A 56,823-nucleotide genomic window follows, 5' to 3' on the forward strand; every position below is an offset into this window, starting at 1 on the left:
CGCCGAGCCGACCGAGCAGCCCAAGCCCGAGGCCCCCAAGGCCGGCTGGGTCAAGGACGGGGCTAACTGGAACTACGTCCAGCCCTCCGGCGCCAAGGCCTTCGGCTGGCTCAAGGACGGGGCCACCTGGTACTACCTCGACGGTGCTGGTGTCATGCGCACCGGCTGGATCCACGTCGGTGGCACCTGGTACTTCATGAACGACTCCGGCGCCATGCAGACCGGCTGGATCGCCCAGGGCGGCAAGTGGTACTTCCTCGATGGCTCCGGCGCCATGCGCACCGGCTGGATCGCCCAGGCCGGCCGCTGGTACTACCTCGACCCCGCCTCCGGCGCCATGCAGACCGGCTGGCTCAACGCCGGCGGCACCTGGTACTACCTGCTGCCCAACGGCTCCATGGCCACCGGCTGGGTCCAGGACGCTGGCACCTGGTACTTCATGAACGCCTCGGGCGCCTGGGTCGCCTGACCCCCACCGGCTGACTGACCTCAGCCAACCACACACGCCGCCGGGCGCTGATGCTGGACCCCCAGCACCAGCGCCCGGCGCTTCACTGCGCCACCTCCAGGCAAGAGCGCATCATGGATAAATGACGATGCCCCAACCCTCCCGCAGGCGAGCCCTCCCCACCGGATCGCTGGGCGCCTCCCTCCTCTCCGCGGGCCTCGACTCGGTCACCCCCGCCGCCCTCCTGGCAGGCGCGATCAGCGTCGAGGCCGCCACGAGGCCGCTCAGCGTCGTCGACCTCATGCGCGTCGGCATCGGCCCGTCCTCCTCGCACACGGTGGGCCCCATGCGTGCTGGCCGCGCCTTCGCAGCAGCACTGGCCGACGTCGTGGTCCTCGAGACCGGTCAGCGCCCAGCCGCGGCCACACCCGCCGGTTCCGGCGGCGAGGCGGATCCGGGCCCCATCACCCGCCTGAGCGTGGAGCTCCACGGCTCCCTCGGCGCCACGGGGCGCGGGCACGCCACCGACCGCGCCGTCGTCATGGGCCTGGCCGGCTATGAGCCCGAGACAGTCCCCTCCCGGGTCTGCGAAGACCTGTGGGAGGAGGTCGAGTCGGCCGGTCGGCTCATCATCGACGGCGTCGGCCCCGTCCCGTTCATCCCTTCCCGGGATATCTCCTTCCTCCCGGGGAGCGTGCTGCCGTACCACGTCAACGGCATGACGATCACCGCCCACGCCGAGCGCGAGGTGCTGCGCCGCCGCTACTACTCGGTGGGCGGCGGCTTCGTCATGGAGGACGTGGGGGTCGAGGGCGCGCCGTCGATCCAGGCCCTGGCCACCGTCTCATCAGCCTCCGCCCACGCCACGCCCGCCCCTCTGCCCTTCTCCAGCTCCGCCCAGCTCATGGAGATCTGCCGCCAGACCGGCCTGCGGGTGAGCGACGTCGTCGCCGCCAACGAGGCCTCCGTGCGGCCCACTCGGGAGGTCGAGGCCTACCTGGACCTCATCCACTCCACGATGGTCGCCTGCGTGGAGGCGGGGATGGCCGCCGACGGCGTCCTGCCCGGCGGCCTGGGTGTGCGGCGCCGCGCCAAGGCCCTCCATCGCCGCCTTCAAGCGCAGTCCTCAGGGCCGGCCGCGGCCTTCGCCCTGGCCGACCCCCTGCGCGGCATGGACTGGGTGGACCTGTTCGCCCTGGCCGTCAACGAGGAGAACGCCGCCGGGCACCGCGTCGTCACCGCCCCCACCAACGGCGCCGCCGGTGTCCTCCCGGCCGTCCTGCTGTACTACGAGCGCTTCATCCCCGGGGCCGGGCGCGATGGCGTCCACCGCTTCCTCCTGGCGGCCACCGCCGTCGGATCCCTCATCAAGATGAACGCCTCGATCGCCGGGGCGGAGGTCGGCTGCCAGGGCGAGGTGGGATCGGCCTCCTCCATGGCGGCCGCGGGGCTCGCGGAGGCCCTGGGGGGCACTCCCTCCCAGGTCGAGAACGCCGCCGAAATCGCCATGGAGCACAGCCTGGGGCTCACCTGCGACCCCGTGGGAGGACTCGTTCAGATCCCCTGTATCGAGCGCAACGCCGTGGCCGCGGTCAAGGCGATCAACGCGGCCCGCATGGCGCTGTGGGGGGAGGGCCGGCACACGGTCTCCCTGGACACGGTCATCGAGACCATGCGCCAGACCGGCGAGGACATGCTCTCCAAGTACAAGGAGACCTCCCGGGGCGGGCTGGCCGTCAACGTCGTCGAGTGCTGAGCACCCAGCGCCTAGACGATTGAATCCGGGGCGCAGCGCTGCGGGCCCAGGGTCGTGAGCGTATGCGTCACCTCACCGCGTAGATGATGGTCTCAGTTTCCGCCGGGTCGCTGCTTGAGATCGCCAGGACGATGCACCCGGGGGCCGTCAGCACCTGAGGCTCCCAGCGGGCCGAGGTGTGGTGGGAGACGAGTCCGTGCTGCTGCTCGTCTGAGGCGGGCGCGGAGCAGACCAGGGGCGGTGCGACGGGGATGCTCAGGGGCGCCGCCCCGCCGCCTGGGCTGATGACCAGCTCGCTGCCCCCGTCGGGGACATCGGAGGAGGGCGTCGTGTAGGTCAGTGTTGCTGCGCCAATACTGGTGCTCTGCTCGGCAGGGACAGCAGTGCGCGTGGCCTGCTCGAGGACCGTCCCGGCCCACGGGGGACTTGTTGAGAACGATGGGGTGCCTCCGGCGCCCGGGCGGAATGGCAGTGTGATGAGGGTGCCTGAGGCAGCGGAGGCGACGCTATTGACACCCATGCCCTCACCCAGCTGGACCTGCTGGACCGACTGCGCGCTCCCGGCAGCGGCCACCTCATCAATGTTGACGGCCGTCATGGTCCATGGGGTCGGCGCGTGAGCGGGGTCCCCTAATGGATCGCAGGTCGCGGTCCACCCGTCCTGGATGATCGGCTGGTCGTGGGCGAAGGGGTTCGTGCAGACGCCCTCCAGGGGGACCCGCGCATCAAAGTTGGAGTCGGGGACCAGGGTGAGGGTGGGGGCGCCGTCGTCGCTGGCCGGCCCGGGCAGCAGGAAGGTTGAGTGCCCCGCGGTGCCGCCGTAGACGCCGTGCAAGGTGCCAGGGCTGCCAGGGCCCGTCCCGCTGGGCTCGAGCTGGCCAATCACGGCGCTGTCCGTCAAGGAGATGACGTCTGTGCCGATCAGGGCCGCCGAGTCCGTCAGCTGAACGGGCGCCTCCATGAGGAAGCTGGTGGACTCCTGCTGCTCCTCCGGGGTCAGTGGTGGTGACTGGTGCTGGGCCGTCACCTGGCCGGTCATGGTGTCCAGGATGACCACGGTCACCGCCCGGAACTCCTTGAAGCGCGGGTCCTCATCGACGACCGCGAGCGCGACGTGCCTGCGGTCTGGACTGCTGACCAGTAGACAGGGGGCGATAGCCAGGTTGACAGGAGTGCGGAAGGCGCGCAGGCAGCGGCGATCGGGAGCCTGGTAGGTCCACAGGATGGCGCCGTCGTCGCCGTTGAGTGCCTGCACGCCTTGGTTGGTCATGATGACGGGGCCGCGTACCCCGGCGACCATCGCCATCGTCCGGGTTTTGCCCATGATGGTGGTGTGCCAGGTGCTCTTGGCGGGGGCGCCGGTGGGTACCGCCGGCAGCGTGTCCTGGCCGACGGCGTCAGCCAGTGTCTGCTCAGCGCGCAGGCTCCGGTCCGGGGCGGGCATGGAGGCGCCCACCGCGGCGACGATGAGTGCCGTCACTACGGCCGGGCTGCAGGCCGCCAGCGTCGTGAGCGTCCAGCGGCGCAGCCGGGTCCAGGGTGTGGGCTCGCCGGACAGGGGCCGCCGGGTCGGGGCCGCGGGGATCTTTCTCTCCCACAGGATGCGGCGCACCAGGAAGGCCAGTCGGGACAAGCCTCCCAGGGTCACGGTCACGCACACGAGGACCAGGATGGGCGAGCCGACGGCGTAGGTCCGGTACAGGTTCCACGACGGGTAGAGGACGACTCCGGCCACCAATGCGGTGAGGATGACGACCGCGGCGATGCGGGCGCCGTCGGCGTACCGGCTGGAGCCCAGGGGCGCGCGGTCAGTGGTGGGGATGATCCGCGCGCTGGCCAGGACCATGCGCAGAATGCCGGCGCCCGCCAGGACGGCCAGGAGACGAGGGATCCAGGTGGTGTCATGGCCTTGCCACAACAGGTACGCCACCCCGGCCGCCACAACCACTGCGGCAGCAAGGGCGCCTGTGCCAGCGGAGCGCAGAGGATCCTGCTGCTGGGACGCCACGGCGCGTGTGGTCGGGGCAGGATCCGCGGAGGCTGCGGAGCCCGCCGGCTCTGTGGGCGCGCCAGAGGGGTCGTCCATCACATCTGATGATGCTACGGGCAGCGGCAGGGCTTGTCATTCACCGAGCGAGGCGGGAGGCAGCGGCGCGCCAGCGGGAGGCTCGATGAGCGGGTACTCCTGCGCTGCGACGCCCTGCTCCGTGCGGGCCTGCGAGGGTCCGCTTCCGGAGGACCCGCTTCCAGCCAGCGTGCCAGAGGCTGCCGCGCGCGCGGGCGCTGGGTCCCATCCAGTGTCAACGACCTTCCTCTGGAACACGATGGCTCCCAGGAGAATGACGGCGCTGATCGCCAGGAGGACAACAGCCCCGCCGACGGTGCCGAGTTTCGCCCCATTGCCGATGAGGATTCCGAACCACCCGAAGTCCGTGTCGCCGAACGTCGTGTTCTCCGAGCCGAAGGCCCCCAGGACCTTCAGCAGGAGCGCCGGGAGGAAGGTGACGAGGAGCCCGTTGGTGAAGGCGCCGAGCACCGCTCCACGACGACCGCCGGTGGCGTTGCCGTAGACGCCGGCCGCGCCGCCGGTGAAGAAGTGCGGGACGAGCCCGGGCAGGACGAGGGCCAGGCCGAACGCGGGCCCGAGCACCGTGCCGAGCAGCGCCAGGGCGACGAGTCCGCCCGCGAAGCTGGAGAGGAATCCGATGAGAACCGCGTTCTGGGCGTAGGGGAAGACGATCGGGGCGTCCAGGGCGGGGATCGCGCCGGAGGTCATGATGAAGTCCGCCTCCTTCGCGCGCCCCTTGGCTGAGATCGTGTCCGTCGCCTCCACGGCCAGGTAGGGCCCCCAGCCCCAGCGGTCCAGCACCTGCTCCGCCGTGTTCTTGAGGAACAGGCTCGTGCCGACGCCGTTTCCGCAAACTGTCAGGAGGAGTCCCTTGGAGGCCACGGTCGGCTGCGATCCGGCGCGCGTCCGGCGCCCCTCGCCCGCGGGAGGGCGCTGGGCGGCGACCGATCCGGTGGGCGCGGGGACCGTGGTGCCGGTCCCGGTCCTGGTGCCGGGGCGGGGCTCGGGGGCCCGTAGGGCCTCGAGAACCTCCTGCGGGGACTGGGCGTCGTCCAGCTGTCGGCGACGCTCAGGGTCGGACAGGACGGTGGCGAGGGAGGCCAGCGCGTCGCGATGGGTCTCGTCGTCGCGCGCGGCGAGGGCCATGACGAGGCGTACCGGATCGTTCGACTCGTGGCCGAATGCGACGGGTGAGGCCAGGCGGAGGAAGGACATGCCCGTGCGGGTCACCGAGGCGTCGGGCCGGGCGTGCGCGAGCGCGAACCCCGGGGCGATGACGATGTACGGCCCGTGCTCCTCGACCACGCGGATCATGGCGTCCGTGTACGAGGCCCCGGCGACGCCGGCGTCGGTGAGGGCCTCGCCGCTGGCTCGTACCGCCTCCCGTCAGTCCTCGGCGCTGAGCGAGAGCCGGATCGAGGCCGGGTGGACAAGTTCTGGGAGGGACAAGACGGGCATTGCGGGCCTCCATGACGACTGGCACCAATACTGATAATGAGAATACATGACTGGTAAAAGGGGTGTGCAGTCGACAGCTGCCGGGCATCGCGCGGCGCGGGGATCAGCGCCGCGGATCGAGGGCGATCTTGACGCCGATGTGGCTGCGGGCGGCCTCCATGGCCTCGCGCCACTGGGACAGGCCGAAGGTGTGGGTGACGATGGATTCTTCATCGATCATCCCTCCCGCCAGCAGGCCGACGGCGTCGCGAACATCGGCCCGCGTGGCATTCGAGCCCCCGCTCACCGTCAGCTCCTGGTAGTGGGCAGTGTTGGGCTGGATCTGCGCGAAGGAGCCCTTCGGGAATCCGGCGAACCAGCTCACCCGTCCGCCGGGAGCCGCGAGCGACAGAGAGGCATCCGCCAGTTCCGCCGCACCGATCGCCACGATGACGAGGTCGGCGCCCCATCCGCCCGTCGCCTCCGAGACGGCGGCCTCCACATCCTCAGGCGCGACCGCCTGCGCGCCCAGACTCTCCGCGACCTTCCGCCGCTGCTCATTGCGGCCCGAGACGATCACCCGGCCCGCTCCCGCTGCCAGGCACAGCTGGGCGTGCAGCAGTCCGATCGGACCGCCGCCGAGGATCGCCACGGTCTCCCCGGGGTTCACCCCGCTGTGGCGGCGGTGCCCGTTGAGGACGCAGGACATCGGCTCGGCCAGTGCCAGGCGCGCTGGCGGCATCTCGGGGCGCGGCGCCACCGGGATGACGTTCCCTCGCGCCACGGCCCGCGCGGGGACGAGCATGTAGGGCGCCAGGCCGCCGTCGATCCCATAGCCGATGAGCTCCATCGAGGCGCACAGGTGCTCGCGCCCCCGCAGGCAGGAGCGGCACACCCCGCAGGAGACAACGATGGAGACCGTCGCCTGCTGCCCCACCGCCAGGCCCTGGCCGCCCGCGCTACTCGCCGCGCCGCCGACGCCCTCGCCGTCACCGCCGTCGCCGACGCCCTCGCCGAGAGCCGCGATGCGCCCGGCGACCTCATGGCCCAGGGTCACGGCCGGCCGAACGCCGCTCGTCTTCTCCCCGGAGATGATGCGCAGGTCCGTGCCGCAGATCGTCGTCGACTCCACCGCGAGCAGCACCTCGCCCGGGCCGGGGGAGGGGATCCGCTTATCCGTGAGCGCGGCGTCGCCCGGGCCCCGCAGGGTGAGGGCCGGCATCGTGCCGGTGGACGAGGGGATGAGGGTGTCGCTCATCGGGGCTCCTGCTCATTCGTGCGGCATCTTGTGATCCACACCATCTCATGTTTGACTGTCGGAAACCGCTGATCCGCCCTGAATCCCCTGAGCGCTCCCATCGCCCCGAGGCCGCGGTCGAGGCCGGGCGCGCGCCTTCCAGGGGCCGGGGTCCGCGTCACCAGCCCAGCAGCGAAGGAGCTGACCCGCCATGACCCGACTCGTGAACAACCCCGACGACTTCCCCGCCCAGGCCGTCGCCGGCCTCGCCAGCGCCTTCCCCAGCTACCTCAAGCCGGTCTTCGGGGGTGTCGTGCGCGCCACCCGCACCGCCCCCGGGAAGGTGAGCCTCGTCGTCGGCGGTGGATCGGGCCACTACCCCGCCTTCGCCGGATGGGTCGGCCAGGGATTCGCCGACGGCGCCGTGTGCGGGAACATCTTCTCCTCGCCGTCGGCCGCGCAGGCCTATTCCGTGTGCAAGGCCGCGGACCGGGGCGCAGGCATCCTCATCGGCTTCGGCAACCACGCCGGGGACGTCCTGCACTTCGGGCAGGCCGCCGAGCGCCTCAAGAGTGAGGGGATCGACACCCGCTGCGTCCTGGTCACCGACGACATCGCCTCCGCGTCCGCCGACGAGCATCTCAAGCGCCGCGGCATCGCCGGGGACCTGCCCGTCTTCAAGGTGACGGCGGCCGCCTGCGAGGCGGGACTGCGCATCGACGAGGTCGTCGAGGTCTTCAACCGGGCGAACGACCGCACCCGCTCCTTCGGCGTCGCCTTCGACGGCTGCACCCTGCCCGGGGCCGCCGAGCCGCTCTTCCAGGTGGAGCCGGGCACGATGGGCGTGGGCCTGGGAATCCACGGCGAGCCCGGTATTCACGACGCTGAGCTCGGCACCGCCGACGACGTTGCCCGCCTCCTCGTGGACGGCCTCCTCGCCGACCGCCCCCAGGACGCCGGCGCCCGCGTGGTGCCCATCGTCAACGGCCTGGGCGCCACGAAGTACGAGGAGCTGTTCGTGGTGTGGAACAACATCCGAGCCCGCCTCGCCGATGCGGGCCTGGAGATCGTGGACCCGCAGGTCGGCGAGTTCGTCACCAGCCTGGACATGGCCGGGCTCTCGCTCACCCTCGTGTGGCTTGACGACGTCATCGAGCCCCTGTGGCTCGCCCCCTGCGACACCCCCGCCTACCGGCGCGGCTCCGTGGGCGCTGTCGAGCTCGACGACACCGAGCTCCCGCAGGAGGCCGAGGCCGTCACCGTGACCGCCGAGGGCAGCCCCGACTCCCGCAAGATCGCCGCCGCCGCCGTGGGTGCGCTGGAGGCGATCAGCGCCGTCCTGGCCGAGTCTCAGGCCGAACTCGGGCGCCTCGACTCCGTGGCCGGCGACGGCGACCACGGCATCGGCATGACCCGCGGCGCCGCTGCGGCCGCCAAGGAGGCCGCGGCCGTGGCCGGGCAGGACGCCGGTGCCTCCACCACGCTCAACGCCGCCGGCACCGCCTGGTCCGCCAGCGCGGGCGGCACCTCCGGGGCGCTGTGGGGCGCGGTGCTCACCGCCTTCGGCGCGGTCCTGCGCGACGACGCCCCCTACGACCCCGCGCGCGTGGTGGAGGCCGCCCGCGCCTGCCTCGACGCCGTCCAGCGCCTCGGCGGCGCGAAGGTGGGGGACAAGACGATGATCGACGCGATGGCGCCCTTCGTGGAGGCCCTTGCCTCCTCGGATAAGTCCCTGCCCGAGGCGTGGCAGGCGGCCGTGGCCGCCGCCGACGACGCGGCGCAGGCGACGGCGGAGATCGTCGCCAAGGTGGGGCGGGCCCGGCCGCTGGGGGAGAAGTCCCTCGGAACCCCCGACCCCGGCGCCGTGTCCTTCGTGGAGGTGGCGCGGGCCGTCAGCGGCTTCCTGCGCTGACGGCGCTCAGCCAGCGCCCTCCATCGTGAGGGTGGTGCGGCGGAGGGAGTGAGAGTCGGATTGATCGTCCGCCGACTCGATTTCGATCACGTCGAGGGGCTCCTGGCGCAGTCCCTCGCTCCCGCCGACGGGCGTCCATCCCACGTAGCGCGCGGGTGTTCCAGCCTCGTCATCGCGTGCGGTGCCGAGCACCCACGCCGTACCGGTGGTGGTCACGACCCGCGTGACGTCGTGGCCCGATGTGCTCAGTGTGGCGCCGGATTCCAGGTCCACCAGCTCACTTCCCGCCGCGTCGTCCGAGGGCGAGGCAAGGGGCACCCCCTGGCTGTCGACATCGCGCACGAGGCCGCCGCCTCTGGGGAGAACCCATCTCACGCCGGTGTAGGTCTCAGTGACGGTGCCGGTCGCCGGATCACTGATGGTGACGATACCCGGCGAACAGGACATATCGAAGCATCTGTCGGACGGATTGACTGATGACTGCACAACTCCTCGGGAGGTGGCGCCCACGAGCCAGCCGGTGGAGTCCCATGTGGAGGGGGCCTCCCCAGGGTTGCTCAACGAGTAGGTGGAGATGCTCCCTCCGCTAGGACGGAGTGCGGTCGAGGTCTGGACGACGAGCGCGTCATTGGTGAGTGCCTGGCCCAGGACGCTCTCCTTGGTCTGGACGATGCGCACGAGTTCCCCCGTCCTCGCGGAGACAACGGCGACCCCATTGATCCAGGCTCGCGGATCGGACTCAGGTGAGATGCCAAGTCCTGGGCCGTCGGGGACGGGAAGAAGGCTGAAGGCGACATACTCGCCGTCGGGGCTCGATGCGAGCATGCGGGGAGGGGGGTTGTATGGCGAGAAGACTGAATCCGCGCTCCAGAAGTCGTGAGGCTTATTCATAGGGTGTAGGTGAATATGAGTCCGAGGACTGCGGTGATGGTTTCCGGGAAGGTTTCCGGTGGTCTTCTGTAGCCGGTGTGCAGGACTCTCCAGGTCTTGATGTTGGCGATGACTCGTTCGATCTTGTGGCGGATCTGGTTGACGGCCCGGTTGTAGGCCTTGTCGTCTGGGTGGAGGGGAAGTTCTGCGGGTTTTCTTCTCGGGGTGATCATGCCCAGTCCGATGCGCCCCTTGTCGCCAATACGCCTGGGTGGTGACGCCCCGTCGGGCAGGTCGGTGGCGGGGACGTTGAGCAGGCCGCTGCGGCGCAGGGCCTGAGCGCCGTGCGCGCATCCGTCCTGGGGGTCGGACACCCAGGCCAGGGTCCCTGACAGGGCGCAGGCCACCTGGACGCTCAGCCCCGTGGTCTTGTGCTTGCCGGAGCACAGCTCAAAGTGGTCCTTCCAAAACCAGCACTGAAGCAGGGCGCCGTCGATGATCAGCTGGGCCGTGGCATCCAGGTCCTCCACCGTTGGAGCACTGCCGTTCAGGCATGCGGCGATCAGGGGCGTGCAGGTGCTGATGACGCGAAAGACGGTGGCCTGGGACACGCCGTAGAGCTCGGCGAGCAGCTCCTGGGGCAGGTTGTGCCGCAGCCAGGATCAGGGTCAGGCGCACGCACAGGAACAGCCCCAGCGCCCTCGCCCCGAAGACCGGCAGATCGGCAGATCGGGGTTCTCGGCGAAAATGGCCTCGCACAGGCCGATAACCTCACACCGAGGGATTCTCGTGCTACTATTCGTCATGGCGGTTTGCTTCTTGGTTGGATTGGCTTAAGCGCCAAAGATTCTCTCAAGAGCAAGCCGCCACCCTGCTTAGCGACACGCTATTACCAACAAAACACCCTAAACACCCCTATGAATAAGCCTCGTGGTATGTCCACAGGAGTGAGCCATCTTCACCGTTGAGCCCCTGGACCTCGCCCTTGGAGAGGATGATCGGCCCCCGGGTACCTGGCACGCTCTCAAGATCGGAACTCCGGGACGTCGCCCCGATCTTCCACGCCACTTGGCTTGGTGCTCCTGTGGGAGTGGCGGGAAGGGCGTCGTCGGAGACCGGCTTGGCGGTGCTCACGGTGGCATGGACGCTGAGGTCTCGCGAGGGCACGAAGGCGAGCGCCGTGGTGGTGACCAGTGCCACGACCACCGCCGGCGCGCAGAGTCCTCCGATGGCGACAGCCCAGGTGTGGCGACCACCGGGCTGACGTGACGGGTCCGCTGCGTCGGCCAGCCCGGCGTCGTCGGCGCGCGCGTCGTCCAGGGCGCGCTGGCAGCGCATCTCCTCAAGGATGAGTCGCAGGGTGCGGGCTATCCAGCTCATGCCAGTAAGCACTGTGGCGGTCGCCAGGAGCACCGGCGCCATGGGGCGGTCGCCTCGCTCCAAGCAGGACTGCCACCATGAGTGGAGGATGGCCCAGGCGATCACGCCGCTGGCGATCGCGATAGTGACGATCCGGGCGTTGTCACCGAATCGGTTCTCCCCTGGCTTGATGCTCACGAACGCTGGGCCGACGAACGCGGTCATCCCGACCACAGTGAGCCCGGTCCGCCCGGCGCCGTCCCATTCCTGGCCTTCGCGCATGAGCAACCAGAGCGCCGCGGCCAGCGCGATGATCGCGGCGGCGAGCGCGCCCCATGCAGCAGCGCGCAGGAAGAGGGGAGCCGCGGCCTCCCGCCTGATAGCCGCGGACAGGCGGGATCGGCTTACCCTCGGCTTCCTGGGCTTGCGCGGCTTGTCGTGAGCGCCGCTGGTGGGAGCGCCCGCGGGTGCATCGGTGTGCTCGGCGGGCTCAGGCGGGTCGGCCTCAGGCGACGCATCAGGGGACGTGCTCATGGCTGGGGATTATGGCGTGGGCCATGCGGTCGCGGGGGCGGAAACGGCGCGATCATCATGGGGAGCGCGCCCCTCCCCACGCCGTCTCTGCACGAGATCACCCGTGACCACTTCCGACGCCTACCTGTCGTGCACCTCGCGGAGATGACGGCCTCGATGCGCGCCGCCCGGGGCGAAGGAGCCGGCATCGCCTCGCGATTGTGTCGGTGCTACCTGGCATGATGGGGCGCATGGACGAGCCAGAGACGATCTCCCGGTCGGAGAGCTATACCATCCGCGAACTGCACACCCTGGTGCGTGCGGGGCGCATTCGCGTGCCTGAGTTCCAGCGCTCTTTCCGCTGGGAGACCAAGGACGTCCTGGATCTGTTCGATTCTCTCCTGCGGGGCTTCCCTGTGGGCAGCCTCCTGCTGTGGAAACGGCCTGCGCAGGCGGGGCGGCTGCGCATCGGGGCGCTCGACGTCGACGCCCCAGAGGTTTCCGACGCGCTGTGGGTGGTCGACGGCCAGCAGCGCATTACGAGCCTGGTCAACGCAGTTGACCCCCAGGGGGGTAAGGACAGGCGCTTTGCCCTGGGGTACTCCCTCAAGACGGGGAAGGTCGTCCGGCGCCGAGAGCCAGAGGAGGACCTTGTGGTCCCGCTGCCGGACTTGTTCGATCTAGGAAGGGCGTTCGCCTGGTTGGGGAACCATCCTGAGGCCAGTGACGAGGCCGCACGGATGCAGGGTGCGGTCGCTAGTTTGGGCGCTGTGGAGATCCCGGCAACCACAATGTCCGAGGCGGATGAGTCCGTGTTGAGGGAGATCTTCGACCGAATCAACAACCGGGGCAAGCCCCTCAATGACGCGGAGGTCTTCGACGCGCTTCACGGTGGGCCTGGCAAGAGACTGACCATCGAGGGGATCCGGGCGTCTGTGGCGTCCCAGACGGACTTCGGCCTGCTCCCCGACGCCGCTGTCATTCAGGCGCTCCTGGTGCGCCGGCATACGGACATTACCCGGGACCTGCACGGCGAGTTTTCAGATTCACGACGGAGAGTGAGTGATTTTCCTCGTGAGGGCAAGGACGAGGCATACCGGGGAACGGAGGCGGCACTGCTCGCCGCCGTGCGCTTCCTCCAAGAAGAAGGAGTCCCTCACTGGACTTTCCTGCCCTTCCGTTTCCAATTGCTGGTGCTCACCCGATTTTTCGCTTTGTTTCCCAGACCTCATGGTCGCAATCTCGATCTCCTTGGTCGTTGGTTGTGGCGCACGAGCGTGGGTGCCGATCATCTCGGTATCAGCGGCTCCCAGACGGACCTGAGGAGCATGGCCGCCTGCCTTGTGGCAGGCGAGGAGTCGGACTCTGTTCAACGGCTCCTTGAAGCGGCCCGCCTTGACGGCGAGGCGCCGATACCAGAGCTCACGGCTTTCCGGGCGACCCGCTCGGACTCGAAGGTGATCGCCAGCGCCCTGTGGAGTCTTGAGCCTACTGACCTGCGCACGGGTGAGCCCATGACGATTGAAGCCCTTGCGGACCTGCTGGCGTCCAGTGGCACGCCGACTGCAGCTTTGACAGAGCTTGTGCCCGCCGAAGCGCTAGCCGAGGGCTCTCCAGTGGCGGCGAATCGAATGATCTGCGGCATGGACCGGCGGAGAGCCGTGGAGTGCTTGAACGATGGTGTCGCGCGCTTGGACTCTCTCCTTCTCACTGAGGAGATCGTCGCCTGCCTGCAGAACAATGAAGGGGCGAGGGCGATTCAGCTCCGAGGTGAGCTCCTTGCCGAGCACCTGGGTCGTTTCGTAGCTGTGCGGACAGCCCACGGCCTCGAGGACTCGCCGCCGCTCGACGGAATCCTCCAGGCCGATCATTCCGCCGATGCGGAGGCGGGCCCGCGTTGAAGGAGGAGATCTACGCAGTCACTCTTCATGGTGAGCACGTGGGCGCTCTGCAGAGGCGAGGTGCCTTCGCCAAGTTCGTGGTCGACCATTATTACTGGAATCGGCCCGGTAGGAGCGTGCTCGGGCAATGGTTCGAGGATCATCGACGGGCTCAGCCTCGCGCGACCAACAGTATTCCGGCCTGGTTCTCCAATCTTCTTCCGGAGGGGCGTCTTCGCGATCTTATCGCCCAGGAGCAGGGGGTGCGCGCTTCTTCGGAGATGGATCTTTTGGCGCGCATTGGTCGCGACCTGCCAGGTGCCGTGGCTGTGATCCTCGAAGACACCGTAGAAATGGAGAAGGGTTTTGATGAGGTGCCCGGCACTGTGTCGTCTGTTGCTCTGACGCCTATACCCACACGGGCGTCCTTGGCGGGGATGGCGCTCAAGTTCTCCGTGCGCCGTGAAGGAGACCGTCTCGCCGTTCCCGTTCACGGTGAGGATGGCGACTGGATCCTCAAAACGCCGGATCCCCAGTATCCGGGGCTCCCGGCCAACGAGCACGCTACGATGCGCCTGGCCGGCCAGGTTCGGATCGATATTCCTGAGATCGCGTTGTGGGAGCGTTCCTCGATCGATGAACTTGCCCCGGGGGCCTGGCCGACTGAAGAGACCCAGGCCTACGCGGTTCGGCGCTTCGATCGCACCGCGCAGGGGCGCGTCCATGCTGAGGACTTCGCACAGGTGCTCGGTCAATACGGCATCGGGGAGGGGAAATACCGATCCACAGTGGAGACTACTGCCGCGATCGCCTATCGTGGGCATGACCATGCTTCGATCCGAGAACTCGTGCGCCGCACGGTCTTCAACCTCCTGGCTGGCAACGGTGACGCGCATCTGAAGAATTGGTCGCTCATCTACCGCGACCGGCGTACTGCCAGCCTCTCGCCCGCCTACGACCTCGTCTGCACGGCGCCGTACCTCCCCAGTCCGGACAACCCGGTCCTCGGTCTGCCTTTCTTCGGCGCACGCACGCTGGGCGACGTCACTCGAGAGCACTTTTCCCGTCTGCAGGAGGTCCTGCGCGTTGGCCATGAAGATGTGCTCGACGTCGTCGATGAGACCGTCGCCCTCTTCCATGAGGCTTGGACCGTCGGGGCGGATATGCCTGACCCTGTCACGACCTGGATCGTCACCCACCTGGAGCCCACGTCCCGACGGCTCTCGGTGTGAACTCGACGGCGCTCACGACCTATGGGATCGTCTCCCTGTGAACGCCCAGGCCGCCGCCCCCTCTGCCCCCTCTGATCCTGACTGGTGGCGCGACGCCGTCGTCTACCAGATCTACCCCCGCTCCTTCGCCGACGCCGACGGCAACGGCATCGGGGACCTCGCCGGCATCACCGACCGCGCCCCCTACCTCGCCTCCCTCGGCGTCGACGCCGTCTGGCTCTCTCCCTTCTACCCCTCCGCTCTGGCCGACGGCGGCTACGACGTCGACGACTACCGCGACGTCGCCCCCGAGATCGGCACCCTGGAGGACTTCGACCGCATGGTCGCCGCCCTCGCCGCCCACGGCATCCGCGTCATCGTCGACATCGTCCCCAACCACACCTCCAACCACCACGCCTGGTTTCGCGCGGCCCTCGCCGGAGGCCCCGACGCCCCCGAGCGCGCCCTCTACCACGTGCGCTCCGGCACCGGGGACGGCGGCGTGGAGCCCCCCAACGACTGGGTGTCCATGTTCGGCGGCCCCGCCTGGGAGCGCATAGAGGACACCAGCGGCACTGAGGGCTCTGCCCCGGACGCCCGCCCGCTCACCGGGCCCGGCACGCCCCGTCCCTACCAGTGGTACCTCCACATATTCGCCCCCGAGCAGCCCGACCTCAACTGGGACCACCCCCAGGTGCGCGCCGATTTCCTCACCACCCTGCGCTTCTGGGCCGACCGAGGCGTCGCCGGATTCCGCGTCGACGTCGCGCCCGGCCTGGCCAAGGACCTCACCGAGCCCTTCCGCTCCTTCGAGACCATACCCTGGTGGCCGCTGCCCGCCGACGGCTCCCACCCCCTGTTCGACCGCGACGCCGTCCACGCCATCTACCGCGACTGGCGCGCCGTCCTCGACTCCTACGACCCGCCGCGCTTCGCCGTCGCCGAGGCTGGGGTCTGGCCCTCGCGCCGCGCCGCCTACGCCGCCAGCCTCGGCCAGGCCTTCAACTTCCAGCTCCAGGACGCCGACTTCACCGCCCCCTCCTTCCGCTGGGCCATCGAGGCGGGCCTCGCGGACCTGGCCACCACCGGCTCCACCACGTGGGTGCTCGGCTGCCATGACACCCCGCGCGTCGCCACCCGCCTCGGCTTCGACCTCGCCGACGACGACGCCCCCGAGGACTCCGACCCCGACTACCTCGGTGGGGTGAGCCAGCGCATCGCCCGCCGATGGCTCATGAACGACGGCGCCGCCCCCGCCTGCGACGCCGCCCTGGGCCGGCGCCGCGCCCGCGCCGCCGCGATGGTCGAGATGGCCCTGCCCGGCTCCATGTACATCTACCAGGGCGACGAGCTCGGCCTGCCCGAGGTCCCCGACATCCCCGAGGACCGCCTCGCCGACCCCATCGCCCACCGCATGAGGGACAAGGAGAAGGGCCGCGACGGCTGCCGCGTCCCCCTGCCCTGGCGCGCCGAGGGCAGCTCCTACGGCTTCGGCCCCGACTGCGGCGCCGAGCCCCACCTGCCCCAGCCCGCCGGGTGGGGCGCCTTCGCCGTCGAGGCCCAGGAGGCCGAGGACGCCCAGGAGTCCCCGGACCCCTGCGAGGCCGACGGCGCGGCGCCCGCCCCTGTGCCCGCCTCGATCCTCGGCCTCTACCGCGACGGCCTCGCCCTGCGGCGCGACGCCTGGGCGAGCGCCAGCCGCGAGGTGCGCTGGCTGGAGCCCGGACCCGGTGCCCTCGCCTTCGCCCGGGGCGACCTCCAGTGCTGGATCGCCTTCGAGGAGCCCGTCGCCCTGCCCGCCGGCGAGCTCCTCCTCGCCTCCGCGCCCCTGAGCGCCCCGGGCGCCCCACCCGCGCGCGACGGCGCCGACGAGCAGGTGATCCTGCCCGCCAGCGCCGCCGCCTGGATCCGAGTCCCCTCCTAAGAGGGCCCCTCAGCTCCCGCTGCCAGGGGCCGCCGGGGCGTTCCCCGGAGCCTGGCCGTCACCGGGGCCGCCCGGAGCGCCGCCGGGCCCAGGCATCCCGCCCGGGCCGCCTCCTGGGCCGCCACCGGCGGTCAGCGCGGTGGCGGCCAGAGAGGTCGAGCCCCCGGACGTCGTCGACACCGTGTACGTGGTGCCCTCGGTCAGTCCGAGGACCGTGAAGCTCGAGGCGCTGAAGGCGGCGGTCGCCGTCGTCGCCGTCCCGGAGGAGTCCGTGACCGTCACCGTGTCACCCGCGGCGACCGCCGTCGACGCGCTCGCCCCGATGAGGGTGGTCTCCCCGTTGGCGTCCACGGCGCCATCCATCGAGCCGGCGCTGCCCGAGACCAGGACCGTCCCGCCGGTGACATGCGCCGAGCCGTTGGAGTCCAGGCCGTCGGAGCCCGCGTTGCTCACCTGGACCTCGCCGCCGCTGATCGTCAGCACAGAGCCCTCGTTCGACTCGGAGTCCACCTCCCCGTAGCCGCCGATGGTGTGATCGCCGTTGGAGGTGTTGATCCCGTCGTCCCCCGAGGCGATGCGCAGGGCGCCGCCGCTGACGTTGACGAAGGCCGCCTGCGCGCCCTCGTCGGCGGCGTCGATCGTCACCGTGCCGGAGTCCTGGGTGAAGGAGACCCCGGCGTTGATGCCCTTGGGGCTCGGGGTCGTGGAGGCTGTCGAGTCGGTGGCGCTCGACTGCTGCTGGCCCGGGCCGCTCTTCTCCTCGGGCACGGCATTGGCCTGGCCCCCGCCCGCGGTGATCGACAGGGTCGTGCCCTCAACGGTGACATCGGTGGCCGCCGCCACGCCGTCGTCCGTGGAGGTCACGGTGATCGTGGCGGCGCCGAGCCTCACGAAGCCCTTGGTCTCATCGTCGTCCTCGTTGGACGTCAGGCCGTCGCCTCCCGCCGTGACCGTGATGGTGCCGGAGTTGATCGCCAGGTAGTCCTTGCCGCGGATGGCGTCGTCGGCGGCGGTGACGGTGATCGTGGGGGCGCCGGTGATGACGAGCCCGTTCTTCGAGGCGATGCCGTCCTGGTAGGCGCCGTTGACCGTGAGACTGCCGGTGCCGGTGATGGTCAGGGTGTCGGAGGAGAACAGGGCCGCGCTGGCGGCGCCCTCCGAGGTGTCGGCGTAGGTGGCGCCGTCGGACAGGCTGTTCGTGGTGCCGGAAGCCAGGGTGACGACGGCGGTCCCCGCGTCCTGGATGTCGATCGCCGGCCCGTCGGCGTTGGTGATCGTGGCGCCAGCCAGGATGAGGCGCACGTCCGCGTCCGGCGCGGCGACGATGATCTCGCCGTCGGTGAGCTCGCCGGAGATCACATAGGTACCGGCCGCGCTGATCGTCACCGTGGAGCCGTCGACGCTGGCGCCGGCCGCCCCCGAGGAGCCGGAGCCGGCGACGCTCGCGCTCGTGCCGGACAGGGTGATCGTCGTGGCGCTCGAGGCCTCGTACGTGCCCGCGTCCTCAGCGGCGGTGGAGTCGGCGGCGACCTCGGCATTGGCGCTGTTGATCGTCGCGGCGGAGGCTCCGGTGGAGGCCGACGCCGTCTGGGCCGAGATCTCTGTCCAGGCGGTGGCACTGGTCTCCGAGCCGGAGGAGGAGCCTGAGCTGGCTGCGCTGGACGAGCCGTTGGCCGCCCCGGTCACGGAGGCAGCGCCCGTCCCGCAGGCGGCGACGAGCGCCACGGAGGCCAGGGCCGCCAGGGCCCCGCCGGCTCGGCGGGCGGTGCGTCGGTGGGTCAGTGGGTTCTTCATGCTGGGCTCCTCTGGGGACCCTTGAGCGGGTCCTGGTCGGTGACACCATCGATGCTTCCCAGGCGGTTTGTGAGCCTGCTGTGAATGGCGGATGACATGGCTACGAAGAACGGCGAGGAATGACGAAGGGTGGTGACGGGCGCGGCGGCCGGTCGCGGGTCGGCCGCGGGTCGGTCACGGACTGGTTGCCGTATCGGCGACAATGTCCGGCGTGAGCATCGAGGAGGGGCGCGCGAGGCCGACCGCGATCGGTCAGCGGAGCCGTCCGCGCCCGCGGGCGACACCACCGCGCCCCGAGCTCGACCCCCATCTCGACGCCGCCCGCAGCGGCCAGGCCAGCTCCCTGGACGCGCTCTCCTCGGCGACCCACCTCAGCCGTTTCCACCTCTCGCGCACCATCCGCGACTACCTGGGCTTCCCGCTGCGCGACTTCGTCACCGCCTCCCGCGTGGACCGCGGCATCGACGCCCTCATCGCCGGTCACGACGTCACCCGCTCGCAGGTCGAGGCGGGCTTCGACTCGCCCTCGAGCTACCACCACGCCTTCGTCCGCCACACCGGCCTGGCGCCGTCGGCCTTCCGCGCGCAGATGCGCGAGCTCGCGCGGTTCGTTCAGGGAATCCAGGCTGAGGACCCTGAGATGGTGCTCGTGCGCCGGTGCTTCACGCCCACCGAGCACCCCCAGGCCCACGGCCTGCGCCTGCGGGTCGACGGCGCCGAACCCGGCAGTGCCCTCTTCCTCGCGCTGCACCCCGAGCCGCTGGTCAAGCGCGAGCCCCTGCTGGGGATCGCCCTGCTCGGGCGGCGGGACTACGAGGTCCGCGCCATCCCGGACGGGCGCTATTGGGCCATGGTCGTCGAGGTGCCCCGAGCCGACCGCCTGGGCTCCTACTTCCATATGGGTAGCAACCGCCGCCAGATGGCGAGCGAGCCGGTGATCTTCCCTCTGAAGGAGCCGGCGTCGCTCTCGCTCTCGCTCAGGGACCAGCTGGCCTCCGACCCGCCGATCACCCTCAACCTGCCGTGGCTGCTGCTGGACGGCCTGCGCGGGCGGGGCACCGTTGAAGTGAGCAACCTGCGACAAGCGCCGGCCCCCGGCTGTCCGTAGCGTGGGCGGCGTCGACAGGAAAGGAACGACGCCCATGCCCATTCTTGCCAGCTACATCAGCTTCCCCGGCACTGCCGCCAAGGCCTTCGCCCTTTACCACGAGCTCCTCGGCGGGGAGCTGTCGGTCATGACCTACGGCGAGTTCCCATCGATGGAGGGGATGGAGGACGTGCCAGCCGACGCCGTCGCCCACGCGACCCTCACCCTGGACGGCTGCCAGATCGCCGGCGGCGACGGCTTCGACCCCTCGGCCGACCTGGAGAACTCGAACTACTCGATCCTGCACACCGGCGTGGGCATCGACGCCGAGGCGGCGCTCATCCAGCGCTTCGTGGAGGCCGGCAGCACTGTCCTCATGCCCTTCGGCCCCGTCCCGTGGGGCGGTCACTACGGCCAGGTCCGGGACCCCTTCGGCGTCCGGTGGGACTTCGACGTCGAGATGGACTGACGCCGGATGGCTGAATGACCGGCCTCACGGGCCATCCCCGCGCTCAGCCGCGAGACGGCCCGTGAGGCCGGTCTTCCCTGCGCGGGCTCAGCCGCGGGGCCGCGTCGCGCGAGGAGCCGCCGCCGCGCCCGCCAGGTCGCGCGTGATGACGCGGTGCCACTTGTTCGCGGGCAGATCGCGATTGAGGAGGGCCAGGCCGGTGGCGTACTTCGAGATCTTGGCGGGCCGGTGCCCCAGGCCCCACAGGAAGCGGTCGGCGGGCGACGGCGTCCCCGGGCTCTTCGTCTCGATGATCGCCTGCGGCCCGGCGGGCCTGGCGGTTCCCCGGATCGCGCCTGTGGCCGAGTGCCGGGAGGCCCGCATGGGCATCCAGGCCAGGCGCGTGTCGATGGTGGAGCGGGCCTCCGCGTGCGGCAGGTGGAGGGTCGTGCGCTCGTAGGTCGTGCCCATGACCGGCGTGAGCTCGGAGGCGACCCGCTCGGCCTCCTCTCGGGTGCGGCACACGTTGGAGCCGAGCAGGAGCCCGGCGACGAACGCGCGACCCTGAGGGGTGAGGCGGTCGGCGTCGTCGAGGGCGTAGGGGATGCGCTCCTTGATGGTGGCGCCGCGGGGGCCCCGGGTCTTGACCTCGAGGAAGCACAGGTCGGAGTCGAGGTAGGAGCGGGTGCGTACCTTGAAGCGGCGCCTGCGCTTGCGGGCCGTGAGGTGGTAGGCGGCGAGGTCGGGGGTGTCGAAGTAGGTCGAGGCGTAGGCGAAGGAGCGCTGCCCCTTGATCTCCAGGGCCCGGGACCTTCCCACGATGCCGGAGGCGAGCGCGTCCAGGAGGGCCTGCGCCGCCTCGACGGGCACGAGGTACTTGCGGTCCATGCGGGTCAGCAGGCCCGCGGTGGCGTTGAGCTCGTCAAGGCTGATCGCGTCAAGGGCCCGCGTGCTCAGCGCCGGGTGCGTGGCCGCGGCGGTGAGGTGGTGGCCGGTGAGGGTGGGCGCCGCGGGAGTCAGGGGGGCGGCGGTGCTCCGGGAGAAGGTGGCGGCTGTTGCGGTGGCGGCGGTCATGATCCTCTCCTCTCAGGGACGTGGTGGCGGATGCTGGGACGTGTCATGCTCAGCGCAGGGCGGTGAGTGACTCGTAGCGAGGCTGAGGGGCCGGAGGGGTGGGGGGAACCGCCTGGCTGCCAGGACTGAAGCTCGGCTGCAGGGGGGCGGAGGGGTTCCACTGCTCGGGCTCGCCCGTCGCGGCGGTGAGGTGGACCGGCGCGGTCGCCGCCACTCCCGCCCGGGCCTGCGGGCTGGCGGTGGAGGCGGCGGCCGCCGCGGTCATGGCGCTGGTCGCGTCAGCCGCATGGGCTGGCGCCGTGGGTGCGCCGGCGCTGGGGAGGGTGTAGCGCACATCCACGAGCGTCGTGTCGTCGACGAGGTCAAGGCTCTGGACGGTGAGGCTGCGGACAGTGCCGCCCAGGAGCGACTCCAGGTGGGCCTTGAGCTCCGCCTCATTGGCGATGGCGCGATCCACGGTGACGATCTGGTGGCGGTTGCGGCCCAGGAGCGCGGGGTGGTCGCCGAGCCACAGGGAGACGACGACGAGCGCCATGAGCGCGGCGACCATCGCCAGCGGGGCTGTCTGGATACCGCCGAGGAGGCCGAGGGCCAGGGCGGCGAAGAAGTAGGCGACCTCGTGCTGCTCCAGCTCGGTGGAGCGCAGGCGGATGATGGAGAGAACACCGAAGAGGCCCAGGCCCAGGCCAGCGGCCACAGAGGCCGTCGAGAGCAGGAGGGTGACGGCAAGGACGCCGATATTGACGCCGGTGTAGGCGGCCACGAGGTCCTTGCGGTGGTGCCGGCGGGAGTAGAGGGCGCCTACGAGGATGCCGAGGGCGATGATGTCGGCAGCCATGTAGGCGAGGGAGAGGGCGGTCATGGGGATCACTCCTGAGGTTGTCACTGGCTGGTGACTACTAGTGAAATGCCTGATCCCATGGGGAGCCTGTGAGAACGGTGAGAGCGACGCATGGGTTTTTCAGCTCGGGCGGGCCCGGATCGAGCGGCGTGGGTGGGGCGGGCGCCTGCCGCGGCGCGGGCCGCCGGGCGACACGCCGATGGCGCGCTGCGACGCGGATGACTTTTCGGTCTCGATCCCCAGGCTGGGGAAGCGCCCGGCGCGCGGTGGCTTCAACGGCTGTGGTTAACGGCCCCGGATTCGTGTCAGACCCCTGCGGCAGCATGGTGGCGCGGGTTCGGCGGGGCCGGACTCTCTTGGCGCCGGGGCCGGCGGGCGGGCCCGCCCACCGGCTGTCCACAGGCCGGGGCCCACTGTCCACAGGGAGGAGGAGTGCTATGCACAGCAGCGTGGTGGACACATCATCTTGGGGTGGTGGACCACCCCCACCCCCAGGGGTAGTGTTCAGATCTGCGAGGGACCCGTGCCCTCCCAAGAATGACAACCGTGTGGTTACGCCAGTGGAACCCCCTCATCGCAGGGAGTCCGGGGCGGCCGCAGGGGGCTCCGATCAAGAGGAAGGCCCAGCCATGCCGATCACCGTCTACAGCAAGCCCAACTGCTTCCAGTGCACCGCGACCTACCGCGCGCTGGACAAGGCCGGCCTGTCCTACAGCACGGTGGACATCTCCGTCGACGCTGAGGCCCTGGAGCAGGTCAAGTCCCTGGGGTACGCCCAGGCTCCCGTCGTCATCGCTGGCGGGGACCACTGGTCCGGCTTTCGCCCGGACAAGATCAAGGGCCTTGTCGCGGCCGCTGAGGCCGTCGCCATCTGAGGTGGCGGCGAGTCGTGCCTGACGCGCCCCTCCTCGTCTACTTCTCCTCCGTCTCGGAGAACACGCATCGCTTCGTCGGGAAGCTCGGCTTCCCGACGAAGCGGATCCCCCTCCTTCCCAAGGAGTCTCCCCTGAGGGTCGACGACGAGTACATCCTCGTCGTGCCGACCTATGGTGGTGGCGCCGTGAAGGGGGCGGTGCCCAAGCAGGTTATCGCCTTCCTCAACAACCCGGACAATCGGGCGCTGTGCCGGGGCGTCATCGCCTCGGGCAATACCAACTTCGGCGAGGCCTACTGCCTGGCGGGTGACATCATCGCCAGCAAGCTGGGGGTGCCGTTCCTGTACCGATATGAGCTGCTCGGCACCCCCACGGACGTTGCACGCGTCAAAGAAGGATTGGAAGACTTTTGGCAGACACGCTGACGGACACCGGCTCAGAGACCGTGTCCTCCCCGGAGCTGGACTACCACGCGCTCAACGCGAAGCTGAACCTCTACGACGCGCAGGGCAGGATCCAGTTCGACGCCGACCATGAGGCGGCCCGGCAGTACTTCCTCCAGCACGTCAACCAGAACACGGTCTTCTTCCACGACCTGGAGGAGAAGCTCAAGTACCTGGTTGAGGAGGGCTACTACGAGGGCCACATTCTGGACAAGTACTCCCCGGAGTTCGTCAAGTCCGCCTTCAAGGCCGCCTACGCCCACAAGTTTCGCTTCGAGACCTTCCTGGGTGCCTTCAAGTACTACACCTCGTACACGCTCAAGACCTTCGACGGGAAGCGCTACCTGGAGCGCTTCGAGGACCGCGTCACCATGGTGGCCCTCACCCTGGCCGACGGCGATGAGCAGCTGGCCCTCGACCTCGTCGACGAGATGATGTCCGGCCGCTTCCAGCCGGCCACCCCCACCTTCCTCAATGAAGGCAAGGCCCAGCGCGGGGAGCCCGTCTCCTGCTTCCTCGTGCGCATCGAGGACAACATGGAGTCCATCGCCCGCGGCATCAACTCCGCCCTCCAGCTGTCCAAGCGCGGCGGGGGAGTGGCCCTCCTGCTGAGCAACCTGCGGGAGATGGGCGCCCCCATCAAGCGCATCGAGAACCAGTCCAGCGGCGTCATCCCCGTCATGAAGCTGCTGGAGGACTCCTTCTCCTACGCCAACCAGCTCGGCGCCCGCCAGGGCGCGGGCGCGGTCTACCTCCACGCGCACCACCCGGACATCATGCGGTTCCTCGACACCAAGCGCGAGAACGCCGATGAGAAGATCCGCATCAAGACGCTCTCGCTGGGCGTCGTCATCCCGGACATCACCTTCGAGCTCGCCAAGAACAACGAGGACATGTACCTGTTCTCCCCCTACGACGTCGAGCGCGTCTACGGGGTCCCCTTCTCGGACATCAACGTCACCGAGAAGTACCGCGAGATGGTGGACGACGGCCGCATCAAGAAGAAGAAGATCAACGCCCGCGTCTTCTTCCAGACGCTGGCCGAGATCCAGTTCGAGTCCGGCTACCCGTACGTCATGTTCGAGGACACGGTCAACAAGGCCAACCCCATCAAGGGCAAGGTCAGCATGTCGAACCTGTGCTCCGAGATCCTGCAGGTCTCCGAGCCCAGCCAGCTCAACGAGGACCTCTCCTACGCGCACGTCGGCAAGGACATCTCCTGCAACCTCGGCTCCCTCAACATCGCCAAGACGATGGACTCCCCGGACTTCGCGCGCACCATTCGCACGGCCGTGCGCGGGCTGACCGCCGTCTCGGACCAGACGCACCTGCCCAGCGTCCCCTCGATCGACCGCGGCAACCACGAGTCCCATGCCATCGGCCTGGGGCAGATGAACCTCCACGGCTTCCTGGCGCGCGAGTCGATCTTCTACGGAAGCGAGGAGGGCCTGGACTTCACCAACGTGTACTTCGCCTGCGTGCTCTACGCGGCCCTGGAGGCCTCGTGCGAGCTGGCGATCGAGCGCGGTGAGACCTTCGTCGGCTTCGAGGACTCCGCCTACGCCAGTGGCGAGTTCTTCACCAAGTACACGACGCAGGACTTCGTGCCCGTCACGGAGAAGGTCAAGGCGATTTTCGCCGCCTCCTCGGCGCATGTGCCCACCCGCGAGGACTGGGCGCGCCTGGCCGCCAAGGTCAAGGAGCACGGCCTGTACAACCGCAACCTCCAGGCGGTGCCGCCCACCGGCTCGATCTCCTACATCAACGGCTCGACCTCCTCGATCCACCCGATCGTCTCCAAGATCGAGATCCGCAAGGAGGGCAAGATCGGGCGCGTCTACTACCCGGCGCCCTACATGACGAATGACAACCTGGAGTACTACCAGGACGCTTACGAGATCGGCCCGGAGAAGATCATCGACACCTATGCCGCGGCCACGCAGCACGTCGACCAGGGCCTGAGCCTCACGCTGTTCTTCCCGGACACCGCCACCACCCGCGATGTCAACCGCGCCCAGATCTACGCCTGGCGCAAGGGCATCAAGACGCTCTACTACATCCGCCTGCGCCAGGCCGCCCTCGAGGGCACCGAGGTCCAGGGCTGCGTCTCCTGCATGCTCTGAGGTCGGCTGGCTCATGGCGCGAGAGCCCGCGAGCGAGGGGAGGGACCTCGCAGGGCTGGAGTTGAGCGTGGTCGAGGTCCCGTGAGATGACGCGAAACCCGGCTCGCCCACCGTCCGGCAGGCTGCCGGGTTCACTTAGCAGGGCTACTGCCCTGAGCCCTTCTACCGTATGCGAGTCGGGGCCTGAGATCCAGGGGCATGGAGCGACTGGGTGCGCGGGCGGGCTCAGGCCTGGCCGCCGCAGTTCCCCACGGGGAACTCCTTGTCCCTCCTCCTGACGGCGCGGACGATGAGCGCGGCCCCGGCGTGCGCCGCCGCGAGCACCGGCAGCGAGGCGGCGATCCCGCGCGCGCTCACCCGGTTCGGCACGCCCTCCTCGCGCAGCGCCTTCCAGGTCCAAGCGCCCGAGGCGATGACGAGCGGGGCGGTCAGCGCGCCGGAGACGTACCCGCGCCGCGCCAGGCACAGGCCCAGGTGCCCAAACCCGTGCAGGCCAAAGGCCGCCGCCGCGTTCTGGAACCACGCCGAGCGGCCACCGCTGCGATAGCCCGCGATCGAGGCGCCCACCCAATGGGTGCCGATAAGCGCGATCCCCGTCGTCACATGGGCCTGGCTCACGCCGTCCTGCCTGAGTCCGTCCGGGATCGGTGCCCAATCGGGCAGGGCGCGGCACAGCTCTCGGGAGGAGGCGCGGTACGTCAGGAGCTCCTCGGCGTCGTTGGCCAGGTAGCTCGCCGCCAGCGCCAAGCACGTCAGCTCGGCGCGGCGCGGGCGCGCGGGGCTGCTCATGGCCGCGCCCCTTTCCACCGGCGCGTCACGAGGTAGGCGCCGCCGTGGAGCGCGAGCGCCACCACAGGGAAGGCCGCCATCGTCCATCGCCGGGGCTCGAGCTCCACGCCGTCGGACCTCAGAGCCGCATTGGCGAAGAGCCAGAAGGGCAGGACCACAGGGAGGGCCGTCGCGCAGCCACTGGTGTAGCCGCGCGTCAGCGCCGCCGAGCCCAGGTGGATGAAGGTATGCATCCCGTAGCCGTAGAGCATCGATTGGTAGAAGGCCGAGCGGCCCCGCGTGCGGTAGCCGTCGATCGACGCCGCTGCCATGAGCAGCCCCATCGCGGATAGCGCCACGTAGACCTGATCGCGGGACAACCCGTCGCGGCGCACGTCCTCGGGCAGGAATGGCGCCGACCTCAGGAAGGGGTGCGGATGGCCCGGCATGGTCGCGTACTCCTCCAGGTCGTGCGCGAGCCAGGAGAAGAAGAGCCCCGCTGTCGCCAGGTCCACCGCGTCCACTCCGCCGGGCGCGACGGCGCGCCTCCCCGTGCCATCACCGAGCCCCCGACCATTCCGACGTCCACCGCGCGCCCTCTGACCAGGCATCATCATTGCGAGCATGACCATCACTCCGCATCCGCATCACAAACGCAACTAACGGTTGCGCTACAAATGGTAGCGTATTGCGGGGCAGGATGGAAGAGGCGCGGGTCCGTGCTCGTCGGGCGCGCGGGTCTCAGCCCTGGTCGCGCAGGTGGGCCTCGACGCGCTCGACCTTCGCGGTGAGCTGGCCGGTGAAGCCCGGGCGGATGTCCGCCTTGAGCACGAGGCTCACGCGCGGGCTCACCTCGCCGACCGCCTCGCAGGCGCGCTTGACCACCGCCATGCACTCATCCCACTCTCCCTCCAGGGTGGTGAACATCGACGTCGTCTCGCAGGGCAGTCCGGACTCGCGGCACACGCGCACCGCTCGGGCGACCGCCGCGGACAGCGAGCCATCGGGATCATCAGTGGTGGATGGGGACACGGAGAAAGCCACAAGCATGGCCCCAGCGTAAGTGGACCCGCCCCGCGCGTGTTCTGAACCGGTCTCGCCGTGCTGTTCGCCCGGTTTCGCCGTGCTGTTCGCCCGGTCTCGGCGAGGGAGAGGAGGGGCGGGTTACGGAGAGGGGGTCCAGACCTCGTCGCAGCGGTGGGCGCTGGCCTCCACGAGCGCGGCATTGGGCAGGTCGACGACGCGCACCCAGTGCGCCGCGTCCACGCGGTCCCGCCCAAAACTCATATGCCGCGCCACGAGCCGGGCCGCTAGCTCCTCGGTGGGCACCGCCAGCATGATGAGCAGGTCGATGCGCTCGCGCACCGCCTCCCAGCCGGCAGTGCCCAGGGCCAGGTAGTTCCCCTCCGTGAGAACGACGCCGCCCCCGGACACCCGCGTGCCCGCGGCCACCGGCTCATGCAGGTCGCGGCGGTAGACCGGCGCCAGCACCTCCTCCCCGCGCCGCACCCGGTCCAGGGTGGTTACATACCCGCCGACGTCGAAGGTGTCCGGGGCGCCCTTGCGCCCATGGCGCCCCAGCTCGTCGAGCACCGCGTTGGACATGTGGAAACCGTCCATCGGCACCTCGCCCGCCAGCGCCCCCGCCTCGGTAAGGATCGCCGCGAGCTCGCGCGCCGCCGTCGACTTCCCGGAGCCGGGCGCGCCCGTGAGCCCCACGACGACGCGCGCGTCCGGATCGCGCGAGACGTCCCGCGCCAGGCGCTCGGCGAGATCGGCGATGAGCTCGGAGGCGCTGCCGTCGCGGGTGATCGGAGGGGCGCTGGGCGCGCCAGTCTCAGATGTCATGGGCCGATTGTGCTCACGCCGACGCCGCGCCCGCACCCCTTGCGCCCGCCCGGCCCCGGTCAGGCCCCCGGGTCGTGCGCCCCGGTCAGGCGCCCCAGCCTGCTCGCCCGAGCCCGCCCGTCTCAGTCCCGCTGCCCCAGGGGCGCCGTCGAGCCGCGCAGAACGAGCTCGGTGGGGATCATGATGCTCCGCGAGCCATCCATCGGCCCGGAGTCCACCTGCTCCAGCACCAGAGCGACCATCTCGCGGCCGTGGCGCTTGAAGTCCTGGCGGACAGTCGTCAGCGGCGGGAAGCTGAACTCGCCCAGGTCCAGTCCATCGAACCCGACGACGGACACGTCGCGGGGCACCGCCCGGCCCCGCTCATGCATCGCGCGGATGAGGCCGAGCGCCATCTCATCGTTGGCGCAGAACACGGCAGTGACGCCAGGGTCCTCGGCCAGCCGCAGCCCCGCCTGGTACCCCGACGCCGCGCTCCAGTCCCCGGGCAGCGGATCGGGCACCGCCACCCCCGCCTCCCGCAGGCTCGCCGCCCACGTGGCCCGGCGGATGAGCGCCGACTGCGAGCCCTCGGGCCCGGTCACGTGATGAACAGCGCGGTGCCCCAGACCCAGCAGGTGCTCGACGGCGGCGCGCACCCCGCCGGCCTGATCCGCGCTGGCCGAGGGGTAGTAGCCCACGAGCGCGGAGTCCGAGACAGCCACGGGCATCGTTGGCGGCAGTGCGAGGTGCTCCGGGCCGGCCCGCCCCGCCTGGACGACGGCGAGCCCGTCGATCGCCTGGTGGGCGAGGCGCACCGCCGCCTCCCGCATGTCATCGGACTCGGGCTGGTCCACCTGCACGAGGCTCACCGCGTAGCCCGCGTCCGTCGCCGCCTCGACGACCCCCGCGGTGGTCATGGCCTCGCCGGTGCGCTGGATCTGCTGGGTGAGCACGCCGATCGCCTTGAAGGAGCCCCGTCGCAGCGCCTGCGCCGCCCGGTTGGGGGAGTAGCCGAGCTGGTTCATCGCCCGCAGCACGCGCTCGCGGGTGGCCGGGCGGACATTGGCGGCCCCCATGGAGACCCGGGACGCGGTCTGCGTGGAGACGCCGGCCAGTCGGGCCACGTCGCCGAGCGACGGCGCCCCTGTGCTCCTGCGCTGACCGGCCATGGCGCGAGGCTATCAGGGGCGAAAAGCACTCTTTCGCCGTCGCTTCGTGGTGACGTTGCCACAGTGTGGAGCCAGAGATCTCTCGATGAGGAAGATGGTCCAGTCAAAACCTTGTCGGTCGCCCGAACCGCCTCTATGATAACGTCAACATCAACGAGGTCCCACGGTGCCGCATCGACGCGGCCCGGCCTCACGCCGTCAGTCGCAGGAGACCGCAAGCGATGATCATCCCCCGGCACTACGAGGACCTCGGCGTCCTCCATGAGAACACCCTCCCTGCCCGCGCCTACTACATCCCCGCCTCCACCCCACCGGACCCCAGCCCCTGGAAGCGCCAGGACTCCGACCGCTTCCACCTGCTCTCGGGAACCTGGCGCTTCGCCTACCTCCCCTCGATCCACGACCTCACCGTCCCCTTCTGGGAGGCCGACGCCGCGCCCGCCGCCCCCGCGGGTCCGGCCGCCCTCGACTTCGCCGAGGTGCCCGTGCCCAGCACCTGGCAGCACACCGGCTACGACCACCACCAGTACACGAACGTCCGCTATCCCATCCCCTTCGACCCGCCCCGCGTCCCCCAGGACAACCCCTGCGGTGCCTACCTGCGCGACTTCGACTACACCCCCGACGCCGAGGCCCCGTGTGCCCATCTCGTCTTCGAGGGCGTTGACTCCTGCTTCTACGTCTGGCTCAACGGCGCCTACATCGGCTACAGCCAGGTCTCCCACGCCACGAGCGAGTTCGACGTCACCGAGCACATCCGCCCCGGCGCCAACCGCCTGGCCGTCCTCGTCCTCAAATGGTGCGACGGCACCTACATGGAGGACCAGGACAAGTTCCGCACCAGCGGCATCTTCCGCGACGTCTACCTCCTGGGCCGCCCCCGCGTCTCCCTCCTCGACTACGCCGTCACCACCGCCCTCGGCCACGGGTCTGTCTCACGTGCTGCTTCGGCCGGCGCCGACGGCGCTGCCGCCCCCGCCACGGTCGAGATCCGGGCGTCCTATCGAGGAGGCGAGGTCCCCACCAGGGCCGTGCTCACCGACCGCGACGGTGTCAAGGTCGCCTCGGGCGCCCTCGAGCCCGACGCCGCCGCGCCGTCATCCGGCATGGGGGCCACTGGCGCCGCCGACACCCCCTACACCCATCGCCTGCGCCTGGAGGTCCCCACCCCCCACCCATGGACCGCCGAGGACCCCTACCTCTACACCCTCACCCTCATCACACCCGATGAGGCCATCACCGACCGCGTCGGCCTGCGCGAGGTCAGCGCCGACGGCGTCGTCGTGCGGCTCAACGGGCGGCCCACCACCCTGCGCGGCGTCAACCGCCACGACTCCGACCCCGTCACCGGGCCCGCCGTCGACCTCGCCCATATGGAGCGCGACCTGCGGCTCATGAAGGAGCACAACATCAACGCGGTGCGCTCCTCCCACTACCCCAATGACCCGCGCTTCTACCAGCTCTGCGACGAGTACGGCTTCTACGTCATGTCCGAGGCGGACAACGAGAGCCACGGCGCCCAGGCCCGCTTCCTCGCCGACCCCTCCTGGGAGAACCAGGTCGAGCACTGGAACGAGCCCATCGCGGACAACCCCGAGTGGACCGAGGCCACCGTGGACCGCATGCGCCTGTGCGTCCACCGCGAGAAGAACCGCCCCAGCGTCATCGCCTGGTCCGCCGGCAACGAGTGCGCCTACGGCTGCACCTTCGAGACGGCCCTGGCCTGGGTCAAGGGCTTCGACCCCACGCGCCTGACCCACTACGAGAGCGCCATCTACCACAGCTCCAAGCGCGCCTACGACTTCTCCAACCTCGACCTGTACTCGCGGATGTACCCCCGCCTCGACGAGGTCCGCGACTACCTCGACTCGGGCCCGGACAAGCCCTTCCTGCTGGTGGAGTACAGCCACGCCATGGGCAACGGCCCCGGCGACCTCGAGGACTACTGGGAGATCATCCGGGCCGACGAGCGCATGTGCGGCGGCTTCGTCTGGGAGTGGTGCGACCACGCCGTCGCCGCAGGAACCGCCCTGGACGGGCGCCCCATCTACCTCTACGGCGGGGACAGCGGCGAGGAGGTCCACGACGGCAACTTCTGCGTCGACGGCCTCGTCTCCCCGGACCGCGTGCCCCACTCCGGGCTCGCCGAGCTCAAGAACGTCCAGCGCCCCGCCCGCGTCCTCTCCTACGACGCCGACGCCGGCCTGCTCACCCTGCGCAACGAGCTCGACCACACCGACCTCGCCTCCTACGCCCGTGTCTCCTACGCCCTCACCCGCGACGGCGAGACCCTGGCCAGCGGGGACATCCCCCTGACCGCGCCGATAGCGCCCCACACCGAGGCCGCCCTCGCTCTGCCCCTGACCATCCCGCCCACGGGCCGCGCCCACCTCCTCGTCACCTACCGCCTCGCCCACGACGAGCCCCTGCTCGACGCCGGCCACGAGCTCGGCTTCGACGAGGTCGCCCTGCCCGGCGCGGACCGCCGCCACCGCGCGGTCGCCGCTTTGGATGAGCGCCCCGCTCCGGCCGGCCCTGTGACCGCCAGGCGGACGGGCTCACGGATCGACGTCGTCGCGCCGGGCCTCGCCTGCGCCTTCGACACACGTACCGCCCTGCCCACGAGCATCCGGGCGGGCTCCGCCGAGCTCCTCGACCGCCCCGCCGAGCTCACCATCTGGCGCGCCCCCACGGACAACGACCGCCACATCCGCGCCGAGTGGGAGAGGGCCGGCTACCACTGGGCGACGGCGCGCGCCGAGAGCCTGGAGATCGTCGAGCCCGCGCAGGAGGGGCTCGTGACCCTGCGCGGTCAGATCGCCATGGTCGCCCCCACCCTCCAGCCCGCCCTGCGCGGCACTATCACCTGGATCATCCGCGGCGACGGCGATATCGACCTCGCGCTCGACATGACGCGCGCCGAGGGCTTCCCGCCCCTGCCGCGCCTGGGCCTGCGCCTCTTCCTGCCCCAGGCGATGGACCGGGTCTCCTACTACGGGCTCGGCCCCGGCGGCGCCTACGCCGACAAGCGCCGCGCCAGCCGCCACGGCGAGTTCACCGCGAGCCTGCCCGAGTTCCACGAGGACCACATCAAGCCCCAGGAGAACGGCAGCCACGCGGACTGCGACTACGTCGCCGTCGTCAGCGGGGAGGACGGAGCGGGCGGCGGGGGAGCGCGCCTGGGCCTGAGCGCCGTCGGCCACCACCCCTTCTCCTTCAACGCCTCGCCCTACACCGCCGAGGAGCTCGCCTCGCGGCGCCACAACACCGAGCTCGTCCCCTGCGGCTCGACGGTCCTCACCCTCGACGCCGCCATGGCGGGCATCGGCTCCAACAGCTGCGGGCCGGCCCTGGCCGAGCGCTACCAGGTGGCGGCGCGCGACCTCTCCCTGGCCCTCACCCTCCGCGCGAGCAGCGAGGAGGCCGTCCGATGAGCGCGCAGGACTCCACAGGCTCTTCGATGGCTCCCGGCGCCGAGGAGCGCAGGTACCTCAAGTGGTACAACAAGGTCGGCTACGGATCCGGCGATGTGGCGGGCAACGTCGTCTACGTCCTCCTGTCCGCCTTCGTCATGATCTACCTGACGGACACCGCGGGCCTCAACCCCGGTGTCATCGGCACCCTCATGATGCTCTCCCGCCTCTTCGACGGCTTCTCCGACGTCGCCTTCGGCACGCTCATGGACCGCACGCGCACGCGGATGGGCAAGGCCCGGCCCTGGATGTTCTGGGGATTCTTCGGCTGCGCCGCCATGATCATCGCGGTCTTCGCCATCCCCTCGGCCCTGGGGGACACCGCGAAGTACGCCTGGTTCTTCATCGCCTACACGCTGCTCAACGCCGTGTTCTACACGGCCAACAACATCGCATACTCGGCGCTCACCGCCCTGGTGACCCGCAACAGCGCCGAGCGCGTGCAGATGGGCTCGATCCGCTTCATCTTCGCCTTCTCCACCAGCCTGCTCATCCAGAGCGTCACCGTCGAGGCCGTCGACGCCTTCGGCGGCGGGGCGCAGGGGTGGCGCGCCGTGGCGATCATCTACGCGCTGCTCGGCCTGGCGGTCAACAGCCTGTCCGTCATGTCCGTCAAGGAGCTCCCACCCGAGGAGCTCGAGGGAACGGGTGCGGATGAGGGCTCCGACGCCGCGGAGCAGGAGGATGGCGCCGCCCCCGGCAGTGCCTCCGCCGCCGGCGATGGCGAGGAGGAGAAGCTGGGCCTGCGCGAGTCCCTGCGATTCCTGGCGGGGAACAAGTACTACCTCATCATCCTGGCCGTCTTCCTGCTGGCCCAGGTCTTCACCGCCATGCTCAACATGGGCATCTACTTCATGACCTACGTGCTCAAGGACAAGACGCTGCTGGGCGACTTCGCCTGGGCCATCAATATCCCGCTCATCGCCGGGCTCGTCCTCACCCCCATGATCGTCAGCCGGATCGGCCAGATGTACCGCGTCAACGTCGTCGGCTACGTCATCGCCGTCGTCGGGCGCCTGGGCGTGGTCGTGGCCGCCTACATGGGCAGCGTGCCGCTCATGCTCATCCTGTCCGGCGTCGCCTCGCTGGGCATGAGCCCCCTGCAGGGCACTCTCAACGCCCTCATCGCCGAGGCCTCGGAGAACACCTGGCTGCGCACCGGCAAGCGCATCGACGGCCTCATGTTCTCCTGCACCTCGCTGGGAGTGAAGGTCGGGGGAGGGCTGGGCACCGCCGTCGCCGGCTGGCTCCTGGCCTTCAGCGGGTACGACGGCGACGCCGCGGTCCAGGCCGACTCCGTCATCCAGATGCTCTTCTTCATGTACGCCTGGCTGCCCCTGGCGGCCAACGCGCTCATCCTCTTCCTCCTCACCCGCCTCGACGTCGAGAAGGCCAACGCCCGCCTCAAGGCCGACGCGGGGGAGGACGCGCCCAAGGAGTAGCGATCACCACGGCGGCGGGCCTTCGGCGAGGCTCGCCGCCGCTGGGCGTCGTCGTTAGCATGGCCCCACCGCGGCCGGCCCGCGGGCGCCCACCCCTCCGGAGGAAGAACATGCACGAGCCCATCAAGCTCATCGACCGCGTTCAGGCGATCAACTGGAACCGCCTCGTCGACGACAAGGACCTCGAGGTCTGGGACCGCCTCACCGGCAACTTCTGGCTGCCCGAGAAGGTGCCGCTGTCCAACGACATCCAGTCCTGGGCCACCCTCAATGAGGCCGAGAAGAACATGACCACCCGCGTGTTCACCGGCCTGACCCTCCTGGACACGATCCAGGGCACCGTCGGCGCCGTCTCCCTCATCCCGGACGCCCGCACCCCCCACGAGGAGGCGGTCTACACGAACATCGCCTTCATGGAGTCCGTGCACGCCCGCTCCTACTCCTCCATCTTCTCGACCCTCATCTCGACGGCGGAGATCGACGAGGCCTTCCGCTGGAGCGAGGAGAACGCGAACCTCCAGCGCAAGGCGCAGATCATCCTCAACTACTACCGCGGCGACGACCCGGAGAAGCGCAAGGTCGCCTCCACCATGCTGGAGTCCTTCCTCTTCTACTCCGGCTTCTACGCCCCCATGTACTGGTCCAGCCACGCCAAGCTCACCAACACGGCCGACCTCATCCGCCTCATCATCCGCGACGAGGCCGTCCACGGCTACTACATCGGCTACAAGTACCAGCTGGCCGTGCGCGAGTCCTCCCCGGAGCGCCAGGCCGAGCTGCGCGAGTACACCCTCGACCTGCTCATGGAGCTCTACGAGAACGAGGAGCAGTACACCGAGGACCTCTACGACGAGCTCGGCCTGACCGAGGATGTCAAGAAGTTCCTGCGCTACAACGCCAACAAGGCCCTCATGAACCTGGGCTACGAGGCGCTGTTCCCCGCCGACGCCGTCGACGTCAACCCAGCGATCATCGCCTCGCTGTCCCCCAACGCGGACGAGAACCACGACTTCTTCTCCGGCTCGGGCTCGTCCTACGTCATGGGCACCGCCGAGGCCACCGAGGATGACGACTGGGACTTCTGAGCCCAAGGGGGCGCCCGCGCCCGTGAGGCCCCGGCCGACGGCACCGCCCGTCTACCGGGGCACCAGCAAGATGGCCCAGGCCCACGCCCGCAGTTGGGGCCTCGACGACGTCATCGACGCCGTGTTCTTCGCCTTCGCCGCGGGCGCGGCCCTCTGGCTGGCCTGGCTCGTCATCGGCGCGGGCTGGCACCTCACCCCCTGGGTGGTGCTCGCCGGCATCGCCTTCTGGGGCCTGCTCGCCTACCTGGCGATCCCCCGTGTCCACCAGGTCCTCACCTGGCTCTACGTCCCCGACTACTTCATCGGCCGCACCCGCACCCCCGACGGCCTGCTCGGCGACCCCGTCAACCTCGCGCTCCTGGGCCACGAGGAGGACCTCCACGAGGCCATGCGCAGCGCCGGCTGGGTGCGCGCCGACCCCATCACCCCGCGCTCGGGCTGGCGCATCATCGTCTCCTCCCTCCTGCGCCGCTCCTACCCCTGCGCGCCTGTCTCCACCCTCCAGCTCTTCGGCCGGGCGCAGGACGTCGCCTACCAGAAGCAGGTCGAGGGCAACCCCTCGCAGCGCCACCACGTGCGCCTGTGGCACACCCCCGCGAACTGGGTCCTGCCCGGCGGACGCGCTGTCGACTGGCTCGCCGCGGCCACCTACGACCGCGCCGTCGGCCTGTCCGCCCTCACCCTGCAGGTCACCCACAAGATCGACGCCGATATCGACGTCGAGCGCGACTACGTCGTCGATGACATCCGCTGGGCCTGCCCCGCCGCCGGGCTCGAGGTCTGGCCGGACTTCTTCACTTCATACCACGACAAGAACGGGGGAGGGGACCGGGTCATCACCGACGGCGACCTCTACGTCCTCGACCTGCACGACATCGTCCCCGACTCGGAGCACACCGTGGAGCTCTCCCGAGCCCGGGCGATCGACGCGCGCGCCTCGCGCCGCCGCCCCGGCCAGCTCCTCATCGCGCTCGGGCTGATCGCCCTGCTCCTGGGCGCCCGCGTGGGCTCGATGATCGGCGCCGCCGAGGCTCTGAGCACAGTGATCGAGGCGCTCTCCACGAGCATCACCGACCTCGACGAAATCGCCGACGCCGCCGCCACGATGTCCGCGGCCGTGGGCCTGGCCTCCCTCGGCCTGACGCTCGTCGTCGTCGCCCTGGGGTGGGCCTCCTGGAACGGGCACCCGCGCAGCCGCACCGCGCTGCTGGCGGTCCTCACCCTCAACATCCTCACCGACATGTCCCAGGTGGGCGCCCTCGGCGTGCGGCACGCCGACGCCTGGGTCCTCATCACGTCCGCCCTCGCCGTCCTCGCGCTCCTGGCGCTGACCGCCCGGCCCGTCCAGCGCTGGGAGCGCTCCCGCAAGGCCGAGCGCCTGGCGGCGCGGCAGGCCGCGCGAGTGGGGCAGCAGGCCGCGCGGGCGCGCTGAGCATCCCGGGTGGGTAGTGCGATCCATGGCGCGACCAGGAGCGGCACGGCATGCTGAAGCCATGAGATCGAACGGACGCGATCGCTCCTGATCGATCTCCATGCGGCTTCCGGCCACACGCCCCTGAGCGGGCCGGGCGAAGGGCAGATCGCGCCGCATGACACGGACCGGGTGGGCCCGGGCGCCGAAGGGAGACGGCGCCCGGGCCGCCCTCTCGTTCGAGCTCCTTCCACCGGTTCTCGTCAGTGCCTCCCGCTACCCTGGCCCCATGAGCGACTACCTCGCGGGCCCGAGCAACGACCCGATCAGCGGGCCGGACCCCACCGGTTCGGCGCAGCCATCCGCTCCCGTCATCCCGCCCCTGCCCGCGCATGCGCGCTTCGGGATCCCCTTCAACGGCGTCGTCCCCCTGTGGTTCGACGGCGACCAGATCGCCTGGTACCGGCCCACCGATGGCACCGACCTCGCCGACGTCCTGGGCCTGGGCCACGTGGAGACCGAGCCCGGCCCCGCCTCCGTGCCCGAGGGCTGGGCCGAGCGCGTCGAGTTCGGGACGCTGGAGGAGGGCGGCCTGCGCCTGCGCGCCGAGGGCCCCACCGGGCGCCGCGCCATCAACGACGCTGGCACAGGGGTCCTCGTCCCCCTTGGCGAGCCGCTGAGCGTGCCCGAGGCCATGGGCGGCGGCTTCGACACCGCCTCCTTCGCCGTCCACATCGCCCGGCTCATGCTGAGGGCCGCCCGCGACGGGGCCATCCTCGTCTTCACGCTGCGCGCGCCCCGCGACCCCGAGGCCCACCACATCCTCTCCATCCCCTCCGAGGTGGACTCCCAGCGCGTCATGCGCTTCCACCTGGGGACCCTCATGGAGATGGAGGGCGGCGCCTGGGACAAGGCGGACCGCCGGGGCGGCATGTCCCTGCTCGACCTCTCGCTCCCCTACGAGGCCCTCCTGGCGGGCGCCGGCCCCGAGGCCGAGCAGGGCCTGGACGCCGGCCTGCTCATCGACCTGGCCGAGCCCGTCGTCGCCTGCCTGCTCAAGCCCGGATTCCCCTTCGCCCTGGGCTGCTCCTTCGTCATGCCCGTCAAGGGCTGAGCGCCGCCTGGTCTCGCCGCTCATGGCGCGCCCGCCCCGGCGGGTGGCCTTGCGCCGTCGGCGCGGCCATGACGGGCCAGTGCTGACTCTCACCCACGCGGTCGAGGCCCAGGAGGCCTCCGCCGTCGCCCGTACCGGTGGCGCGCGCCGCCCCCTCGCGTCCGCTCCCACGAGGCGGGCGCCAGCCCCCGTGCCCTGACAAATCTGCGATCCATCGCAGATTTGTCAGGGCACGAGGATGGGCCGGACTGCTGAGCCGCGCGTCAGGCGGCCCGCGCCAGGGCGGTGATGCGGGACATGAACTCGGCCAGGAAGCGCTCGGCGTCCACGGCCACGGCCGCCCGGCTCGTCCTCGGGGCGCCGAGGCGCTCGACGTCGCCGATGGTGCGCCCGCGCGTGGCGCCGTCGAGATCCACCTTGAGGTTGATCGGCAGCATCGTCACCAGGGACGGGTCCACGGCGACTCCGACCGCCAGCGGGTCGTGCAGGCCGCAGCCGCCCAGCCCCGGCGCCGTCGTCTCATAGGCCCGGATGTAGTAGTCCGTCATGTCGGCCAGGAAGGCGCCCGCCGCCGTCCCGAGCTCACGCCAGCGGCTCGTGTGCTCGTAGGTGAGGAGCGTCTGCAGGGTGACGTCGAGGCCGATCATCGTGGCGCTCACCCCGGATCGCAGGACGGCGTCGGCGGCCTCCGGGTCCTGGTTGATATTCGCCTCCGCCCACGGGCTCACGTTCCCGCTCACCGTGAGGGCTCCGCCCATGAGCACCACGCTGAGGCGCTCGGCCAGGCTGGGGTCCTTCTCCAGGGCGGCGGCCAGGTTGGTCAGTGGCCCCGTGGGCACGTACACGAGATCCTCGCCATGGGCGCGGGAGGCCTCGATGATGAAGTCGACGGCGCTCGTCTCCTCCGCGGCGCGCGGCGAGGGGGAGATCTCCACATCGCCCACGCCGTTGCGGCCGTGGATGAAGGCGGAGATCTCCAGGACCTCGAAGCCATCGCGGGCCATCGCGTGGGGCAGGCCCGGGTAGACGGGCACCTGCGGCGCCCCGAGCAGGTCGAGCACCGCCAGGGAGTTGCGCACCGAATCGCCCACGAGGACATTGCCGTAGGTGGCGGTGATGCCGATGAGCTCGGCTTCCGGGCTGCCCAGGGCGTAGGCGATCGCCAGGGCGTCGTCGATACCGGTATCGAGGTCGAGAATGAGCTTGCGGGTCATGGTTCGTGCCTCCTTCACCACACGAACAGGCCGACCATGCTGGCCGACAATAGTGAGACGAGGATTCCGGACAGGAGCAGGCGCCCGACGTTCTTGGAGATGAGGTCGTTGCGCTCCTTGTCCACCAGGCCCTTGAAGCAGCCGATGATCATGCCCAGCGTCCCGAAGTTCGCGAAGGACGTGAGGAAGACAGTGAGCACCGCCTGGTAGTGGCGCGCGTAGCCGGAGATCTCGGCGGTGATCTGGCCCATGGCCACGAACTCGTTGGTGACGAGCTTGAGGCCCATGAGCTGGGACATGTCCCAGGCGGTCGAGTTATCCAGGCCCAGGAGAAGCGCGGGCACGTACATGATGACGCCGAGGGCCGACTCCAGGGAGAGTGGCTCCCAGATCGCCCCGAGGATCTTGTCGATGAGGGCGGCCAGGGCGACGAAGGTGATGACGTTGGCGGTGATGATGAGGATGAGCTTGCCCGCGCCCAGGATGGAGTCGCCCAGGAAGGAGAAGAAGGGCTCCTTCGCCGGTCTGCTCGCCGCGCGCCCGGGGTCGCGGCGCAGGACCTTGGCGACCAGGGTGCTCAGGCCCCCGAGCGTGTTGCCGCCGCTCGGCGCGCCCTGCTCCGCGGCCCGGGCCCCGTCGGCCTCCTCGCTCGCGGCCTCCTCGTCCCCGGCGCCCTCGTAGGTGACGATGATGTCCTCCTCCGGCGGCACGTCGACGGGGTAGAGCATGGAGGTGACGATGAGGGCGTTGAGGCAGTTGATGGGCACCGCCGTCAGCACGAACTCGGCGGGTACCATCTGGATGTAGGCGGCCAGGATGGATGCCGTCACGCAGCTCATCGACATCATGGCGATGACGACGTTGCGCCCGGGGTTCATCCGCTGCACCTGGAGCTTGGAGACCGCCAGGGCCTCCGTGTTGCCCAGGAACATCATCTCGATGGAGTAGAAGGCCTCGAACTTGGGCTGGCGGGTGATCGTGCTGAGCCCCCGGCCGATCCACTTGATGAGCCAGGGCAGGAAGCCGATGTAGGTGAGGATGTCGAAGACCGGCACGACGAGCAGGATGGGCAGCAGGGCGGCAACCACGAAGTTCACGGGCGCCGGGTCCACGCCCTCGGCCCCCACCCAGTTCGACAGGGCGAAGTTGATGCCCTTCCAGGCCACGGAGACGAGCTCGTTGAAGCCCGAGGCCGCGCCTTTGACGCCCGCGCGCCCCCAGGCGAAGCTCGTGAGCACATAGGCGATGAGGAGGTTGAGGGCGGTCAGGATTCCCACGGACAACCAGGGGATCTTCTTGCGATCGTGGGAGAGCAGCCAGCCCGCCGCCAGGAAGACGACGATGCCCAGGACGTTGACGATCAAGTACATAGATGGGTCCCTTCGATCGAGCGGTAGGGGAGTGGGGACGGTGGAAGGTGGCGCGCGGGGTCAGCCCAGGCGCGCGAGGGCGTCAGCCCAGCGAGCGTCTGACAGAAAGTGCGCAGTGCGGTCAGCCCAGGCGCGCGAGGGCGTCAGCGACGAGCGCCCAGAAGCGCTCGGCGTCCAAATCCACGCCCACCTGTGTGGTGCAGGTGGGGTCGGACTCGTCGACGAGCGCGCGCATGTCCGCGACAGTCATCCCGTAGGTGAGCGCCCCGCGCAGCTCGACGTCGATCCGGCAGCGCCTCGTGGGCACGAGACCGGGATCGATCACCCGGGCGACGGCGCAGGGGTCGTGCGTGGGCGGGTCGGGGAAGGCCTCCTGGTCCTGGTAGGTGGAGCGGAAGAAGTCCATGAGCCCGCCGACGGCGTAGGCCAGGCGCGGGTTGGCCTCGCACAGGGCGGCCTGGACCTCGGACGTGCACAGCGCCTGGTGGGTGACATCCAGGCCGATCATCGTCACGGGCCAGGACTCGTTGAACACGATCTGGGCGGCCTCGGGGTCGCACAGGATGTTGAACTCGGCGACGGGCGTCGCGTTGCCGACCCCGTAGGCGCCGCCCATGAGGACGATCTCCTTGACCCTCTCGACGATGCGCGGCTCCAGGCGGGCGGCCATCGCGATATTCGTCAGCGGGCCCGTTGGGACGATCGTGACCGTGCCGGGCTCGCGGGTCATGATGGTCTCGATGAGCCAGTCGACGGCGTGCCGCTCGGGCAGTGGTCGGCTCGGCTCGGGCAGGTCGACGCCGTCGAGACCGGTCTCGCCATGGATGTAGGCGGCGTCGATCGCGTCGCGGATCAGGGGCCGACGGCAGCCGGCGTGGACGGGGATCTCGGGGCGGCCTGCGAGCTCGCAGACCGCGCGGGCGTTGTAGGTGACCTTGTCCAGGCTGTGGTTGCCGCCGATCGTCGTGATGCCGAGCAGGTCGACATCGGGGCTGCCCAGCGCGAGGAGGATCGCGATGGCGTCGTCATGGCCAGGGTCGCAGTCGAGGATCATCGTGGTTGTCACATTCGACTCCTTTGTCAGCGTGACTGTGGTCACGACGGGGGGCGTGCAGGGAGCGCGGCCCTCATCAACGGCTACCCAGTCTAGGGCATCACGAAGGGATTTCGCTGGGATTGAGCCGATCGAGGCGGTACGGTGGTAACTCACCGCTGAAGCAAAGGAGCTCATGCCATGGGTCGTGTCATCGTCGTCGGGTCGATCAACCAGGACATCACCGTCACCGTCGAGCGGTTCCCGGAGCCGGGGGAGACCCTCTCGGGGACGTCGACGAGCTACCGGCTTGGAGGCAAGGGGGCCAACCAGGCGGCAGCGGCGGCCCACGGCGGCGCGGAGGCGCTGTTCGTCGGCTGCGTCGGCGGGGATGCCTCCGGGATCACGCTGCGCGAGGAGCTGCGCGGCCATGGTGTGGATGTGGGCGCTCTGCGCACGGATGAGGAGATCACCACCGGCATCGCCTTCATCACCGTCAGCGCCGCCGGGGAGAACACGATCATCCTCGACGCCGGCGCCAACGCCCGCGTCACCGGCTCGCATGCCGCTGAGGCCATCGGGCTGGAGGCCGGCGACGTCGTCGTCCTCCAGGGGGAGATCCCGGCGGCGACCAATGAGGAGATCATCGACTGGACGCACCGGGCTGGGGCCCGCGTGGTCCTCAACCTCGCGCCCGTCTACGCCATCGCGCCGCAGGTGCTGGACAGCGTCGACGTGCTCGTGGTCAATGAGACCGAGTGCGGGCTCGTGCTGGGCTCGCCCGCGCCCGGCACGCCGGAGGAGGCGCTCGCCTCGGCGGCCGCCCTGCGCGAGCGGGGGATCGCCAGCGTGCTCGTCACCCTCGGAGCGGCCGGGGCCGTGTGGGCGTGCGCCGAGGGCAGCGGGCATCTGCCCGCCCTCGACCTGGGGCCCGTGGTGGACACGACGGGCGCCGGGGACGCGAGCGTCGGGGTGCTCGCCGCCGCGCTCGCCGCAGGGCACGACTTCGCCTCGGCCGTGGCCGAGGGCATGCGGGCTGGTTCGACGGCGGTCCTCGCCGCCGGCGCCGCCGCCTCCTACGCCGCCATCGCCCCCGTTACCCCCGCCCCCTGATCGAGACCCGGCGAACAGCACGGCGAAACCGGGCGATCAGCACGGCGAGATCGACTGCGAGCGCGCTTCCACCGCATTGCGACCCCATCGACGGGTGCCGCGCGCAACCGTCGGGGGAGAATGTCGCCGTCGGCGCCACTAATGCAACACAAGCGCCTGTTGTGTTTCATAAGGATGCGGGTTGTGCAGCTTTACGAGCGCGCAGGCGCACAGGGGCGTGGCAGCCGGGCGGCATGCCGCGCAAGGAGTCGCTGGAGAGGCGGTGCGCGGCCTCGCCCCTTCAGAGAAGGACCCACCCGGCGCATGATGGGGCCATGAGCGCTGATCGAGGAGCCACTTCCCGAACCAACCGTCCCCAGCCATCCCACCGAACCGCCCGCGCCACCCTGCCCGACCTCTCCCAGCCGACCCAGCCCTGCACCGCCATCCAGGACCTCATGGCCGCCGAGACCGAGGCCCGTCGCCTCGCCGCAGGCCCCGCCCACGCCCTCCCCGCTGGCGCCGGCGCCCCCGCCGAGCTGCGCGAGGCCCTGACCGGTATCGTCGAGCGCCTCGCCCCCGAGCTCCTCGCCCTGTCCCACGACCTGCACGCCCACCCCGAGGTCGGCTTTCAGGAGCACCACGCGATGGCCGCCGTCGCCGAGCTCCTGCGCGCCCACGGGATCGAGCTCGAGGTGGGGGTCTTCGGCATGGAGACCGCCCTGCGCGCGAGCATCGGGCCCGCCGCGCCCGCCACCGTGCCCAGCGCCCATCCCGGCACCATCGCGATCCTCGCCGAGTACGACGCACTGCCCGGCATCGGCCACGCCTGCGGGCACAACGTCATGTGCGCCAACTCCGTGGGCGCCTTCCTCGCCCTGGCCGCCCTCGAGGCCGAGCGCCCCGGGAGCCTGCCGGGCGCCGTCGTCCTGACCACCACGCCGGCCGAGGAATGCTCCACCGCCAAGGAGGCCCTCGCCCAGGCCGGGATGCTCGACGGCATCGACGCCGCCATCCAGACCCACTCCTACGCCGCCGACGTCACCCACCAGACCTGGCTCGGCCAGCGGCGCATGCGCGTCACCTACCGCGGCATCCCCGCGCACGCCTCCTCCCAGCCCTTCATGGGCCGCAACGCCCTCGACGCCGCCACCCTCGCGCTGACCGGCATCGGCCTGCTGCGCCAGCAGATCCTGCCCATGGATCGCATTCACGCCGTCGTCACCCACGGCGGCGACGTCGCCAACATCATCCCCGAGCGCGCCGAGCTCAACGTCTTCATCCGCTCCAAGGACCTGACCACGCTGCGCGACCTCGTGGCCCGGGTGGAGGACGTCTTCCGCGGCGCCGCCCTCATGACCGGCACCGGCGTCGAGATCACCCCCGACCCCCACCCCAACGAGATGCCCGTGCGGGACAACGCTGCCCTCCTGGCCTCCTGGGTGCGCGCCCAGCGCGAGCGCGGCCGCGAGCCCCTGCCCGCCGGCGTCCTGCCCGAGACGATCGCCGCGGGCACCGACTTCGGCAATGTCTCGCAGCGCGTGCCCGGCATCCACCCGCTCATCAAGGTCACCACCCACGGCGACGTCGCCCTCCACACCCCCGCGATGGCCGAGGCCGCCGGCTCGTCCACGGGGGACGCCGCCTGCCTCGACGGCGCCTACGGGCTGGCGGCCGTGGCCCTGGACTGGCTCCACGACGCCGGGATGCGCGACGCCGCCCGCGCGGACTTCGAGGCCACCGGCGGGGCGGTCGACGTCGCCTCCTTCTGGGACGAGTAGCTGGCGCGACGGCGCGGGAGGCCGATGTGCCTGGCGCCGGGTGCCGACCGCTTCCTCCCGGCCGTTCTCAGGCGACCAGCGCCTCGCGCATGACGTCCAGGCCCACGCTGCCCAGGCGCAGCGCCCGGGCGTGGAAGGCCTTGAGGGGGTCGTCGGCCCCCGCCGCGCGCGCCGCCGCCAGTGAGGCGTCCCGCGCCTTCTCCCACAGCCGCTGACCGACAGCGTAGGACGGCGCCTGCCCCGGCCACCCCAGGTAGCGGTCCAGCTCGAAGCGCAGGAAGGACTCGTCCATCGCGGCATTCCCGCGCAGGAACTCCCAGGCGGAGGCCGCGTCCCAGCGCCCCTCGCCCACCCCCGGGAGCGCGGCGAGCTCGGCGGGCCGCTCCTTGCGCAGGTGCACGCCGATATCCAGGACCACGCGCGCCGCCCGCAGCCGCTGGGAGTCCAGCATCCCCATGCGGTCCGCCGGGTCCTCCTGGAATCCCAGGTCCGCCATGAGCCGCTCGGCGTACAGGGCCCAGCCCTCGCCGTGCCCACTGACCCAGCAGCCGTGGCGCCGCCAGGAGTTGAGCTCGTCGCGCAGGAGGGTCTGCATGCCGATCTGCAGGTGGTGGCCCGGCACGCCCTCATGGAACACCGTGGTCCGCTCCTGCCAGGTCGCGAAGTCCTGAGTCCCGGCAGGGACTGACCACCACATGCGGCCCGGGCGGGAGAAGTCGTCGCTCGGCGCGGTGTAGTAGATGCCGCCCGTCGACGACGGCGCGATCCGGCACTCCAGCGCGCGCAACGGGGCGGGGATGTCGAACTGGGCGCCGTCGAGGGCAGTGATCGCAGCGTCCGAGGTCTCCTGCATCCAGGCCTGGAGCGCCGCCGTTCCATGGAGCTGCCGCGAGGCGTCAGCGCCCAGGCGGTCCAGGGCCTCGGCCACGGTGGTGCCCGACCCGTAGAGGGAGGCTGCGATGGCGCGCTGCTCGGCGTCGATGGCGGCCAGGCGCTCCCGGCCCCACTCGTAGGTCTCGTCAAGGTCGATGCGCGCGCCGAGGAACTCCCGGCTGAAGAGCTCATAGCGCTCGCGGCCCACCGCGTCGTCACTGGTGGCGGTCGGCGCGACCTCGGCGGCGAGCCACCGGGCGGCCTCCGCGTAGGCCGCGCGGGCCAGGCTGGCGGCCTCGCGCAGCTCCGCGGTCAGAGCGGCGGGCAGGGACTCGCCGTCGGCGAGGCTCGCCCCCTCGATGAGGGTCGTGAAGGACGACGACGCCTCCGCAGCCTGGTCCTCGGCCTGCTTGAGGCAGGCGCGCACCTGGCGGGCGGCGGGGTGGTGCCCGCGCGCGGCCGCGACCCGCAGGGAGTCGCGGTGCCCGGCGAGTGCCCCGGGCACCGCCCGCAGGCAGGAGGCGAAGTCCTCCCAGTCGCCGGTGGTGGCCATGGGGTGGTTGTCGAAGGTGTCGCGGATCGTCTGGATCGGGGAGGCGATGTTGTTGAGCGCCCGCAGGTCCTCCCCGGCCTCGTGCAGCTCCTCCTCGACGCCGAACCGCTCCCGCATGGCGACGATCGTCACGCGGTCGACGTCGTCCGCGGACGCGGTGGCGGCCAGCGCGGCCAGGGCCTCGGCACGCAACTCGGCCAGCGCGTCGGCGCCAGCGGGGGAGTAGTCGTCCAAGGCGCCTGCCCTGCCAGGAAGGCCGGAGTAGAGGGCGAACTCGGGGGAGACCTCGGCCAGGCGCTCGACATATGCCTCGGCGACGGCGTCGACCGCAGTGGGTGCGCGGTGGGAGGCGCTAGTCGGTTCGGCCCCGTGGGGCTCGCGGGGATCGATCATGGGGGCGAGCCTAGGGCGGACCTGGCACGATCGGCTCATGATCTCGAATCCTGCGACCGCCAGTTGCCCCCGCGACCTGCCCACCCCTCGCCACCCCGACGGCCCCTACAGGCTCATGATGGTGTGCACCGGGAACATCTGCCGCTCGGCGATGGCGGAGATCGTCATGCTCGACCGCCTCCTGGCCGCGGGCCTTGCCGGGCGCGTCGAGGTGGCCTCCTCCGGGGTCTCCAGTGAGGAGCGCGGCAACCCGATGGACTCGCGGGCCAGGAGGCTCCTGCTCAGCTGCGGCTATGGCGACGGCGAGGCGGGCGGCGACGGCGGTGCTGGCGGTTCTGGTGGAGCAAAGGTCGCGGCGCGTATCGCCTCCCACCGGGCGCACCGCATCACGGATGCCGAGATCGCTGGGGCCGACCTCATCCTGGCGATGACGGCCTCGCATGAGCGCGAAGTGCAGCGCCGCGCGCAGCGGCCGGACGCCACCGAGGACCTGGCGCGGCGCATCCGCATGTTCCGCGAGTTCGACCCGGAGTGCGCGGCGGACCTGGACGCGATCGCGGCGGGGCGGGCCTCCCGGTCGCGGCTCGACGCGCCTGACCCCTGGTACGGCCGCATGGAGGACTTCGAGGAGACCCTGGCGACGATCGAGCGCGTCGTCGACGAGCTCACCCCCGCCCTCTCCGCCCTCCTGCGAGACCGGTCGAAGTAAGGAGCGAAACCGGCCGCGTTTCCACAGGCCGACCGGGGCGCCAGGCCGCCGCCGTCCCTGTGGACAGTGAACCGGTCTCGCGGTGCTGTTCGCCCAGCGCTCTCGATGCTGTTTTCGACCGGTCTCGGGGATCAGGGGAGGCGGGCGGTGAGCCAGCCGGTGAGGGCCGCCAGGTACTCGCCGCGCGCGGGCTCGGGGGACAGCGCGAGGTCGTGCACCCCGCCGGGGATCTGCCGCACGGTGACGTCCTCGCCGAGGAACGGCGCGCGCTCCACCATCTGCGTCACGTCGAGCACCGCGTCCGCCCGCAGCACCGCCTCGCGCCCGGCACCGGGGGCCGCCGACGCCGTCGAGCAGCACAGGAGTACCGGCGCCTCGATCCCCAGTCCATGGCGGACCCGCCGCTGCAGGCGGCGCACACTCGTGAGGAACCCCGCTCGCGCCGGCCATCCCGGCGACGGCTTGAGCGACAGGTCCCAGTCCCATTCCCCGCCCCACCTGGCGTGCAGGGAGCGGGCGTAGGGGTCGGCCTCGAACGCGCCCGCGTCGTCCGCCTCGGGCGCCGCCGGGTTCGCGATGACCCGCCCCGGCATCCACCGCGACATGAGGTCCACCGCCGCCGTGCCGTAGGAGCGCATGAAGCCCGAGGCATTGAGATCCAGCCACGGCGAGTTGAGCGTGACGGCCGTGACCGCCCCCGGGTGGTCCGCCGCCCACAGCACCGCGGACAGCCCGCCGGTGGAGTGCGCGTTGAGGACGACGACGCCGTGCCCCTTCTCCTCGCGCACGATCCGCACCGCCTCGGTGATCTCCTCGTCGTAGACGAGCAGGTCCGTCGTGTCGTGCGGGAAGGACCCCTCGGGCAGGTCCGCGCCCGCCCGCCCGCAGCCGCGCATCTCCAGGGCGTAGAACTCGAAGCCCGTCTCATCGAGTGCGTCCGCGAGGTGGGTCTGGAAGAAGTAGTCGGTCCGGCCGTGGATGTACAGCACCGCCCGCGCGTGACGGGCGGCGCCGGCGTCGCGCCGGTGGACGAGGATCGCGTGATCCGCCCCGGGCGCAGCGTCGGACGGCGTGACGGGAATGCGGCGCGCCACCCAGGGCTCGCCCAGGAGGTCCGGGAGGATCGTGGTCATGCAGGCATCGTAGATCTGGGCGGGCTTTTCCGCCCCGCGTCATCAGTTCGTGACTTTGGTCCCGGAATCGTCGCGCGGCTTGCGCGCCCGCGACTCGCCTTTGTACCGTTCTCCCGACCATCCAGAGCAGCTGAGAGACCTGGCTCGACGACGCTGCAGCAACCCCCTGTGAGGGTGAGGGTGCTTCCGCCAGGACCGATGGAGGACTCATGAGCGATCCGATCCCAGGTGCCGAGCCGATCGAGGCCGACGGCGCAGTCGCGGACGAGCCCACCGACCTCACCGACGCCGAGCTCTCCACTGCCGAGGCCGCCCAGGCGGGCGCCCCCGAGGCGGCGGACGACTCGATGATCTCCCTGCGCGACGTCGTCAAGGTCTACACCCTGCGTGACGGCACCGAGGTGCGCGCCCTGGACGGCCTCACCCTCACCGTCCCCGCGGGCTCCATCCACGGGATCGTCGGCACGTCGGGCGCCGGCAAGTCCACGCTCATCCGCTGCCTGACCGCCCTGGAGCCCGTGACCGCCGGGGAGGTGCGCGTGGCGGGCCAGGACATGACCGCGCTGTCGGCCCGCGAGCTGCGCGAGGCCCGCCGCCGGATCGGCATGGTCTTCCAGCACGCCAACCTCCTGGACTCGCGCACGACGGCGCAGAACATCGCCTACCCGCTCGCCCTGGCCGGCGTGGCCAAGGGGGAGCGCCACGAGACGGTCGCCGAGATGCTCGACCTCGTGGGCCTCGCCGACCGCGGCGGCTCCTACCCCAGCCAGCTCTCGGGCGGCCAGAAGCAGCGCGTCGGCATCGCCCGGGCACTCGCGGACCAACCCGCCGTGCTCCTGTGCGACGAGCCCACCAGCGCCCTCGACCCCGAGACCACTCGCTCGATCCTCGACCTCATCAAGGATGTGCGCGACCGCCTCGGCGTCACCGTCGTCATCATCACCCACGAGATGAGCGTCGTCCGCCAGGTCTGCGACTCCGTCAGCCTCCTGGAGGCCGGCCGCATCGTGGAGTCCGGGCCGATCGAGGACGTCGCCTCCGACGTCGACTCGCGCCTGTCCCACGAGCTCGTGCCCGTCCCAGCGATCCCTGAGGGCTCGTTGGCCGAGGGCGACGCCGTCATCGACGTCGCGCTCACCGCCCACCCGGGCCAGCCCGCCGCCGCGCATGTGCTCGCCCTGGCCTCCGAGCACGGCGCCGACGTCGCCGGAGGCGTCTTCGAGACCCTGGGGCAGGCGCAGGTCGGCCGCCTCGCCCTCACCATTCCAGCCGACAAGGCCCCCGGCGTCGTCGACGCCCTGGCGGCCGCCGGCGCCACCGCGGAGGTGCGCTCATGATCGCCCTGAACGCCGCTGCCCACCTGGACTCCCTCGCCGCCGTGCTGCCCGCAGGCGCGCGGGACAAGAAGTGGTTGGAGAACCCCGCCATCACGGACAAGCTGTGGCCCGCCACCATGGAGACCTTCGAGATGACCCTCGTCTCCGGGGCGCTCGCGGTGCTCTTCGGCCTCCTGCTGGGCCTGGCGCTCGTGACCACGGGCAAGCGGGGCCGGCACCCCAACCGCTTCGTCTACGAGGTCCTCTCCCAGATCGTCAACATCGGCCGCTCACTGCCGTTTATCATCCTCATGGTGGCGATCCTGCCGCTCACCCGCGTCATCGCCGGCTCGTCGCTCGGCTGGGAGGCGGCCTGCGTGCCGCTGACCGTGGGAGCGATCCCCTTCTACGCGCGCCTGGTGGAGACCGCCGTCAACAATGTGGAGGCGGGGAAGGTCGAGGCCGCCCTCATGATGGGGGCCTCCAGCAACCAGATCACCTGGGGGGTCCTCGTGCGCGAGGCCCTGCCCACCCTCATCCAGTCCGCCACGGTCACGCTCATCACCCTGCTCGGCTACTCGGCGATGGCGGGCGCCGTCGGCGGCGGCGGGCTGGGCGACCTCGCCGTCCAGTACGGCTTCCAGCGCAACCAGACGGACGTCATGATCGTCACCGTCGTCCTCATCGTCCTCATCGTCGGCGTCATCCAGCTCGTGGGCGACATGCTCAGCCGGCTGGTGGACCACCGCTGAGGCCCCCGCCAGCCGGCAGAGATGATCGCCGACGCCGCTCCGCCGTCCCCCGATCGCACCGCCCAGCACCTCCAGACCCTTCCATTGAAAGGACTCCCCATGAGCACCCTCCTGCCCTCCTCGATCTCCCGCCGCGCCTTCGCCACCGGAGCCCTGGCCACCGCCGTCGCCGCCACCCTGGCCGCCTGCGGCTCGGACTCCGACAGCCAGCCCAAGGGCATGAAGAAGGACGGCGACACCGTCGTCATCTCCATCGGGGCCACCCCCCAGCCCCACGTCACGATGCTCACCCACATCAAGGACAACCTGCTGTCCGGCACAGGCATCGACCTGGACATCAAGGAGATCAACGACTACACGACGCCGAACATCAGCCTCAACGACGGCTCCATCGCCGCCAACTTCTTCCAGACGCCCAACTACCTCAAGCAGCAGATCGACGAGCACGGCTACGACTTCGTGTCCATCGCCGACGTCCACGTCGAGCCCATGGGCATCTACTCCAAGAAGGCGACCACGCTCGACGAGATCCCCGCGGGCGGCCAGATCGTCCTCAACAACGACCCGGCCAACACGGCCCGCGGCTTCAAGCTGCTCGAGGCCGCCGGCCTCGTCACCCTCAACCCCGACGCCGAGCTGCCCACTGACTCCGACGTGACCGGCAACCCGAAGAACTTCACCTTCACGACGGTCGACGGCGCCCAGGTGGCCAACACCATGGAGGACGCGTCCGCCGTCGTCCTCAACGGGAACTACGCCCTTGATGCCGGGCTCACCCCTGTCACCGACGCTCTCAAGCTCGAGTCCGTCGACGCCGCCCCCGCGAACCAGCTCGTCGTGCGCTCAGGGGACAAGGACAACGAGTCCCTCAAGAAGCTCGCCGAGATCATGAACTCCGCGGACTTCAAGTCCTACATCGAGACCACCTGGTCCGACGGCTCCGTCCGCCCGGCATTCTGATCCCCGGCCTCCTGCACTGATCGGCCCGGCCGCGCGAGTGCGCGGCCGGGCCGATCTGCCGCTGGGTGGCCGCAGTGGCCGGTGGGCGGGGCCCGCTCAGCGCGTGGCGCGGTAGCCGATGAGACTGCCGGTGGAGGAGTCCCAGCTCACCAGCGTCGTGGGGGAGGTGAGGGTGAGGGTGGCGGTGTCCGCCGAACCCTCCAGGGCGATGCTCTTGCCGGTGTCGGCGTTGACGAGGGTGTGGAAGGCGGCGGCGCTCGTGTCCGATGCGGCGGTGTCGACCAGCAGGATGACGCCGCCGGAGTCGGAGGAGCGCGCGTCGATCGGGCATGCGTCCCCTGAGCTCGCATCGCCGTCGGCTGTGGGCGGGGTGAAGGCGGGGCGCCCGGTCATGGTGATCTCGGTGACGCAGAAGCGCGCCGTCGTCGCGTGGCCCAGGGCGGAGGGATCGGAGGGGTCGGTCATCTCCGCCTTGGCCTGGGCGAGGGTGGGAAGGCGGCGGTGCGGGTAGATGCTGAAACTGGGGTCAGAGGGGCGCGTGCCCCGCTCATAGGACTCCTGGTAGGCGCCGGTCAGGTCGAAGCTCGCGTAGCGGTCGCCGCCGCCTCCTGGCATCGAGTAGGCGACGACCCAGCCGTCCTTGGCGGGCCTCGGGTAGCCGGAGGCAGTGGCGCCGTTGGGGAGCGCCAGGGGCGTGAAGGCACCGGAATCGAGGTCCACGAACCCGGCCCCGAGCGAGACGTAGCGGCGGCCCTCATGGACGACGACGCTGCGGGGCTCCCTGGTGGCGGAGTAGCCGCCCGCATCGGGGTTGGTGCCCGGGATGGCTGTGGACCACAGCTCGCCCAGGTCCGTGGACCAGGCTCGGCACTGGTGGGAGGTGTCGCAGGCCAGAGCGACGTCGTCGGCGACGGACGCGCTCACGCCGCTGCCCCAGGGGGCGGGTGTGGTGGCGCCGGTGGTGAGGTCGTAGAGGGTGGCGCCGTGGATGAGCCAGCGGTGCCCCCATTGCTGGACGCTCGGCGTGCCAGCGGGAGCGCGCGTCTGGCCATCCAGATTCAGGGTGGCGGTCCAGGCCTGGGTGAGGGAGTCGCTGTCCTCGCCGATGGTGTACGCGGTCAGGTTGGTGCGGTTATCGATGGCGAAGACGTGGTCGGTGGAGGTGACGACCTCGGCGCCTGCGCTGATGGTGGCCGACCAGGCCTTGACGGCGCCCGCCTGCCATTGATCGGAGGGGTTGGGGATGACGGGGCGGTACTGGTGCTCGTCGTCGCCCAGCGCGGGGATGGTGGGGGCGGCGTCGATCTGCGTGGGCGCCGGCGAGGAGGCGAGGTGCCAGCCCGCGCCGACGCCGGTGGCGGCCAGGACGAGAGCGGCCAGCACGCTCACGGCGCTCCTGCGCCGACGCCGGTCTCGGCCATCGCTGCCATCGCTGCCCATGACCCGAGCATACTGAGCCGCCCTGCCGGGGGCGAGCGTCGGCGAGGGGCTCAGCTCGCGGGCCGATAGCCGGTGAGCTGGCCGGTGGCGGGGTTGTCGCCGATGGCGTAGGCGGGGGTCGCGAGCGTGACCTTGGCCTGGTCGGCGAAGTCCATGCCCTCGAAGGGGATGGGTGCCCCGGTGATCCCATCGGACATCTGGCCGAAGCTCCCAAAACCGATATGCAGGTTGGAGAGCATGACGATACTGCCGTCGCTTGAGAAGTAGGCGACGTCGATGCAGTAGTGCTCCACAGTCTGTCCGTGGATGGGCGCTGTGGTGGGCGCCGGGGGCGCGATCGTGACGCCGTTGGACATGGTGGCGTGCGTCAGGCAGTGCTCCACCTCGGAGAACGTGCCCGTCGCAGTGGTGGCTTTGACGGTGGTGAACTTCGACTTGTATTCCGCCAGGGTTGGGAACTCCCGGTGCGGGTAGATCGGCTGATCTGACTTTGGGGCGTCGTCGCCGCTCTCGTAGCCCTCGACCAAGGTGCCATCCACGGAGAAACTGGCGTACTGGTCAGATTTGACGCCGGGCGTCGTGTACCTGAGGACCCAGCCGTCCTGGTCCGGCCATATCGTGCCAACCTTCTCGAGCTCCTTCGGAGGGGTGAGGGTGGTGGTCTCGCCGGTGTCGAGGTCGATGACGATGTTCTGGAGGTCGGTGTAGCGGTGGCCGTTCCTGGTCACGTAAGGCTGGACGGTCCGAGTCTCGGAGTCGCTCGTGGGCTCGGGGCTCTTGTCCCCTGTGCCGGGCACGGTCATGCTCCACAGCTGCTGGAGGCCCGTGTTCCATGCCGTGCACAGGTCATTGGCGTCGCAGCTGACGGCGACGTCGTCGACGACCGCCGCCGTTACACCCGTCCCCCAGGGGGCCGGACTGGAGGCCCCGTGTTGAGGTCGTACAGGGTGCCGCCGTTGATCATCCACGCGGAGCCCCACTGCAGGACCGCGGCCTCAGTGGTGTAGAGGCTGTCGTCGTCGCGGCCGAGCCTGGCGGACCACGCTTCGGAGATCGTGTCTCCCGAGTACGAGTAGGCCGTGACATCAAGGCGGTCCTTGAGCACGAACACGTGGTCCGGGGTGTAGGTGAATGTCGCCCCGGAGTCCACGCTCATGCTCCAGGTCTTCGTGGCGCCGTTGCGCCAGTCGTCAGAGGGGTCCGGCAGGCCGGAGGCCGGGGTAGACGGCCTGCGCCTGGTCGGCGGTGGAGCGCTCCGTGTCGGTGGGCGAGGTGTGCCGCGCGAGGTACCAGCCGCCAACCGCCCCGATGCTCGCTAGGAGCAAGGCTGCGGAGGCGCTGAGTGCGATGAGCTTCCGGCTCGGCGGCAAGGAGGAGAGTGCCGGGCCTGCTGGGCTGGCGGCCTCCTCCGGCGCGGGCGGGATCGCGAGTGAGCCGGTGGGTGCCTCGGGGGTCGGGCCTCCGGAAAGCGCGTGCTGGGCGCTGGCGTCAGGGAAACGGCGGTCATCGCTCATGGCCACGAGCATAGTGACCGGGCTGTGACAATCCGAGGGCGTGGGCTCGTCTGTTGTCCCTATCGGGGTCGACGACCGCGCGGCGGGAGGACACCGGGAAGCGGTCTTCTCCAGGTGTGCCGTCTCTTCCTCGCTCTCCGTCGCCTGCGCCCGGATGCTTTGGGGAGCGCTCCCCTGATGACCGACGACGGCAACCTGCCCCCAGGCCGCCCTGAATATGATTCAATCAACTGTGTCAGTGCGGTTCGGCGCAAAGGGGCTCTTCCAGTATGAGAGTGCGGACGTGCGGGATTAGAGGGGGCTCTCGAAGTCCCTGCACAAGTTGATGGGTTCTCTGAGGATGTCCTGCCATGCACGGCAAGACCTCCAGCGCGCCAGCCCCGGACTACCAGCCTGCTACCGCCTCAAACCGGAAGGGCCAGATAACGAGGCTTATTCATAGGGGTGTTTTGTTGGTAATAGCGTGCCGCTAAGCAGGGTGGCGGCTTGCTCTTGAGAGAATCCTTGGTGCTTAAGCCAATCCAACCAAGAGGCAAACCGCCATGACGAATAGCAGCACGAGAATCCCTCGGTGTGAGGTTATGGGCCTGTGCGAGGCCATTCACGCCTCCGGTCCTCTGCCTGTGTTCGGGGCGAGGGCGCTGGGGCTGTTCGTGTGCGTGCGCCTGACCCTGACCTGCCTGCGGCACAACCTGCCCCAGGAGCTGCTCGCCGAGCTCTACGGAGTCTGGCAGGCCACCGTCTTTCGCGTCATCAGCGCCTGCACGCCCCTGATTGCCGCATGCCTGAACGGCAGTGCTCCAACGGTGGAGGACCTGGATGCCACGGCCCAGCTGATCATCGACTCCGCCCTGCTTCAGTGCTGGTCCTGGAAGGACCACTTTGAGCTGTGCTCCGGCAAGCACAAGACCGCGGGGCTGAGCGTCCAGGTGGCCTGCGCCCTGTCAGGGGCCCTGGCCTGGGTGTCCGACCCCCAGGACGGATGCGCGCACGGCGCTCAGGCCCTGCGCCGCGGCGGCCTGCTCGACGTGCCCGCCACCGGCCTGCCCGACGGGGCGTCACCACCCAGGCGTATTGGCGACAAGGGGCGCATCGGGCTGGGCGTGATCACCCCGAGAAGAAAACCCGCGAGACTTCCCCCCCGCCCAGACGACAAGGCCTGCAACCGGGCCGTCAACCAGATTCGCCACAAGATCGAACGAGTCATCGCCAGCATCAAGACCTGGAGAGTCCTGCGCACCGGCTGCAGAAGACCACCGGAAACCTTCCCGGAAACCATCACCGCAGTCCTCGGACTCATATTCACCTACACCCTATGAATAAGCCTCGATGAACCCGATAATCAGACGGAACTGCTTCCCTCATGCCTTCTGCGGGGTATGACGTGACCGGCCACGGAGCACGTCATCGCACGGCGGTCGAGTTGTGGCCAGTGGCGCGTCGGTAAGGTGGCCAGGCAGCTCCGTCCCGCCCCTCAGTCGACGATGCCGTAGAGGCGGTCGCCGGCGTCGCCCAGGCCCGGCACGATGTAGCCCTGCTCGTTGAGGTGGTCGTCCACCGCGGCAGTCACCACCGTGACGTTCGCGCGGTCGCCAATGGCGTCCTCCAGGTACTTCAGGCCCTCCGGGGCCGCCAGCAGGCACAGGGCCGTCACATCCCGCGCGCCGCGATCCAGCAGGTAGTTCGTGGCATCCGTGAGCGTGTGCCCGGTGGCGAGCATCGGGTCGATGATGAAGCACTGGCGCCCGGAGAGGTCGTCCGGCAGGCGGTTCGCGTAGGTGTCCACCTCCAGGGTCTGCTCATCGCGCTTCATCCCCAGGAACCCGACCTCAGCCGTGGGCAGCAGGCGCGTCATGCCCTCCAGCATGCCCAGGCCCGCCCGAAGGATCGGCACGACGATCGGCCGCGGCGCCGCGATCCGCTGGCACGGCGCCACCGCCACCGGCGTCTCGATATCCACCGGCTCCGTGCGCACATGCCGCGTCGCCTCATAGGCCAGCAGGGTGACGAGCTCATCGACGAGCTGGCGGAACACCGCCGAGTTCGTCGTCCGGTCCCGCAGGACCGCCAGCTTGTGATCGATGAGGGGGTGGTCGACGTCGATGAGATGCATGGGGCCAGCCTACGGCCCCGGGGCGCGCCGCATGGGCGCTGCGGGCCTCATCTCAGGCGTTCCCCAGGTAATCCAGCCAGCGCTCGTAGTGGTCCAGGACGTCATGCGCCACCTGGTCCGAGGACCAGTCCATGACGTCGTAGCCCTGGCCCCCGCCGCGCGGGCGGACCTCGAGGCGCACCGTGAGGTCCGTCGCCTCATGGACGACGACGCCGAAGGCCGCCACCGGCGCCTGCACCATCCGCACCACGTATCGGAAGGAGTCGAGCCCGCTGGAGCGCTCCACCGTTGGCCCCATCACTCTGGCCTCGGCACTGCCCTCGCCACCGGCCTCGGCGACCCACTCGCCCTCGCCGGTCTCGGGCCCCGCCGTGACGAGGAGGGTGGCGCGGCCGAGGAAGTTGCGCTCGTCGTCGGGATCCTGTGCCTCCGGGCCCTCCACATAGACCTCGGCCGCCAGGTTCTCCTTGCGCAGCTCGGTGGCCACGGCCTCCAGGGCCGGGACGATCCGGGAATTGAGGGCCCGGGAGGCCTGCGCGGGCGACACCGTCTCGAAGGTGTGAGCCAGGCGGTCCCGCCACGAGGCGCGCTTGAGGCCAGCGGCCGTGCCCGTCAGGCCCAGCGCGCGGTTGCGGAAGGCGTGCGAGCGGGCGTCGCGGTGGCTCGCCTCCGTGCGCAGCGCCTTCCACAGGCCGTACATGACCAGCAGCAGGACGACGCTGAACGGCAGGGCCATGACGATCGTCGCCTGCTGGAGGATCGGGATGCCGCCAGCGAGCAGCATGGCGATCGTCAGCACTCCCACGAGCACAGCCCAGAAGATCCGCAGCCACGGCTGGGCGTCGCCCTCATCGCCGGTGCGCGTGCGCGTGGACAGGTTCGCCATGACAAGCGCGCCCGAGTCCGCCGAGGTCACATAGAACAGGATCCCGATGAACAGCGAGAGCGCCACCAGGGTTGGCCCGCCGGGAAGCGCCTCGAGGAG

47 protein-coding genes, 2 pseudogenes and 1 riboswitch (1 of these 50 cut by a window edge) are annotated in these 56,823 nt (G+C 70.4%); of the genes and pseudogenes, 23 read left to right on the top strand and 26 right to left on the bottom strand.

The genetic code is table 11. From position 1 onward, the window contains the following. Both A1QA_RS13680 and A1QA_RS0105590 read left to right on the top strand, forming a co-directional pair. A pseudogene (locus A1QA_RS13680) lies at positions 1-469 on the top strand (hypothetical protein); the annotation flags it as partial. A gap of 121 nt (positions 470-590) precedes the next feature. Then, positions 591-2,204 carry an L-serine ammonia-lyase gene (locus A1QA_RS0105590; protein ID WP_017177938.1) on the top strand — a complete coding sequence of 538 codons (1,614 nt, stop codon included), beginning with the start codon at positions 591-593 and terminating at the stop codon, positions 2,202-2,204. A 67-nt stretch (positions 2,205-2,271) separates the two neighbouring features. Here the strand turns inward: A1QA_RS0105590 and A1QA_RS0105595 are convergent, their stop codons facing one another. The 4 genes and pseudogenes from A1QA_RS0105595 to A1QA_RS0105610 form a co-directional block, all read right to left on the bottom strand. Beyond that, positions 2,272-4,290 carry an RTFC family protein gene (locus A1QA_RS0105595; RefSeq protein ID WP_154652244.1) on the bottom strand — a complete coding sequence of 673 codons (2,019 nt, stop codon included), beginning with the start codon at positions 4,288-4,290 and terminating at the stop codon, positions 2,272-2,274. A 36-nt stretch (positions 4,291-4,326) separates the two neighbouring features. Beyond that, on the bottom strand, positions 4,327-4,980 hold the full coding sequence (locus A1QA_RS16485) for a PTS transporter subunit IIC (protein WP_244266100.1): 654 nt from the start codon (positions 4,978-4,980) through the stop codon (positions 4,327-4,329). Then, a pseudogene (locus A1QA_RS16490) lies at positions 4,972-5,643 on the bottom strand (PTS sugar transporter subunit IIAB); the annotation flags it as partial. The gene A1QA_RS16485 and the pseudogene A1QA_RS16490, both read right to left, overlap by 9 nt. Before the next feature lie 190 nt (positions 5,644-5,833). Next, positions 5,834-6,967, bottom strand: a complete 1,134-nt coding sequence (locus A1QA_RS0105610; RefSeq protein ID WP_017177942.1) for a zinc-binding dehydrogenase — start codon at positions 6,965-6,967, stop codon at positions 5,834-5,836. A gap of 190 nt (positions 6,968-7,157) precedes the next feature. Here A1QA_RS0105610 and A1QA_RS0105615 point away from each other — a divergent pair, with 190 nt between their 5' ends. Next, positions 7,158-8,858, top strand: coding sequence for a dihydroxyacetone kinase family protein (locus A1QA_RS0105615; protein ID WP_017177943.1), 1,701 nt, complete (start codon positions 7,158-7,160; stop codon positions 8,856-8,858). Positions 8,859-8,864: 6 nt separating this feature from the next. On the opposite strand, the gene A1QA_RS14955 is transcribed toward A1QA_RS0105615, so the two are convergent. The 3 genes from A1QA_RS14955 to A1QA_RS0105630 form a co-directional block, all read right to left on the bottom strand. Further along, complete coding sequence (locus tag A1QA_RS14955) at positions 8,865-9,683, bottom strand: hypothetical protein (protein ID WP_017177944.1); 819 nt, start codon at positions 9,681-9,683, stop codon at positions 8,865-8,867. Positions 9,684-9,745: 62 nt separating this feature from the next. Next, entirely contained in the window at positions 9,746-10,384 is a 639-nt protein-coding gene (locus A1QA_RS0105625) for a transposase family protein (RefSeq protein WP_154652245.1), read from the bottom strand. A gap of 259 nt (positions 10,385-10,643) precedes the next feature. Continuing rightward, on the bottom strand, positions 10,644-11,621 hold the full coding sequence (locus tag A1QA_RS0105630) for a hypothetical protein (protein ID WP_017177946.1): 978 nt from the start codon (positions 11,619-11,621) through the stop codon (positions 10,644-10,646). 230 nt (positions 11,622-11,851) lie between these two features. Here A1QA_RS0105630 and A1QA_RS0105635 point away from each other — a divergent pair, with 230 nt between their 5' ends. The 3 genes from A1QA_RS0105635 to A1QA_RS0105645 are packed head-to-tail and all read left to right on the top strand — an operon-like array spanning position 11,852 to position 16,615. Further along, positions 11,852-13,501 carry a DUF262 domain-containing protein gene (locus A1QA_RS0105635; RefSeq protein ID WP_017177947.1) on the top strand — a complete coding sequence of 550 codons (1,650 nt, stop codon included), beginning with the start codon at positions 11,852-11,854 and terminating at the stop codon, positions 13,499-13,501. Further along, positions 13,498-14,712 carry a type II toxin-antitoxin system HipA family toxin gene (locus tag A1QA_RS0105640; protein WP_026048722.1) on the top strand — a complete coding sequence of 405 codons (1,215 nt, stop codon included), beginning with the start codon at positions 13,498-13,500 and terminating at the stop codon, positions 14,710-14,712. Before A1QA_RS0105635 ends, A1QA_RS0105640 begins: the two co-directional genes overlap by 4 nt. 37 nt (positions 14,713-14,749) lie before the next feature. After that, positions 14,750-16,615, top strand: a complete 1,866-nt coding sequence (locus tag A1QA_RS0105645) for a glycoside hydrolase family 13 protein (protein ID WP_017177949.1) — start codon at positions 14,750-14,752, stop codon at positions 16,613-16,615. Positions 16,616-16,624: 9 nt separating this feature from the next. Here A1QA_RS0105645 and A1QA_RS0105650 read toward each other — a convergent pair whose 3' ends face one another. Next, a complete protein-coding gene (locus tag A1QA_RS0105650) occupies positions 16,625-18,409 on the bottom strand; it encodes a carbohydrate-binding domain-containing protein (protein WP_017177950.1) in 1,785 nt (594 codons plus the stop codon). 211 nt (positions 18,410-18,620) lie between these two features. Between A1QA_RS0105650 and A1QA_RS0105655 the strand changes: the two genes are divergently transcribed. Then, on the top strand, positions 18,621-19,517 hold the full coding sequence (locus tag A1QA_RS0105655; protein WP_017177951.1) for a helix-turn-helix domain-containing protein: 897 nt from the start codon (positions 18,621-18,623) through the stop codon (positions 19,515-19,517). A 34-nt stretch (positions 19,518-19,551) separates the two neighbouring features. Beyond that, positions 19,552-19,965: a VOC family protein gene (locus A1QA_RS0105660; RefSeq protein ID WP_017177952.1), complete on the top strand. Its 414-nt coding sequence runs from the start codon at positions 19,552-19,554 to the stop codon at positions 19,963-19,965. An 87-nt stretch (positions 19,966-20,052) separates the two neighbouring features. Here the strand turns inward: A1QA_RS0105660 and A1QA_RS13695 are convergent, their stop codons facing one another. Then, positions 20,053-21,018 (bottom strand): polyphosphate polymerase domain-containing protein, encoded by a 966-nt coding sequence (locus A1QA_RS13695; RefSeq protein ID WP_017177953.1) that lies wholly within the window; start codon positions 21,016-21,018, stop codon positions 20,053-20,055. Positions 21,019-21,067: 49 nt separating this feature from the next. Further along, positions 21,068-21,880, bottom strand: a complete 813-nt coding sequence (locus A1QA_RS13700; RefSeq protein ID WP_017177954.1) for a DUF4956 domain-containing protein — start codon at positions 21,878-21,880, stop codon at positions 21,068-21,070. Between the two features lie 608 nt (positions 21,881-22,488). Here A1QA_RS13700 and nrdH point away from each other — a divergent pair. Genes nrdH through nrdE form a run of 3 tightly spaced genes read left to right on the top strand, consistent with a single transcriptional unit; the run spans position 22,489 to position 25,300 of the window. Continuing rightward, positions 22,489-22,734 carry a glutaredoxin-like protein NrdH gene (gene nrdH / locus A1QA_RS0105675; protein WP_017177955.1) on the top strand — a complete coding sequence of 82 codons (246 nt, stop codon included), beginning with the start codon at positions 22,489-22,491 and terminating at the stop codon, positions 22,732-22,734. Positions 22,735-22,748: 14 nt separating this feature from the next. Next, positions 22,749-23,159: a class Ib ribonucleoside-diphosphate reductase assembly flavoprotein NrdI gene (gene nrdI / locus A1QA_RS0105680; protein ID WP_017177956.1), complete on the top strand. Its 411-nt coding sequence runs from the start codon at positions 22,749-22,751 to the stop codon at positions 23,157-23,159. Next, complete coding sequence (gene nrdE / locus A1QA_RS0105685) at positions 23,144-25,300, top strand: class 1b ribonucleoside-diphosphate reductase subunit alpha (protein WP_017177957.1); 2,157 nt, start codon at positions 23,144-23,146, stop codon at positions 25,298-25,300. The genes nrdI and nrdE overlap by 16 nt, the downstream gene beginning before the upstream one ends. A 225-nt stretch (positions 25,301-25,525) precedes the next feature. On the opposite strand, the gene A1QA_RS0105690 is transcribed toward nrdE, so the two are convergent. The 5 genes from A1QA_RS0105690 to A1QA_RS0105710 all read right to left on the bottom strand — a co-directional run bounded on the left by A1QA_RS0105690 (position 25,526) and on the right by A1QA_RS0105710 (position 29,067). Further along, positions 25,526-26,089, bottom strand: coding sequence for an HXXEE domain-containing protein (locus A1QA_RS0105690; RefSeq protein WP_017177958.1), 564 nt, complete (start codon positions 26,087-26,089; stop codon positions 25,526-25,528). Next, the gene (locus tag A1QA_RS0105695; RefSeq protein ID WP_244266067.1) at positions 26,086-26,583 is read right to left on the bottom strand and encodes an HXXEE domain-containing protein; all 498 of its coding nucleotides are present in this window, start codon (positions 26,581-26,583) and stop codon (positions 26,086-26,088) included. Before A1QA_RS0105695 ends, A1QA_RS0105690 begins: the two co-directional genes overlap by 4 nt. A 226-nt stretch (positions 26,584-26,809) precedes the next feature. Then, a complete protein-coding gene (locus A1QA_RS0105700) occupies positions 26,810-27,118 on the bottom strand; it encodes a thiamine-binding protein (protein WP_017177960.1) in 309 nt (102 codons plus the stop codon). A gap of 114 nt (positions 27,119-27,232) precedes the next feature. Beyond that, a complete protein-coding gene (locus A1QA_RS0105705) occupies positions 27,233-27,916 on the bottom strand; it encodes an AAA family ATPase (RefSeq protein ID WP_017177961.1) in 684 nt (227 codons plus the stop codon). A 122-nt stretch (positions 27,917-28,038) separates the two neighbouring features. Then, positions 28,039-29,067, bottom strand: a complete 1,029-nt coding sequence (locus tag A1QA_RS0105710; protein ID WP_051000519.1) for a LacI family DNA-binding transcriptional regulator — start codon at positions 29,065-29,067, stop codon at positions 28,039-28,041. A gap of 221 nt (positions 29,068-29,288) precedes the next feature. Here A1QA_RS0105710 and A1QA_RS0105715 point away from each other — a divergent pair, with 221 nt between their 5' ends. The 5 genes from A1QA_RS0105715 (at position 29,289) to A1QA_RS13705 (ending at position 37,592) form a co-directional block, all read left to right on the top strand. Continuing rightward, positions 29,289-32,501, top strand: coding sequence for a glycoside hydrolase family 2 TIM barrel-domain containing protein (locus A1QA_RS0105715; RefSeq protein WP_017177963.1), 3,213 nt, complete (start codon positions 29,289-29,291; stop codon positions 32,499-32,501). After that, on the top strand, positions 32,498-33,982 hold the full coding sequence (locus tag A1QA_RS0105720) for an MFS transporter (protein WP_017177964.1): 1,485 nt from the start codon (positions 32,498-32,500) through the stop codon (positions 33,980-33,982). The genes A1QA_RS0105715 and A1QA_RS0105720 overlap by 4 nt, the downstream gene beginning before the upstream one ends. Before the next feature lie 110 nt (positions 33,983-34,092). After that, positions 34,093-35,067 (top strand): class 1b ribonucleoside-diphosphate reductase subunit beta, encoded by a 975-nt coding sequence (gene nrdF / locus A1QA_RS0105725; protein ID WP_017177965.1) that lies wholly within the window; start codon positions 34,093-34,095, stop codon positions 35,065-35,067. Positions 35,068-35,137: 70 nt separating this feature from the next. Beyond that, the gene (locus A1QA_RS0105730; RefSeq protein ID WP_017177966.1) at positions 35,138-36,499 is read left to right on the top strand and encodes an LssY C-terminal domain-containing protein; all 1,362 of its coding nucleotides are present in this window, start codon (positions 35,138-35,140) and stop codon (positions 36,497-36,499) included. Positions 36,500-36,767: 268 nt separating this feature from the next. Beyond that, positions 36,768-37,592 carry a hypothetical protein gene (locus A1QA_RS13705; RefSeq protein ID WP_244266068.1) on the top strand — a complete coding sequence of 275 codons (825 nt, stop codon included), beginning with the start codon at positions 36,768-36,770 and terminating at the stop codon, positions 37,590-37,592. Between the two features lie 263 nt (positions 37,593-37,855). Here A1QA_RS13705 and A1QA_RS0105740 read toward each other — a convergent pair whose 3' ends face one another. From A1QA_RS0105740 to uriH, 3 genes are all read right to left on the bottom strand, one after another. Next, on the bottom strand, positions 37,856-38,806 hold the full coding sequence (locus A1QA_RS0105740) for a nucleoside hydrolase (RefSeq protein ID WP_017177968.1): 951 nt from the start codon (positions 38,804-38,806) through the stop codon (positions 37,856-37,858). A 14-nt stretch (positions 38,807-38,820) separates the two neighbouring features. Further along, positions 38,821-40,176 (bottom strand): NupC/NupG family nucleoside CNT transporter, encoded by a 1,356-nt coding sequence (locus tag A1QA_RS0105745; protein WP_017177969.1) that lies wholly within the window; start codon positions 40,174-40,176, stop codon positions 38,821-38,823. A gap of 121 nt (positions 40,177-40,297) precedes the next feature. Then, positions 40,298-41,242: a uridine-preferring nucleoside hydrolase UriH gene (uriH, locus tag A1QA_RS0105750; RefSeq protein WP_026048729.1), complete on the bottom strand. Its 945-nt coding sequence runs from the start codon at positions 41,240-41,242 to the stop codon at positions 40,298-40,300. 168 nt (positions 41,243-41,410) lie between these two features. Here uriH and A1QA_RS0105755 point away from each other — a divergent pair, with 168 nt between their 5' ends. Both A1QA_RS0105755 and A1QA_RS0105760 read left to right on the top strand, forming a co-directional pair. Further along, entirely contained in the window at positions 41,411-42,322 is a 912-nt protein-coding gene (locus A1QA_RS0105755) for a PfkB family carbohydrate kinase (protein ID WP_017177971.1), read from the top strand. A gap of 437 nt (positions 42,323-42,759) precedes the next feature. After that, the gene (locus A1QA_RS0105760) at positions 42,760-44,082 is read left to right on the top strand and encodes an amidohydrolase (protein WP_051000561.1); all 1,323 of its coding nucleotides are present in this window, start codon (positions 42,760-42,762) and stop codon (positions 44,080-44,082) included. Positions 44,083-44,149: 67 nt separating this feature from the next. Here A1QA_RS0105760 and A1QA_RS0105765 read toward each other — a convergent pair whose 3' ends face one another. Continuing rightward, complete coding sequence (locus A1QA_RS0105765; RefSeq protein ID WP_017177973.1) at positions 44,150-45,901, bottom strand: DUF885 domain-containing protein; 1,752 nt, start codon at positions 45,899-45,901, stop codon at positions 44,150-44,152. Between the two features lie 37 nt (positions 45,902-45,938). Here A1QA_RS0105765 and A1QA_RS0105770 point away from each other — a divergent pair, with 37 nt between their 5' ends. Next, positions 45,939-46,610 carry a low molecular weight protein-tyrosine-phosphatase gene (locus tag A1QA_RS0105770; RefSeq protein ID WP_017177974.1) on the top strand — a complete coding sequence of 224 codons (672 nt, stop codon included), beginning with the start codon at positions 45,939-45,941 and terminating at the stop codon, positions 46,608-46,610. A 131-nt stretch (positions 46,611-46,741) separates the two neighbouring features. Here A1QA_RS0105770 and A1QA_RS0105775 read toward each other — a convergent pair whose 3' ends face one another. Beyond that, positions 46,742-47,743: an alpha/beta hydrolase gene (locus A1QA_RS0105775; protein WP_017177975.1), complete on the bottom strand. Its 1,002-nt coding sequence runs from the start codon at positions 47,741-47,743 to the stop codon at positions 46,742-46,744. A 114-nt stretch (positions 47,744-47,857) separates the two neighbouring features. Then, positions 47,858-47,948, top strand: a riboswitch (SAM riboswitch). A 4-nt stretch (positions 47,949-47,952) separates the two neighbouring features. Between A1QA_RS0105775 and A1QA_RS0105780 the strand changes: the two genes are divergently transcribed. The 3 genes from A1QA_RS0105780 to A1QA_RS0105790 all read left to right on the top strand — a co-directional run bounded on the left by A1QA_RS0105780 (position 47,953) and on the right by A1QA_RS0105790 (position 50,771). After that, positions 47,953-49,080, top strand: coding sequence for a methionine ABC transporter ATP-binding protein (locus A1QA_RS0105780; RefSeq protein WP_017177976.1), 1,128 nt, complete (start codon positions 47,953-47,955; stop codon positions 49,078-49,080). Continuing rightward, entirely contained in the window at positions 49,077-49,811 is a 735-nt protein-coding gene (locus A1QA_RS0105785; protein ID WP_017177977.1) for a methionine ABC transporter permease, read from the top strand. Before A1QA_RS0105780 ends, A1QA_RS0105785 begins: the two co-directional genes overlap by 4 nt. Positions 49,812-49,910: 99 nt before the next feature. Beyond that, positions 49,911-50,771 carry a MetQ/NlpA family ABC transporter substrate-binding protein gene (locus A1QA_RS0105790; protein ID WP_017177978.1) on the top strand — a complete coding sequence of 287 codons (861 nt, stop codon included), beginning with the start codon at positions 49,911-49,913 and terminating at the stop codon, positions 50,769-50,771. 96 nt (positions 50,772-50,867) lie between these two features. On the opposite strand, the gene A1QA_RS0105795 is transcribed toward A1QA_RS0105790, so the two are convergent. The 4 genes from A1QA_RS0105795 to A1QA_RS0105810 form a co-directional block, all read right to left on the bottom strand. Continuing rightward, positions 50,868-52,160, bottom strand: a complete 1,293-nt coding sequence (locus tag A1QA_RS0105795; protein ID WP_020372761.1) for a hypothetical protein — start codon at positions 52,158-52,160, stop codon at positions 50,868-50,870. A 101-nt stretch (positions 52,161-52,261) separates the two neighbouring features. Beyond that, positions 52,262-53,014, bottom strand: a complete 753-nt coding sequence (locus A1QA_RS0105800; RefSeq protein WP_020372762.1) for a hypothetical protein — start codon at positions 53,012-53,014, stop codon at positions 52,262-52,264. Between the two features lie 89 nt (positions 53,015-53,103). Then, positions 53,104-53,367, bottom strand: coding sequence for a hypothetical protein (locus tag A1QA_RS0105805; RefSeq protein ID WP_017177979.1), 264 nt, complete (start codon positions 53,365-53,367; stop codon positions 53,104-53,106). A 34-nt stretch (positions 53,368-53,401) separates the two neighbouring features. Next, complete coding sequence (locus A1QA_RS0105810; protein WP_154652246.1) at positions 53,402-53,725, bottom strand: hypothetical protein; 324 nt, start codon at positions 53,723-53,725, stop codon at positions 53,402-53,404. Between the two features lie 623 nt (positions 53,726-54,348). On the opposite strand from A1QA_RS0105810, the gene A1QA_RS13710 reads away from it, so the two are divergent. Further along, positions 54,349-55,044, top strand: a complete 696-nt coding sequence (locus tag A1QA_RS13710) for a transposase (RefSeq protein WP_244266069.1) — start codon at positions 54,349-54,351, stop codon at positions 55,042-55,044. 155 nt (positions 55,045-55,199) lie between these two features. Here the strand turns inward: A1QA_RS13710 and upp are convergent, their stop codons facing one another. Together upp and betT are read right to left on the bottom strand one after the other, a co-directional pair. Next, complete coding sequence (upp, locus tag A1QA_RS0105820) at positions 55,200-55,838, bottom strand: uracil phosphoribosyltransferase (protein WP_017177982.1); 639 nt, start codon at positions 55,836-55,838, stop codon at positions 55,200-55,202. Positions 55,839-55,890: 52 nt separating this feature from the next. Beyond that, positions 55,891-56,823, bottom strand: the 3' end of a protein-coding gene (betT, locus tag A1QA_RS0105825) for a choline BCCT transporter BetT (RefSeq protein ID WP_017177983.1). The gene runs 1,242 nt beyond the window's last position; only the last 933 of its 2,175 coding nucleotides appear in the window; the start codon falls outside the window, past its right edge — the gene reads right to left on this strand; its stop codon occupies positions 55,891-55,893.

Origin of the sequence: Actinomyces timonensis DSM 23838 (assembly GCF_000295095.1) — a bacterium.
GTDB lineage: Bacteria > Actinomycetota > Actinomycetes > Actinomycetales > Actinomycetaceae > Actinomyces > Actinomyces timonensis.

Bases quoted from the DNA above. Each gene is read 5' to 3' on its own strand.
- A1QA_RS0105590 (WP_017177938.1), top strand. From the start codon at position 591: ATGACGATGCCCCAACCCTCCCGCAGGCGAGCCCTCCCCACCGGATCG.
- A1QA_RS0105595 (WP_154652244.1), bottom strand. From the start codon at position 4,290: ATGGACGACCCCTCTGGCGCGCCCACAGAGCCGGCGGGCTCCGCAGCC.
- A1QA_RS16485 (WP_244266100.1), bottom strand. From the start codon at position 4,980: ATGACCTCCGGCGCGATCCCCGCCCTGGACGCCCCGATCGTCTTCCCC.
- A1QA_RS0105610 (WP_017177942.1), bottom strand. From the start codon at position 6,967: ATGAGCGACACCCTCATCCCCTCGTCCACCGGCACGATGCCGGCCCTC.
- A1QA_RS0105615 (WP_017177943.1), top strand. From the start codon at position 7,158: ATGACCCGACTCGTGAACAACCCCGACGACTTCCCCGCCCAGGCCGTC.
- A1QA_RS14955 (WP_017177944.1), bottom strand. From the start codon at position 9,683: ATGCTCGCATCGAGCCCCGACGGCGAGTATGTCGCCTTCAGCCTTCTT.
- A1QA_RS0105630 (WP_017177946.1), bottom strand. From the start codon at position 11,621: ATGAGCACGTCCCCTGATGCGTCGCCTGAGGCCGACCCGCCTGAGCCC.
- A1QA_RS0105635 (WP_017177947.1), top strand. From the start codon at position 11,852: ATGGACGAGCCAGAGACGATCTCCCGGTCGGAGAGCTATACCATCCGC.
- A1QA_RS0105650 (WP_017177950.1), bottom strand. From the start codon at position 18,409: ATGAAGAACCCACTGACCCACCGACGCACCGCCCGCCGAGCCGGCGGG.
- A1QA_RS0105660 (WP_017177952.1), top strand. From the start codon at position 19,552: ATGCCCATTCTTGCCAGCTACATCAGCTTCCCCGGCACTGCCGCCAAG.
- A1QA_RS13695 (WP_017177953.1), bottom strand. From the start codon at position 21,018: ATGACCGCCGCCACCGCAACAGCCGCCACCTTCTCCCGGAGCACCGCC.
- A1QA_RS13700 (WP_017177954.1), bottom strand. From the start codon at position 21,880: ATGACCGCCCTCTCCCTCGCCTACATGGCTGCCGACATCATCGCCCTC.
- nrdH (WP_017177955.1), top strand. From the start codon at position 22,489: ATGCCGATCACCGTCTACAGCAAGCCCAACTGCTTCCAGTGCACCGCG.
- A1QA_RS0105690 (WP_017177958.1), bottom strand. From the start codon at position 26,089: ATGAGCAGCCCCGCGCGCCCGCGCCGCGCCGAGCTGACGTGCTTGGCG.
- A1QA_RS0105700 (WP_017177960.1), bottom strand. From the start codon at position 27,118: ATGCTTGTGGCTTTCTCCGTGTCCCCATCCACCACTGATGATCCCGAT.
- A1QA_RS0105705 (WP_017177961.1), bottom strand. From the start codon at position 27,916: ATGACATCTGAGACTGGCGCGCCCAGCGCCCCTCCGATCACCCGCGAC.
- A1QA_RS0105710 (WP_051000519.1), bottom strand. From the start codon at position 29,067: ATGGCCGGTCAGCGCAGGAGCACAGGGGCGCCGTCGCTCGGCGACGTG.
- A1QA_RS0105715 (WP_017177963.1), top strand. From the start codon at position 29,289: ATGATCATCCCCCGGCACTACGAGGACCTCGGCGTCCTCCATGAGAAC.
- A1QA_RS0105720 (WP_017177964.1), top strand. From the start codon at position 32,498: ATGAGCGCGCAGGACTCCACAGGCTCTTCGATGGCTCCCGGCGCCGAG.
- nrdF (WP_017177965.1), top strand. From the start codon at position 34,093: ATGCACGAGCCCATCAAGCTCATCGACCGCGTTCAGGCGATCAACTGG.
- A1QA_RS0105730 (WP_017177966.1), top strand. From the start codon at position 35,138: ATGGCCCAGGCCCACGCCCGCAGTTGGGGCCTCGACGACGTCATCGAC.
- A1QA_RS13705 (WP_244266068.1), top strand. From the start codon at position 36,768: ATGAGCGACTACCTCGCGGGCCCGAGCAACGACCCGATCAGCGGGCCG.
- A1QA_RS0105740 (WP_017177968.1), bottom strand. From the start codon at position 38,806: ATGACCCGCAAGCTCATTCTCGACCTCGATACCGGTATCGACGACGCC.
- A1QA_RS0105745 (WP_017177969.1), bottom strand. From the start codon at position 40,176: ATGTACTTGATCGTCAACGTCCTGGGCATCGTCGTCTTCCTGGCGGCG.
- A1QA_RS0105755 (WP_017177971.1), top strand. From the start codon at position 41,411: ATGGGTCGTGTCATCGTCGTCGGGTCGATCAACCAGGACATCACCGTC.
- A1QA_RS0105760 (WP_051000561.1), top strand. From the start codon at position 42,760: ATGGCCGCCGAGACCGAGGCCCGTCGCCTCGCCGCAGGCCCCGCCCAC.
- A1QA_RS0105765 (WP_017177973.1), bottom strand. From the start codon at position 45,901: ATGATCGATCCCCGCGAGCCCCACGGGGCCGAACCGACTAGCGCCTCC.
- A1QA_RS0105770 (WP_017177974.1), top strand. From the start codon at position 45,939: ATGATCTCGAATCCTGCGACCGCCAGTTGCCCCCGCGACCTGCCCACC.
- A1QA_RS0105775 (WP_017177975.1), bottom strand. From the start codon at position 47,743: ATGACCACGATCCTCCCGGACCTCCTGGGCGAGCCCTGGGTGGCGCGC.
- A1QA_RS0105780 (WP_017177976.1), top strand. From the start codon at position 47,953: ATGAGCGATCCGATCCCAGGTGCCGAGCCGATCGAGGCCGACGGCGCA.
- A1QA_RS0105785 (WP_017177977.1), top strand. From the start codon at position 49,077: ATGATCGCCCTGAACGCCGCTGCCCACCTGGACTCCCTCGCCGCCGTG.
- A1QA_RS0105790 (WP_017177978.1), top strand. From the start codon at position 49,911: ATGAGCACCCTCCTGCCCTCCTCGATCTCCCGCCGCGCCTTCGCCACC.
- A1QA_RS0105800 (WP_020372762.1), bottom strand. From the start codon at position 53,014: ATGACCGTGCCCGGCACAGGGGACAAGAGCCCCGAGCCCACGAGCGAC.
- A1QA_RS0105805 (WP_017177979.1), bottom strand. From the start codon at position 53,367: ATGAGCGTGGACTCCGGGGCGACATTCACCTACACCCCGGACCACGTG.
- A1QA_RS0105810 (WP_154652246.1), bottom strand. From the start codon at position 53,725: ATGAGCGATGACCGCCGTTTCCCTGACGCCAGCGCCCAGCACGCGCTT.
- upp (WP_017177982.1), bottom strand. From the start codon at position 55,838: ATGCATCTCATCGACGTCGACCACCCCCTCATCGATCACAAGCTGGCG.